This is a genomic window from Acidovorax sp. NPDC077693, assembly GCF_044542805.1.
Classification (GTDB): domain Bacteria; phylum Pseudomonadota; class Gammaproteobacteria; order Burkholderiales; family Burkholderiaceae_C; genus Acidovorax.
Genome location: NZ_JBITVD010000022.1, coordinates 55,505 through 112,397 on the forward strand (window position 1 = coordinate 55,505; position 56,893 = coordinate 112,397).

A 56,893-nucleotide genomic window follows, 5' to 3' on the forward strand; every position below is an offset into this window, starting at 1 on the left:
GACCAAGGAGTTCACCGTGCGTGCGGACGACGGCGGCCCGTCCAAGCGATTCGTGGCCGTGCAGGACGTGACGCTCGACATCCGCCCCGGCGAATTCCTGGTGCTGGTGGGCCCGAGCGGCTGCGGCAAGTCCACCCTGCTCGACCTGCTCGCGGGCCTCACGCCGCCCACCAGCGGCCAGGTGCTCATCGACGGCAAGGCCATCACCGGCCCCGCGCGGGACCGGGGCGTGGTGTTCCAACAGTACGCGCTGTTCCCGTGGCTCACCGCGCTCGACAACGTGGCCTTCGGCCTCGAAGTCGCGGGCCTGGGCAAGCGCGAGCGCCGCGAGAAGGCCGCGCACTACCTGCAGCTGGTGGGGCTGTCCGACTTCGCGCAGCGTTACCCGCACGAATTGTCGGGCGGCATGAAGCAGCGCGTGGCGATTGCCCGCAGCCTGGCTTACGAGCCCCAGGTGCTGCTGATGGACGAGCCCTTTGCCGCACTGGACGCCCAGACGCGCGAGACGCTGCAGGAAGAGCTGGTCGGCATCTGGCAGCGCACCGGCAAGACCATCGTGTTCATCACCCACGGCATCGACGAGGCCGTGGTACTGGGCCAGCGCGTGGCGGTGATGACCACCCGCCCCGGCCGCATCAAGGAAATCGTGGACATCCCCGAATCGCTGCGCGCAGAGACCGACGACATCCGCTCGCTGCCGCTCTTCGGCGAGCTGCGCCACCGCATCTGGGGCCTGCTGCACGACGAGGTCGCGTCCGCGCGCCACGAACGCCGCAGCCGCATCGCCGCCCAACCCGTGATCAAGGAGTCCCACCATGTCTGACATCGCCCTGCCCGCGCACGCTACGCAGCAACCCGCAACCGCCCTGCCCCATGCCGCACAGGCGCTGCCCACCCTGTGGTTGCGCCTGGCCCGCCGCGTGGCCAACGGCGCCTGGCGCTCCGGCCTGGTGCTGGCGCTGGCCGTGCTGTGGGAGCTGGCGCCCCGCCTGGGCCTGACCGACCCGACCTTCCTGCCGCCCCTGACCGAAGTGCTGGCTGCGGGCTGGGTGCTGGCGCAAAACGGCCAGCTGTGGGAGCACACCTCCATCAGCCTGGCGCGCTCGCTCGGCGGCCTGTCGATCGCCATCGTGGCCGCCATTCCGCTGGGCCTGGCCATCGGCTGGTACCAGCGGCTGGGCCAGGCGCTCAACCCGCTGATCGAGCTGCTGCGCAACACCGCGCCGCTGGCGCTGCTGCCGGTGTTCCTGCTGCTGCTGGGCATCGGCGAAGTGTCCAAGCTGTCCATCGTGGTCTATGCCTGCGCCTGGCCGCTGCTGCTCAACACCATCGCCGCCGTGCGGCAGGTAGACCCGCTGCTGGTCAAGTCCGCCCGCACCATGGGCGCCACGCCGCGCCAGCTGTTCGTCAAGGTCATCCTGCCCGCGTCGGTGCCCACGATCTTCGTCGGCATCCGCCTGGCTGCCGCATCGGCCATGCTAGTGCTGATCGCCGCGGAAATGGTGGGCGCGAAGGCCGGGCTGGGCTACCTCATCATCTATGCGCAGTACAGCTTCTTGATCGGCGACATGTACTTCGGCATCATCGCGATCACGGCCATCGGCGTGACGCTGAACTATGCGCTGCAGCGGCTGGAGCGGCACTTCACGGCGTGGCAGGGGGTGGCGCGTTGAGATCCCTTTGCCGTTCACGCTGAGCCTGTCTATGCGCCGCGCAAGGCTTCGACAAGCTCAGCCCGAACGGTGGGAATGGCTCGAACGCTGCCCGTACTGTCCATCACCCAACACCCAGGCCACTGCGCGCAAATGCAGTGGCCTTTTTTCTTCACCATCCACATGCCCCCACCCGTTCACGCTGAGCTTGTCGAAGCGCCACACGAGGCTTCGACACGCTCAGCCCAAACGGTTGGAATCTGGATCGAATGCGGCCTGCACCGGCCATCCTCAGAAACCCGTCAGCGCAACGCCGCACCCAGCAGGTGGTAACTCTGGTCCAGCCGTGCAGTGCTGCCATCCCGCACATCCCAGCCCACAGCGCGTCGGTAGCTGCCCCACAGCGGGGCCGCAGGCTGAGCGGGCCCGGCCTCGGTGAGCGCTGCCACCGGCACGGTCTGCGGCGCCACGTACAGGGCATCCACGGGGCAATACAGCTCGCACATGAAGCAGGTCTGGCAGTCGGACTGCCGGGCAATGACCGGCAGAAGGCCCGCAACGTCGGCGTTGACCTCGACACCCGCACCCGCAGCAGACGCCGCCGATGCAGGCGCCGCATCGAACACACGGGTCGGGCATACCGCCACGCAGATGTTGCAGCCCGTGCAGCGGGCCGCGTCGATCAACTCGATCATGCGGCCACCGCCTCGCGCTGCACGGCAGCGCCATCGCCCGCCGGGTGCCGCCCTGTCCATACCTGCTGCAGCCCGCCCACCACCACATGGTGCTGCTGCGCCGGGTCCATCTGCGCAAAGTCCGTGCGCCGGTGCATGCCCCGCGTCTCGGTGCGCGCCAACGCGCTGCGGTACATCCACCGGGCGTGGGCCAGCAGAGCCACGGCCTGGCGCGTGCGGCGCTGCGCCTCGGGCAAGGCCGGGGCACTGCGCTCGGCCTGCGCCCACAGGGCATCCAGGCGCTGCAGCGACGGCTCCAGCCCATCGCGGCTGCGAAACCAGTTGCGCTCCAGCGGGAAGACCTCGGCCTGCACCGCCGCCACCAGGGCCTGCGGATCGATGCGCTCAGTGGCCGTGGTACGGATGTGCGAACACGCCGCCAGCCCCACCTGCCCCGCCCGCCACACCGGCGCAGCGGCAGGCGTGCTGCGGTGCGCCAGCGCGTGGTCGGCCGCGCCCGCACCGGACCAGAACCCCGTAGACAGCGCCCAGGCTGCGTTGTGGCTGCCGCCGCCGGTAAAGCCGCCGCAGATCGGCTCGCGCGAGGCCACGTCGCCGGCGGCGTACAGCCCCGGCACGCGCGTGGCGCCATCGAGCCCCTGCAGCTGCAGGCCGCCGGTGCCGCGCACTGTGCCTTCGAGCCGCAGGGTGATGGGGAACGGCTGGGTGAACGGGTCCAGCCCCAGCCGGTCGAAGGGCAGGAAGAAGTTGGGCTGCGCCTGCCGCATCCAGGAGCGCACGGCGCCGTCGGCCTTGTCGAGCACGGCAAACACCGGCTCGCTGATCAGGCGCCGCGCGATGATGCTGCGGCCCTGCGACGAGCCCGCGCCGTCGATCACGGCGCCGCCCGGGTCGCGAAAACTCGCCCAGTTGTAGAACAGCGATTTCGTCACGCTCGAGAACGTGGGCCCCAGGCCATAGGCGCTTGAAAACTCCATGCCCGAGAACACCGCGCCCGCCTCGGCCGCCATCAGGTGGCCGTCGCCGGTGAGCACATCGGTGCCCAGCGCCTTGCTCAAAAAGGCGCAGCCACCGCTGGCCAGCACCACGGCGCCGGCGTGTAAGGCCCAGGGCACATCGCCAGGCTCTGCGACGCCCGTTGCCCCACGCACCTGGCCCCGGGCATCCACCAGCAGTTCGAGCGCGGGGTGGTGGTCCAGTATGCGCACGCCCGCCGCCTTCACCCGCTTGCGCATCAGGCGCATGTACTCGGGGCCCTGCAGCGAATTGCGTCGCTCGTTGCCCGCGTCGTCCACCGGAAAGGGATAGCCCCAGTCGGCCAGCTGCTGCAGGTTGTGCCAGGTCTGGTCCAGCACCTTGTCCATCCACGCGTGGCTGGCCAGGAAGCCGCCCACCGCCTCGCGCTGCGCCTTGGCGGCGGTGCGGGCCTGCAGGTCGGGCGGCACCCACCAGGTGCCGGTGCCCGACGGCGCGGTGGCACCCGAGGTGCCGCAAAAGCCCTTGTCCACCAGCACCACGCGCGCGCCGCGGGCTGCGGCGGCAATGGCAGCCCAGGTGCCGGCGGGGCCGCCGCCGATCACCAGCACGTCGGTGTCGTGGGTCGGTGCGGCCAGGCGCTCGGCGCGGCGGATGTCGGCGGACTCATACATTGCAGATCTCCTCGAAAGAAGGGGTGCTGGACCGGTGGGAACTCATACGGATTTGCGTTCCGTCATTCAACATTCGTTCGGGCTGAGCTCGTCGAAGCCCCGCGCGGCGCTTCGACAAGCTCAGCGTGAACGGCTTTGTATTTTTGAAAGCAATGGGTATCCGCAATCCATTCGCTGCGCGCCACCCACAACGCATGAAACGGGCGCGGCCCAGGCCAGTGCACCCGTGGAACTGGCTTTGCCAGGCCACCGGGTGCGTCCCCTTCCCGTAGCACGCAGTGCGTAGGGAGAGGGGCTGAGTGCCGCGGCTCCAAGCCTGCCTGCGCAGGCTTGGACGGCAACGAAGAGCGGTCGCCTCTGGCGAACGCACCGAGGCGCGAAGCGACTCAGGGGGGTTCATTTCAAAACGGCCGGCTGCCCGACAGGCTGATGCGCTTGAGCAGGCGCCGCTCGGCCGCATCGAAGGCGTTGCGCGCGTGCAGCGTGGCCTGGTTGTCCCAGTACACGATGTCGCCCACCTGCCAGCGGTGGGTGTACGCAAAGCGGGGCTGCAGCAGGTGTGCGCGCAGCCGGGCCACCAGCGCAGCGCCGTAGGCCGGGTCCACGCCCACCACCTCCACCTCGGTGGCCTCGCCCAGGTACAGGATCTTGCGGCCGGACTCGGGGTGGGTGCGCACCAGCGGGTGCACCTCGAAGGGTGTCACCGGCTCGATGTCGGGCGTGCGGTAGGTTGCATGGCCGCCCGCCAGCGGCTTCAGGCGGCGCAGGAAGGGGTTGTAGGTGATGAGTTGCAAGGCGTCGATCTCGGCGCGCGTGGCGGCGTCCAGCGTGTCGTAGGCGGCGGCCAGGTTGACCCAGGTGGTGTCGCCACCGGCGCGGGGTACTTCCAGCGCGTACAGCAGGGAGCCCGACGAGGGCACGGGCGTCCAGTGGTGGTCCGCATGGGCCGACAGCTCCTGGTGGCCGAGCACGCCATCATCGACGTTCGCCACCTTGACGATGTCGGGTGTGTCGCCTCCGTACGGGTCCGACGAGCCCAGCACCGGCACGTTGGTCGGCGCACGAAACACGCTGCCGAAGTAGCTGGTGAAGCGCTGGAACTGCAGGTCCTCCAGCTGCTGGCCGCGCAGCAGCAGGATGTGGTGCTGCTTGAGCGCCTGTTTGATCGCCCAGACCTGGCTGGCCGCAAGCGGCTGCGACGCGTCGATGCCGTGCACCTCGGCGCCCAGGGGCGCATCGAGCGGGCGGACCGACCAGTCTCCGCCAGGTGCTGCGCTGGCGAGTGTTACGGTGGCGGGCGTGGCGGCCAGGGAGAGATGGCGGGGCTTTTCGGCGAGGACGGTGCTCATGGGAACTCCTTTCGTAGAGAAAACGGGCATGTGCCGGGGTGGGTGGCTTGCTGCGGTAGCAGTGCGGCCTGCGGATCAGGCGGCCTTGCGGGCGGCCTGTGCATAGCGGCTGGGCGGGCGCTGCAGGCCCAGGTTCTCGCGCAGCGTGGTGCCTTCATATGCCGTGCGGAACAGGCCGCGGCGCTGCAGCTCGGGCACCACCAGGTCCACGAATTCGTCGAGCGACTGCGGCAGCACTGGTGGCATCACGTTGAAGCCGTCGGCCGCGCCGTTCTCGAACCACTCCTGCATGCGGTCGGCAATGGTTTGCGGCGTGCCCACCACCACCCAGTGGCCGCGCGCGCCGGCCAGATATTCGTAGAGCTGGCGCACGGTGAATTTCTCGCGCCGGGCCAGCTCCAGCACCACGTGGGCGCGGCTGTTGATGCCCTTGGGCGGGGTGGGAATGTAGGGTGGCGGGGCATCCAGGTCCCAGCGCGCCAGGTCTTCGGCCGGCCAGAAAGGTGCCAGCGTGGCCAGCCCCACGGCGGGGTGGATCAGCGCCTGCAGCTCGGCCCACTTCTCCTGCGCCTCCTCCTCGGTGCGGCCGATCACCGGCGAGATGCCGGGCAGCACCAGCAGCTCTTCAGGCCGGCGGCCGTACTTGGCCAGGCGCCCCTTCACGTCGCTGTAAAACGCCTGCGCCTCGGCCAGGCTGGTCCAGGCGGTGAAAATGGCCTCGGCCGTGGCGGCGGCCAGCTCCTTGCCGTCCTCGGACGAGCCGGCCTGCACGATGACCGGGTAGCCCTGCGGCGGGCGCTCCAGGTTCAGCGGGCCCTTCACGCGGAAGTGCTTGCCCACGTGGTTCAGGGTGTGCAGCTTGGCCGGGTCCAGGTACACGCCGCTGGCCTTGTCGCGGATGAGCGCATCGTCGTCGAAGCTGTCCCACAGGCCTTTGACCACATCCACGAACTCGGTGGCGCGCTCGTAGCGCACGGCGGGGTCGGGGTGGGCCTCCTGGCCAAAGTTGCCGAACACGTTGTCGGCACTGGTGGTCACCACGTTCCAGGCTGCGCGCCCGCCGCTGATGTGGTCGAGCGAGGCGAACTTGCGCGCCAGCAGGTACGGGTCCTCATACGTTGTGGATGCGGTGGCGACAAAGCCGATGTGCTTCGTCACCGCCGCCAGCGCCGACCACAGCGTGACCGGCTCGAAGTACGACAGGCGCCCCTGGCGGCTCAGCGATTCATCGTTGCCGTGGTTCTGCACGCCGGGGCTGTCGGCCACGAACACCTGGTCGAACAGCCCGCGCTCGGCCGTCTGGGCCAGCGCGATGTAGTGCTGCAGGTTCACCCCCGCATCGGCCTGCGCGCCGGGGTGGCGCCAGGCGGCGATGTGGTGGCCCGTGGCCATGATGAAGGCGCCCAGGCGCAGTTGTCGTTGGGTCATGTCATGCTCTTTGGTGGTGAGGATGGAGGCGCATCAGATGACGATGCGGCGGCCGTCGAAGCCGGTGAAGGCGAAGCCCTCGAACGGCTCGCGGAAGGTCTGCTTTTGCTCGCGCAGCAGGCTGATGACCAGCGCCTCGCCCTGCGCATAGGCCGCCGCAGCGTCGGAGCGCCAGTGGATGCCCGCGGCCGCGCGGCCCGAGCCGTAGTTGAGCGCGAACTTGTTGAGCTCGCCGCCCACGGTGAGCGGCGGCCCCTGGTACGGCACCAAGCGGGTCGGGTCGCTGGGGTCGGGCTGCACGGGGTTCAGGATGACCAGCGACTCGTCGTAGAAGGCCTTGAGCAGCGTGGCCGTCACCGCCGCGATGATGGCCGCCCCGCCGGGGTACGACGAATGGATGGGCGCGCCCTCCGGGTACACGTGCGGCAGCAGGTAGCTGCCGTTCCTGGCGCGGCTGCGCTCCAGCGCCTGCGAGCCCAGGAAGGACTCGTGGATGGGGTATTCGGTGACCCGGTTTGCCAAGCGGTGGTGCACCAGGCCGCCAAAAGCCTCGGGCCGCAGGATGCGCTGCTCGTACCACTTCTGGTAGTAGTTGACGCGGATGGCGAGCGAGCTGGCCAGCGACAGCAGCGACTGGAAATACGCCGGCCCGAAGGTGCCCGACGCACCGCCGCTGGTCTTGAGCTTGAGGTACGGGTTGCCGGGCGCCAGGCTCTTGTCGCCCGCGTAGATCCCGCCATAGCCCGGCTGCGCGGCCGACAGCGGGGTGCCCAGCAGCTGGTTGGCCGCAAAGCTGAAGGCCACCGCCGCATGCGCGTACGCGGCCAGGTCGCGCGTGGTGGCGATGTAGCGCAGCGTGGGGTCGAACGCGATGCGCCCGGCCGGCGCCTTGCCGTTTTGCACGTTCAGCCACTCGTCGTACTGCGTGAGGAACTCATTGGCCGGCGTGTAGGTGCGAATGCGGGCCGACAGCGACTGCGGGCCCAGCGGCACATCGCGGTACAGGAACTGCGAGATGTACGGCCCATCCGTCACACCCGGTGGCGTGGCCCACCGGCCGGTGCGGCCAGAGCGGTCGTTGCCATCCACGTACCAGGCCGCACCACGGAACAGCGTCTGCGGCGTCACGCGGCCATTGACCTTGGGGCCGTGGAAGTCCGGCGCGCGGCTCAGTTCGTCGGCTGCGGCGATCACGTCGGGGTGCCGGGTGCCGTCCTGGAATTCGCTGAAAGGCACGTCGCGCAGCAATGCCACCCAGTAGATCTCGGTGGCCTCGCCCGCGCGCTGCGTGCCGGCCAGCGTGGGCGCGGGCGGCAGCGCGAACTGCGCGGCATTGAGGCCATCGAGGCTGACCGCCAGCGTGCCGATGGGGTTGACCAGCTTGCGCGTGCCGCCGAGCACGATCTTCTCGAAGTCCGCCGGCTCGCGCGAGGCGAAGGCGGCGGTGGCCAGGTTCCAGGCGCCCAGGTCCACCTCGCCCCGTGCGTTGTGCGGCAGGCCGCGCGTGTCCGACCCGATCTTGTTTACGTACAGCGCATCGTCGCCATTGACGGGGTGCGGCGGGATCGGCACCGCAGCGCTGGCGCGCGCCAGGTCGATGCGCAGCTGCTCGGCGCGGCGCACAAACTGCGCGTCGTAGCCTGCAGCCGCCGAAGCACTGCCTGGCTGCGCCTGCGCCGTTGCGCTGGCGCCGAGCAGCGCCGGGGCCACCGCGGCGCCACCGGCCATGCCCGCCAGCCCGGCACCCGCCTGGCCCAGGAAGTGGCGGCGCGGCGTGCTGCGCGGGGCGCCCGGTGGCTGGGCGGTGTGGTGCGAATCCGATGTGCTCATTGGCAAACTCCCTGGTGTGTTGTGGTGTGTCGTTGTGGGGTGGGCTTCAGCGGGGCGGCTGCGCATGGCGCGGGCGCCCCGGTGGCAACGGGCTCATTGCGCGTAGCGCCAGGGGCTCTCCGCGTGCGGCGGCAGGCTGTGGGCGGGGTGGTGGGTCGGGTCGGCCAGCAGGCCGTGGCGCTTGAGCAGGGTGCGCAGCGTGTTGCGGGTCACCCCCAGCAGCCGCGCGGCCTGCACCTGGTTTTCGTGCGCCTGCGCGAAAGCGGCGCGCACCAGCGCTGCCTCGACCGTCTGATACAGCCCGGGAGCGCCCTGCGCCAGCAGGCCGTGCAGCACCGCTTGCAATGAGGAGCTTGCCGACGGTGGCTGCGGCGTGCCGGCCGCCACCGCGACTGTCGAAGCCACGGGCGGCTGCGGCAGCAGGGCCGGCACGAGCTTGAGGTCGCACGGCTCGATCACACCCAGCCGCGCCACGATGAGCGCGAAGTGCACCACGTTCTCCAGCTCGCGGATGTTGCCGGGCCAGGCGTACGACAGCAGGGCGTGCCGGGCCGCGGCGGACAAGCGCGCGGGCGGCTGGCCCAGGCGCTGGGCGTACAGGTCCATGAAATGCTCGGCCAGCGGCAGGATGTCGCCCGGGCGCTCGCGCAGCGGCGGCAGGTCCACGGCCGCCACGTTGAGCCGGTAGTAGAGGTCCGCGCGGAAGTGCTGCGCGCGCACGGCCCTCGCCAGGTCGATGTTGGTCGCGGCCACCAGCCGCACATCCAGCGCAATGGGTTTGCGCGAGCCCAGGCGCACCACCTGGCGCTCCTGCAGCACGCGCAGCAGCTTGACCTGCAGCGACTGCGGCAGGTCGCCGATCTCATCGAGGAACAGCGTGCCGCCCTGCGCCGCCTCGAACCACCCCGCGCGTGCCTGCGTGGCCCCGGTGAAGGCGCCTGCCTCGTGACCGAAGAGTTCGGCGTCGATCAGCGATTCGCTGAACGCACCGCAGTTGACCGCCACGAACGGCCCGCGCCGGCCGCTTTCGGCGTGGATGTGCCGCGCTATCAGCTCCTTGCCTGTGCCGGTCTCACCCACCACCAGCACCGACGCGTCGCTGCGCGCAATGCGGTCCACATGGTCCAGCAGCTGCGCGGACCGGGGGTCATGGAACAGCAACGCCTTCGCGCGAATGGTCGGCGCCCCGCCCGCTGGCGACTCGGGCAGGGTCAGTACGCGATGGGTGGACAGGAGGCCTGAAGAGGCGGGCAAACGACTGGACATGCCGCCAGACTAAGACGCGGCGCTCCGGCTGCGAACGCAGGATTTCGCATGTGAATATGCGGCAAACACTTTGTGCCCGGCTGTAGCTCGCGCGCTCGCACACCGGTTCAGTGATGCTTGGGGTGCTTGCTGCGCACTGGTCTGCACACACCTACGCTGCAGACGCAAAAAAGGCCCATGCAGATAAAGCCGCAGGGCCAAATCCGGCCCAAGGGCCGGGGGGAGGGAGACGAGCTACACAAAAACTCGGAAGCCCACGCCCCGCGACCAGCCCTGCTTGTGGGGCAGGTCGCGAGGGTGGGTCACGCGCTTAACAGCCGAAGGGGCGGTTGGGGCGCATGGGGATGACGCCGTTCACGCGCAGCGTGGCATTGGAGCCATCGGAGGCGGTCAGGACCTTGTTGCTGAAACGGACTTGGTTGCTGTCGCGCACCACAGCGGTGTCGGTAGGCTCGCCGCTGCCGTATTCCTTGCCGTCGAACGTGACGAAGACCTGGTGCAGGCCGGTGGCGTCCGGGCGATAGCGGATGTCGCCGAAGGCCAGTGCTGCCGAGCCCACCTTGCCAAGGCCATCGAACTTGAACGAGCACAGTTCTGGCACGGAGCCGACCGGATTGCGCTTGTCCACATCGGTCAGGTTGATCGTGCCGTTGCCGTAAACGCCGTTGAGCGCATCCACGCTCGCACCCGTCACGGTCAGCACACCGGGCTCATTGCTGGGCGTCGGATCGTCGTCGTTGCCGCCGCCGCAAGCGACCAGCAGTACAGAAGTGGCCGCGAGGGCAACACAGGTCTTGAGCAATGATTTCATGGTGATGGATGTCCGTAGGATTTGGTGGAAGTGCTGGGGGCCTTCGCGCACTGGCGGCAAGCCCTGCATCGCATCCTAAAAAATCGGTTCCCCACCCAACGTGCGCAATATTCTGCGCCGTGCGTAGGACACGGCCCGACAGTGGCGTACGCCACGTCGGGTTGTGCACGCAGAACATCCGCACAAACGCTTTACGGCTCTGCCTGGGGCGGCACCGTGAGCCGCCCCTGCCTACCGCGCCAGCACCGCAGCCAGAGCACGCCCGGTGTGCGTGCCCTGCTGCACCACCTGTTCCGGCGTGGCTGCCGCCACGATGCGGCCGCCCTCCTTGCCGCCTTCGGGGCCCAGGTCGATGATCCAGTCGGCTTCGGCGATGACGTCGAGGTCGTGCTCGATCACCACCACGCTGTGGCCGCCGTCCACCAGCCGGTGCAGCACGCGGATGAGCTTGTCCACGTCGGCCATGTGCAGGCCCACCGTGGGTTCGTCCAGCACGTACAGCGTGTGCGGCGCCTTCTGGCCGCGGCGGCCCACTTCGTCGCGCACCTTGGTGAGCTCGGTCACGAGCTTGATGCGCTGCGCCTCGCCGCCGGACAGCGTGGGCGACGGCTGGCCCAGCGTGAGGTAGCCCAGGCCCACATCCTTCAACAGCTGCAGCGGGTGCGCGATGCTGGGCATGCTGGCGAAGAAGTCCACCGCCTCGTCCACCTCCATCTGCAGCACGTCGCCGATGCTCTTGCCGCGCCAGGTGACGGCCAGCGTCTCGGGGCTGAAGCGCGCGCCGTGGCAGGTCTCGCAAGGCACCTTCACATCGGGCAGGAAACTCATCTCGATGGTGCGCACGCCCGCGCCTTCGCAGCTTGCGCAGCGGCCTTCGCCGGTGTTGAAGCTGAAGCGCCCGGCCGCATAGCCACGCGCCTTGGCCTCCAGGGTTTCGGCAAAGAGCTTGCGGATGGTGTCCCAGAAGCCGATGTAGGTGGCCGGGCAGCTGCGCGGCGTCTTGCCGATGGGCGTCTGGTCCACTTCGAGCACGCGGTCGATGCTCTCGAAGCCCGCCAGGCCCGTGCAGCCCACCAGGGGCGGCGCCTTGCCCGCGTCCATGGCGTCACGCCCGGCCTTGGTGGAGCGCTGCTGCACCCAGGCCTGCACGTTGGCCAGCAGCACGTCGCGCGCCAGTGTGGACTTGCCCGAGCCGCTCACGCCGGTGACGGCCACCAGGCGGTGCAGCGGCACGGTGGCGGTCACGTTCTGCAGGTTGTGCAGCTGCGCGCCCTGCACGGTGAGCCAGCGGATGGCGGCACGCGCCTTGGCATCGTCCAGCGCCTGCGCGGTGAGTGCGGCCGCCTGCGCGGCACGCTTCTTGACCGCCGCGCTCTGCCGCCCTTTGGGGGCGTCCACGGGATCGCCCAGCGCGGCGTCGGCCGCGCTCAGCGCGCTGGGCAGCATGCTGCGGCGCAGCTGCAGCGGGTGGCGCATGGCGTGCAGCAGGTAGCGGCCCGTCTGCGAGTCTTCGGCCCCGGTGATGTCGGCCACGCTGCCCTGCGCCACCAGGCGCCCGCCGCGTTTGCCCGCGCTCGGGCCGATGTCGATGATGTGGTCCGCGCGGCGGATGGTGTCCTCGTCGTGCTCCACCACCACCAGCGTGTTGCCCTTGTCGCCCAGCTTGTGCAGGGCGTTGAGCAGGATCTGGTTGTCGCGTGCATGCAGACCGATGGTGGGCTCGTCCAGCACATAGCACACACCCTGCAGGTTGCTGCCCAGCTGCGCCGCCAAGCGGATGCGCTGTGCCTCGCCACCGCTCAAGGTCGGCGCGCCCCGGTCGAGCGTGAGGTACGACAGGCCTACCTCTTCCAGGAACTCCAGCCGGCTCTGGATCTCGGGCACCAGGTCGCGTGCGATGTCGGCCTCGCGCACCGACATGCCGCCGTCGGCGCGCAGGCGCTCCACCCAGCGGCGCACGTCCGTCACGGACATCGCTGCGATGTCGGTGATGCCCACCCCCGCGAACTTCACGGCGCGGGCTGTCGCGTTCAGGCGGGTGCCGTGGCAGGTGGCGCAAGCGGTGTCCTGCAGGTCTTCCACCTCGGGCTCGGCAAAGGTCTGCTCGCGGCCCTTTTCCTTGTCGTCCTGCACCGAGTCATCGAACACCTTGCGCTGCTCTTTGGTGAGCTTGACGCCCGTGCCCACGCAGTCGGGGCACCAGCCGTGCTTGCTGTTGTAGCTGAACAGGCGCGGGTCCAGCTCGGCATAGCTGGTGGCGCACACCGGGCAGGCCCGCTTGGTCGAATACGCCTGCAGGTGGCCGATGCCTGCCGTGGGTTGCCCGCCTTCCATGGCTGCGGCCAGGTCCGCGATGCTGCTGAGCACGTGCACCACGCCCTTGCCGTGCGTGAGCGCCTGCGCCAGCGACTCGCGCAGCAGGGCTTCGTTGTCGGGAGAGACGTCGATGCTGGCCACCGGCAGCTCGATGGTGTGCTCCTTGAACCGGTCGATGCGCGGGAAGTTGGTGGTGGGCAAAAAGTTGCCGTCCACGCGCAGGTGCGTGAAGCCGCGGGGCCGCGCCCAGTCGGCCAGCTCGGTGTACACGCCCTTGCGGTTCATCACCAGCGGCGCGAGCAGCCCGATGTGCTGGCCGCGGAACTGCGTGAGCAGCTGGGCGGCGATGCTCTCGGGGGTTTGCGGCTGCACTGCGGCGCCGTCGTTCACGCAGTGCTGGGTGCCCAGCTTGACGTACAGCAGGCGCAGGAAGTGCCACACCTCGGTGGTCGTGCCCACGGTGGACTTGCGCCCGCCGCGCGACAGGCGCTGCTCGATGGCCACGGTGGGCGGTATGCCGTACACCGCATCCACCTCGGGCCGGCCAGCGGGCTGCACGATGGACCGTGCATAGGCGTTGAGCGATTCGAGGTAACGGCGCTGGCCCTCGTTGAACAGGATGTCGAACGCCAGCGTGGACTTGCCCGAGCCGCTCACGCCGGTGACCACATTGAACTTGCCGCGCGGAATGTCCACGCTCAGGTTCTTGAGGTTGTGCTCCTTGGCGTTGACGATTTGTATGGCATTTTTGGCCTCCACCGCTTTACCATCCAGCGCCACCAGCTCTCTTTTTCGTAGCGCTGCGGCTTTCTCGTGCACCGAGTGGCCGCCCACGCCCAACGTGAGTTCGTAGTCGCGCAGCGCCTGGCCGGTGTGCGACGTGGGGTGCTGGCGCACGTCTTCGGGCGTGCCCTCGGCCACGACCAGGCCACCGGCATAGCCGCCTTCGGGCCCCAGGTCGATGAGCCAGTCGCTCGCGCGGATCACGTCCAGGTTGTGCTCGATGACGATGAGCGAATGCCCCGCGTCGATGAGCTTGCGCAGCGCGCGCATGAGCTTGGCGATGTCGTCGAAATGCAGGCCCGTGGTGGGCTCGTCGAACAGGAACAGCGTGCCCTTGCGCGCCACGGCCTGTCGCGACTTGCTTTGCACCCGCGCCGCCTCGGCCAGGAAGCCCGCGAGCTTGAGGCGCTGCGCCTCGCCGCCGCTGAGCGTGGGCACGGGCTGGCCCAGTGCCACGTATTCCAGCCCAACGTCCACGATGGGCTGCAGCGCACGGATCACGTCGCGGTCGGCGGCGAACAGCGCGGCGGCTTCGGCCACGGTGAGGGCCAGCACGTCGGCCACATTCAGCGTCCTACCGCCCCGCTCGATGGTGATCTCCAGGATCTCGGGGCGGTAGCGCTTGCCGTCGCAGTCCGGGCAGCGCAGGTACACGTCCGACAAGAACTGCATCTCCACATGCTCGAAGCCCGAGCCGCCGCAGGTCGGGCAGCGCCCGTCGCCGCTGTTGAAGCTGAACTTGGCGGCGGTGTAGCTGCGCTGCTTGGACAGCGGCGCCACGGCGAACAGCTCGCGGATGCTGTCCCATGCGCCCACATAGCTCACCGGGTTGGAGCGCGCGGTCTTGCCGATGGGGGACTGGTCCACGAACACCACGTCCGACAGGTGGTCGGCGCCCAGCATGCGGTCGTGCGCGCCCGGCGAGTCGGTGGCCTTGCCGAAGTGGCGCAGCAGCGCGGGCGCCAGCACGTCCTGGATCAGGCTCGACTTGCCCGAGCCGCTCACGCCCGTCACGGTGACCAGGCGCTGCAGCGGGAACTCGACGGACACGTTCTGCAGGTTGTGCTCGCGCGCACCTTCCAGGATGAGGCGCGGGGTGGATTCGGTCACCATGCGCTTGAAGCCGAAGCCCACATGCTTGCGGCCGCCCAGGTAGGCGCCGGTGAGCGTGTCGGCATGGCGCAGGTCGGCGGTGGTGCCGTCGAACACGATCTGCCCGCCCAGCCGGCCCGGGCCGGGGCCCATGTCGATCATGCGGTCGGCCGCGAGCATCACCGCCGGGTCGTGCTCCACCACCACCAGGGTGTTGCCCGCGTCGCGCAGGCGCAGCATGGCCTCGGTGATGCGGTGCATGTCGCGCGGGTGCAGGCCGATGCTGGGCTCGTCCAGCACGAACAGCGTGTTGACCAGGCTGGTGCCCAGCGCAGTGGTGAGGTTGATGCGCTGCACCTCGCCGCCGCTGAGCGTGCGGCTTTGGCGGTCGAGCGTGAGGTAGCCGATGCCCACGTCGCACAGGTAGCGAAGGCGCGTGGTGATCTCTTCGTGCAGCAGCTTCAGCGCCAGCGCATCGCCACCGGCCGCGGCGTCGCCCACGGGCAGCTCCATGCGGTCGAAGAAGCGGCGCAGCCGGTCGATGGGCAGCAGCATCAGGTCGTGCAGGCACAGTCCGGGCAGTGCTTCGAGCTGCGCGCGCGACCACTGCACGCCCTCGGGCATGAAGCGGCGGGCCGGGTCGACCGCGGCGTCCGCGTCGTCCTTGCTGCCCACGCGCCACAGCAGGCTTTCGGTCTTGAGGCGCGCACCCGCGCAGGTGGGGCACGGCGTGTAGCTGCGGTACTTGGACAGCAGCACGCGGATGTGCATCTTGTAGGCCTTGCTCTCCAGGTACTCGAAGAAGCGTTTGATGCCGTACCACTGCTTGCTCCACTGCCCGTCCTTGTAGCCGGGCGCGCCGCCGATGACCCATTTCTTCTGGTCGTCGGTGAGCTTGTTCCAGGGCGTGTCGCGCGGGATGCCGGCGGTTTCGGCATGGCGCATGAGGTCGTCCTGCGCCTCTTTCCAGGCTGGGGTCTGGATGGTCTTGATGGCGCCGGCGCGCAGCGTGAGCTTGTCGTTGGGGATGACGAGGCCGTAGTCCACGCCGATCACGCGGCCGAAGCCCCGGCAGCTCTCGCACGCGCCCACGGCGGAGTTGAACGAGAACATCGAGGGGATCGGGTCGCTGTAGCGCAGGTCGCTGTCGGGGCAGTGCAGGCCGGTGGAGAAGCGCCAGAGCTCGGGTGCGGGTTCCACGGCTTCCGTTCGCGCCCCGCTTGTCGACACGCTGTCCCGGCCTTCGACAGGCTCAGGCTGAACGGCCTGGGCGGGGGGGAGCACATAGACGTTCAGCCGACCCGTGCCACGCTTGAGTGCGACCTCGATGGCCTCGACCACGCGCGCCTTCTCGGCATTGCCCAGGCGAAAGCGGTCCGCCACCACATCGAGCACCTTGCGCGGGCCGGTGGGCGTGGCCACTTCGCGCTCGGCCTGTACCTTGGTGAAGCCGCTGGCCGACAGCCACTGCTCCACCTGCTCGGGCGACGTGCCGCCCGGCAGCTCGACCGGGAAGGTCAGCACGATGCGCGGGTCGCCCGCCTCGGCGCTGCGGCGCTGCAGCTCGGCGTAGATGGTTTCGGGCGAGTCGTGGCGCACGGGCTGCGCGGTCTCCTTGTCGAACAGCTGGCCGGCGCGCGCGAACAAGAGCTTCAGGTGGTCGTTGAGCTCCGTCATCGTGCCCACGGTGGAGCGGCTGGAGCGCACGGGGTTGGTCTGGTCGATGGCGATGGCGGGCGGCACGCCCTCGACCTTGTCCACCGCCGGCTTGTCCATGCGGTCGAGGAACTGGCGCGCGTAGGCGCTGAAGGTCTCCACGTAGCGGCGCTGGCCCTCGGCGTACAGGGTGTCGAACACCAGGCTGGATTTGCCCGAGCCGCTCGGGCCGGTGACCACCGTGAGCTCGCCGGTGCGGATGTCCAGATCCAGGTTCTTGAGGTTGTGCTGGCGTGCGCCGCGGATACGGATCAGTCCCTGGGTCATGGAAGCGTCTTTCTGGGGTAAGGCGGAACATTCTAGGGACGCCGGGCCGGGTCTGCCGGGCCGCGCGCATTACCCCCGCACCGCGGTGCACGCGGGTTTGACAAGGCGCAAAAGCCCTTGGCGAAGGGGTGTTTTTCTCGGACAAACCCTTTAAAAGCTTCAAATACATGCGCTTAGACTGAACTCTTACGCAAAGACACAAAGAGGAGACAACCATGAACCGATGGCAGATACGGTGGGGCGGGGCCGCCGCCCTGGCGCTGGGCCTGGCCACGGCCGGCCATGCGCAGATCCTGATCGGGCAGACGGCGGGCTTTTCAGGCCAGGTGGCCGCGGGCGTGAAGGAGACCACCGACGGCGCCAAGCTCTATATCGACATGGTCAACGCCAAGGGCGGCGTCAACGGCCAGAAGATCGAGCTGACCTCGCTGGACGACAAGTTCGACCCCAAGATCGCGGCCGAGAACGCCCGCAAGCTGATCGAGGACAACAACGTGCTGGCGCTGTTCCTTACGCGGGGCACGCCGCACACCGAGGCCATGATCCCGCTGCTGGAAAAGCACGGCGTGGCCCTGGTGGCGCCCTCCACCGGCGCCATGGTGCTGCACCAGCCGGTGCGCAAGTACATCTTCAACGTGCGTGCCACCTACCAGCGCGAGGCAGAAAAGGCCATGACCCACCTGGCCTCCATGGGCATCTCGCGCATTGGCGTGGTGTATGCGGACGACAGCTTCGGCGCCGACGGCGTGGCGGGGGCCCAGAAAGGCCTGGCGGGCGCCAAGCTCACGCCCGTGGTGCTGGAGAAGTTCGACCGCGCCAAGCCGGACTTCACGGCCATCGCCGCCAAGGTGGCCAAGGCCGATACCCAGGCGGTGCTGATCATCGCCTCGGGCTCGACCGTGGTGGAGGCGAACACCGCCTTTCGCACCGCGGGCTCGGCCGCGCAGATCGTGACGCTGTCCAACAATGCCTCGGGCGGCTTCATCAAGAGCCTGGGCGCCAACGCGCGCGGCGTGATCGTGACGCAGGTCTACCCCAACGAGCGGGCCGTGACCTACCCCATGGTCAAGGAGGCGCAGGAGCTGGCCAAGGCCAAGGGCGCGGGCGACATCACCCCGGCCATGCTGGAAGGCTATGCGGCCGCCAAGGTGCTGGTGGAAGGCATCAGGCGCGCCGGCCCCAAGCCCACGCGCGAGAAGCTCCATGCGGGCCTGGAGAGCATCAAGAAGCTGGACCTGGGCGGGCTGGAGGTGAGCTACAGCCCCGAGGACCACACGGGCCTGGACTTTGCCGATTTGTCCATCATCGGCACGGACGGCAAGTTCCGGCGGTGACGGCTGGCAGAGCTGCAGCGGCAGTGGGCGCGGGCGGGCGCGCAGCATGGAATGCCGCCACTACGCGTTTCTACAGATGCCTTGTCATGGTCCGTCCCTAAACTCCCCACCCTTACAAGAAAGAGAGACACCATGACCGTTCCCGGCCCCCTGGCGAAACGCGCGGCCCTGCTGCTGGCCCTGGCACTGGGCATCGCCCACGCCGCCCACGCCCAGATCCTCATCGGCCAGACCGTGGGCGTGACCGGCTCGGCCGCCGCCACCGTGGCCGAGTCCACGCAAGGGGCCGCCCTGTACATCGACCACGTGAACGCGCGCGGCGGCGTGGGCGGGCAGAAGGTGGAGGTGGTGCTGCTCGACGACAAGTTCGACCCCAAGCTCACGCTGGAGAACACCAAGACGCTGATCGAGCAGAAGAACGTGGTCGGCCTGTTCATGACCCGCGGCACGCCGCACACGCAGGGCATCATCCCGCTGCTGGAGCAGCACGGCGTGCCCCTCGTCGGCCCGTCCACCGGCGCCATCGCGCTGCACCAGCCGGTCAGCAAGTACATCTTCAACGTGCGCGCGCCCTACCAGCGCGAGGTCGAAAAAGCCATCACGCACCTGAACACGCTGGGCATCAAGCGCATCGGCGTGGTGCATGTGGACGACACCTTCGGCGCCGACGGCCTGGCCGGGGCGCAGATCGGCTTCAAGGCCAACAACCTCGAAGCCGCGTTCGTCGAGAAGTTCGACCGCGCCAAGCCCGACTACAGCGCCATCGCACCGCGCGTGGCGGGCAAGCAGCCGCAGGCCGTCATTTTCATCGGCACCGGCGCTGCGGTGGTCGACGGCATCAAGGCGCTGCGCGGCGCGGGCGTCACGGGCCAGATCGTCACGCTGTCCAACAACGCCTCGGGCGGCTTCGTGAAGGCGCTGGGCGAACAGGCGCGCGGCGTGGTCGTCACGCAGGTGTTCCCGTCCGAACGGTCGCTGAACTACGCGGTCATCAAGGAGGCCATGGACCTCGCCCGCGCCAAGAACATCGCCGACCTCACGCCCGCCATGGTGGAGGGCTTCGTGACCGCCAAGGTGCTGGTCGAAGGCCTCAAGCGCGCCGGGCCCAAGCCCGACCGCGCCAAGCTGCAGGCGGGCCTGGAGAGCATCAAGAAGTGGGACCTGGGCGGCCTGGAGCTGAGCTACAGCCCCACGGACCACAGCGGGCTGGATTTTTCGGACCTGTCCATCATCGGCAGCGACGGGCGGTTCAAGCGCTGAGCTGGCCTCGCCCGGCCACAAGAAAAAAGCCCGGTGCCTGCATGGCACCGGGCTTTGCTTTCTGGATAGAAATCATGGGGATCTAGCGCGCCGCGCTGTCAGCCAAGCCCCATCCCACGATGCGCAGCATCAACGCATCGACGCTCACTGCGCGCTGGCGGCCGACGCAGGCGCTGACGCAGCCGATGCGGCAGCCGGCGTACTGGCCACGGGTTCGGGCGCGTGCACGGCGTCGGCGCCGTGCTTTTCACCGCCCATGTCGGCCTTGTCGCCCGCCTTGATGATCACGTACATCGACAGGGCAGCGAACAAAACGAAGCCAACAGCAATCTTCCACATAAATATCTCCTTGGTTCCCGCGAGGCGGGTTGGGGTTTGAGTTTGGGTTTGTTCAATCAAGGAGCCTGGGCGCTGCGTTGTAGGTTGTGCTGTGTGGCACAAGCCCCTTGATGGAACACAGGGCCCGTCCCTTGCGGGGCGGGCCCTGTGCACTCGTCAATGGCCGGTCAATGGCCGTTGTGGGCCATCAATCGTTGGCGTAGATGTCCACGTCCTTGGTTTCCTTGATGAACAGGCCGCCGATCACCACCGTTGCGCCGGCGATGATGATGGGGTACCACAGGCCGTTGTACATGTTGCCGGTCTGGGCCACGATGGCGAACGCCGTGGTGGGCAGCAGGCCGCCGAACCAGCCGTTACCGATGTGGTACGGCAGGGACATGGACGTGTAGCGGATGCGGGTCGGGAACATTTCCACCAGCATGGCGGCAATGGGGCCGTACACCATGGTCACCAGCAGCACCAGGTAGGTCAGGATCACGACGACCATGACCTTGTCGATGCGGGCAGGGTCTGCCTTGGTGGGGTAGCCGGCAGCCTTCAGGGCGTCGGCCACGGCCTTCTTGAACTCGCCGTCCTTCTTCTTGGCTTCGTCAGCGGGCAGGCCCTTGCTGGTGTACGACGTGATGACCGTCTCGCCGATCTTGATCGTGGCGGGCGTGCCGGCAGCGGCCGGGGCGTTCTCGTAGCTCACCGAAGCACCAGCCAGCACCTGCTTGGCGATGTCGCACGAGCTGGTGAACTTGGTGGTGCCGGTGGGGTTGAACTGGAACGAGCACTCGTCAGGGTTAGCCGTCACGACCACCTGGTTCTTGGCCTGGGCTTCGGCCAGGGCGGGGTTGGCCGCCTTGGTCAGCGCGCCGAACACGGGGAAGTAGGTCAACGCGGCCAGCAGGCAGCCTGCCAGGATGATGGGCTTGCGGCCGATCTTGTCGGACAGCGCACCGAACACGATGAAGAACGGCGTGCCGATGAGCAGCGAGATCGCGACGAAGATGTTGGCGGTGGCGCCATCGACCTTGAGCGCCTGCGTCAGGAAGAACAGCGCGTAGAACTGGCCCGAGTACCAGACCACGGCCTGGCCGGCAGTCAGGCCCACCAGGGCCAGGATCACGATCTTGAGGTTCTTCCACTCGCCGAAGGATTCCTTGAGCGGCGCCTTGGAGGTCTTGCCCTCGGCCTTCATCTTCTGGAAGGCGGGCGACTCGTTCATCGACAGGCGGATCCAGACCGAGATGGCCAGCAGCAGGATCGACACGATGAACGGAATGCGCCAGCCCCAGTCGGCAAAGGCTTCTTCGCCCATCACGGTGCGGGTGCCCAGGATCACCATCAGCGACAGGAACAGGCCCAGCGTGGCGGTGGTCTGGATCCAGGCGGTGTAGGCGCCGCGCTTGCCGTGCGGGGCGTGCTCGGCCACATAGGTGGCGGCACCGCCGTACTCACCGCCCAGGGCCAGGCCCTGCAGCAGGCGCAGCACGATCAGGATGACCGGAGCGGCCACGCCGATGGAGGCGTACGTGGGCAGGATGCCGACGATGAAGGTCGACAGGCCCATGATCAGGATGGTGACCAGGAAGGTGTACTTGCGCCCGATCATGTCGCCCAGGCGGCCGAAGAAGATGGCACCGAAGGGACGGACGATGAAGCCCGCGGCAAACGCCAGCAGCGCGAAGATGAACGCCGAGCCGGCATCCAGGCCGCTGAAGAACTGCTTGGCGATGATGGCCGCGAGCGAGCCGTACAGATAAAAGTCGTACCACTCGAAAACAGTGCCGAGCGACGACGCGAAGATGACCTTCCTCTCTTCGGGCGACATCGGCCGCGGTGCGGGATGAACGGTTGCCATGTGTGTGTCTCCTGTTGGTTTTGCAGACCGCGCTTCCGCGGCTGCGCCCATTGTTCGAGATGGCACTGACCACGCTCTGACGCCAAACCAACAAGAGCTTTCACCAAACTGACCGCTCTCTGACAACTTAAGGTGAAACCCGCAGGGCCCCTTTCAGCATCCGGAAATCGCTCACGCCTTGCCGGGTAAACCCGATGGGAGCTGGCTGACAGCCTCCCAGCCCGGGCCGTCGAACCACGCGTCGCCATCGAGGTAGGCACGCAGCATCGGCAGGCCGTCGAGACCCCAGAAAAGCTTGCCGTCCACCTCGAACGCCGGCACGCCGAAAACGCCCGCCGCCTGCGCGGCTTCGGTGTTGGCGCGCAGCAGGGCCTTGGGGCCGTCGCTGGCCGCATCCTCGCCGGGACGCAGCTGGTCCGCGAGCTGCGCGGCCAGGTCGGCCAGGCGCGCGGCATCGAGCGCGTCGTGCCCGCCCTGCCACACATGGCGCAGCACCGTGCCCGCCACGAAGCGGTTGATGTGCCCGTCGTCGCTGCACGCCAGCGCCGTGCGCAGCAGGGGCAGCGGGTTGAACGGGTGCCGCGCGGGCATCTGCAGCAGCGTGCCCTGCGCATGGCCCAGCCAGGTCACGTGGCGGTAGGTCCAGTCGCGCTTGGGGGCGATGCCTGCGGGGCCAGGGTTGGCATGCTGCTGCAGCAATGCACCCAGCAGCACGGGCTTGTAGGCCACGCTATAGCCCAGGCCCTCCAGCACCTCGGGCAGGCGCTCGAACGCGAGCCAGGCATAGGGGGAGACGAAGTCGAGGTAGAACGTGATGCGCTTCATGGCGGGGTCTCCGGGAACGCGTTGTGCGTTCTTATGTGCTTGTCGCGTTCAGATCGATGCCGGCGCGGCCGAGCAGCTTGGCCCAGATGCTGCGCCGCAGGCTGGAGTCCGCGCCCGACCATAGCCGTATCTCATCCAGCGTGCGAAAGCAGCCTTCGCAATGGCTGCGGTCGGGTGACATGCGGCACACCGAGATGCACGGTGATGCCACCGGCTCGGCATTGTCAGCATCAAAATGACCGCTACCGCTCAACTGGCGAGCGCGAGCAGCTAGCAAATCAATAGCATTCATGCCGCGGGCTGCGTGCCGGCCTCCACGGGCGCCAGCACCACGTCCACCACGGGTGCGCCCGTCAGGCGCTGCAGGTCGCTCGGGTGCAGCGGGAACACGCTGTGCGGATGCCCGGCCGCCGCCCACACCACGTCGAAGCGCAGCAGGTCCTGGTCGATCAGCGTGACGGGCGGCGTGGCGTGCGCCACGGGCGAGACGCCGCCGATGGAAAAGCCGGTGCGCGACTTCACGAAGTCGGCATCGGCCCGGCCGATCTTGCCGCCCACGTGGGCCTCGACCTTTTTCTCGTCCACGCGCCGGTCGCCCGAGGTGACCACCAGCACGGCCACGTCGTCGCTCTTGCGCCGAAAGATGATGCTCTTGGCCACCTGCCCCACCAGGATGCCCAGCGCGTCGGCCGCCTGCTGCGCGGTGCGCGCGGCGTCGTCCAGCATCTGCGGCATGTGGGGGTGGTTCAGCGTTTGCAGCGCCGCAGCCACACGCTGCACGCCCTCGGGAAGGTTCTTCAGTTCAGCTCCACACACGGTCGTCATCTCCTGCGCCGATGGCGCTATCCCGCGCGTTTGGTGAGCAATGCATTCGCTGCGCGGGAATGGGGTTTACGGTTCAGGAACCCACTGATGTAGGCCCCGGCATCGATGAGCTTATCAAGATCGATGCCCGTCTCGATACCCATGCCGTGCAGCATGTAGACCACGTCCTCCGTCGCCACATTGCCGGTGGCGCCCTTGGCATACGGGCAGCCGCCCAGGCCCGCCACGGACGACTGGTAGTTCCACACCCCCAGCTCCAGCGCGGCCAGCGTGTTGGACAGCGCCTGGCCGTAGGTATCGTGGAAGTGGCCCGATACATCGTCGATGCCGAAATGCTTCAGAGTCGCTTCCAGCGCACGCTGCACCTTGCGCGGCGTGCCCACGCCGATGGTGTCGGCCACGTCCACGCGCTGCACGCCGATGCCCTGGAGCAGGCCGGCGAGGTACTCCACCCGCTCGGGCGCGATCTCGCCCTCGTACGGGCAGCCCACGGTGCAGCTCATCGCGCCGCGCACGCCGATGCCGGCCGCCAGCGCCGCCTCGACCACGGGCGCGAAGCGCTCGATGCTCTCGGCGATGGAGCAGTTGATGTTCTTCTGGCTGAACGCCTCGCTGGCCGAGCCGAAGACCACGATCTCGTCGGGCCGGTCCGCCACCGCGGCTTCATAGCCCTTGAGGTTGGGGGTGAGCACCGAGTAGCGCACGCCGGCCACACGGTTCACGCCCTGCATCACCTCGTGGTTGTCGGCCATCTGCGGCACCCACTTGGGGCTCACGTAGCTCGTCACCTCGATCTCTTTCAGGCCCGCGTCCTGCAGGCGGTGCACCAGCGCGATCTTGACCTCGGCGGGCACGGGCGATTTCTCGTTCTGCAGCCCGTCGCGCGGGCCGACATCGATGAGTTTGACGCGGGAAGGAATGCTCATGGTGGGGCTACCTGAAAAAAAGGACGTGGAGCGTTGCGGGCCTGGGCCGGCCACCCGCAGCGCGCTGTGCGCGAGGCCCGACAGCAGGGTCGGGGTGGGGGCCGGGCGGACGCCTTCCATTGTCCGGGCTTCGGCGGCGCGGCACCACCTCATATCCTGCCAGACCACTCTCCGCTCGTGCCATTGCGGCACCCCGGCGCTGCCACTACGCACCAGCCCCCTCGTCCATCTCCTGGCGCAGCAGCGCCACCATCTGCACCGCCGCCAGCGACAGGCGCCGCCCCCGCAGCGTGACCAGGCCGATGGGCCGGCGCAGCGACGGCTGCTTGAGCGGCCGGGCCACCACCTCGGGCCGGCGCACCACCTGCGCGGCCAGCTCGGGCAGCGCGCTCACGCCCAGCTGCGCGGCCACCATGGCCGCGATGGTGGCCAGATGCTCCACCTCGTAGCGCGGCGCAAAGCGGATGCGGTGCGTGAGCAGCGCCTCGTCGGCGTACTGGCGCACGCTGGTGCCGGCGGGCATGGAGATGTGCGGCAGGTCGACCACATCGGCCCAGGCCAGCGCACCGCGGCCGCGCGCCAGCGGGTGGGCGCGGGCCAGCAGCAGCACGAAGCGGTCGGACGACAGCGGGGTGTAGTCGAGGTCGGCATACGCGGGGTTGGCGGCGGTGAGCGCGAAGTCCACGCGCCCTGCGCGCACCATGTCGAACGCCGGGCCCGCCAGGCTGTCGAACAGCTCCAGGTGCACGCCCGGGTGCCCCGCCGCAAACCGCGCGAACGCGCGGGGCACCACCCCCGCCGCCAGCGACGGCAGCGCCGCCAGCGCGAGCCGCCCCACCTGCACCTGCGCCACGGCCTGCACGCGGCGCACCGTCTCATCCATCTGGTGGCGCAGAAAGCGGGCCTGCTCGGCAAACACCTCGCCCGCCTGCGTGAGCTGCACCGTGCGCGTGGTGCGATCGAACAGGCGCGCGCCCAGCATCTCTTCGAGCCGCGCGAGCGTGCCCGACACCGCCGACTGCGACAGGTGCATCTGCAGCGCGGTGCGCCGAAAGCTCAGCGTGTCGGCCAGCGCCAGGAACACATCGACCTCGCGGGCCGTCCAATTGATCTTCATGGCCGATCAGTCTATCGAAAAATACGTCTGGACCGCGCAATGCGGCCTGCCTAGACTGCACCGCAAGACAACACAAGGAGACAACAGCATGGACATCTGTTCGCCGCGCAATGCACGCACGGTGGTCGTGGGCGGGGGCACCATGGGTGCGGACGTGGCCGTGGTCCTGGCCCGTGGCGGCGCCCGGGTCACGGTGGTGGACCCGCACACCGCGCGGCGCGACCTGCTCTTGCCGCACATTGCCGCCGAGCTCGACGCCGCCGGCCTGGCCGCGGGCGCAGGCCCTGTGGAGGTGTGCGCCAGCCTTCAGGACGTGGCCTGGGACGGCGTGGTGCTGGTGGTCGAATGCATCACCGAGCAACTGGCCGCCAAGCAGCATCTGTTTGGCGAGCTGGTGGCCCTGGCGCCGGCCAGCGCGGTGCTGGCCAGCAACAGCTCGGGCTTTCCGATCAGCGCCATTTCGCACGGCCTGCCCACCGCGCAGCGCATGCTGGGCCTGCACTTCTTCATGCCCGCGCACCTGGTGCCGCTGGTGGAAGTGGTGCTGGGCGAGCGCAGCGACCCCACGCTGGGCCAGTGGCTGCACGGCTTCATGCGGCGCTGCGGCAGCGTGCCGGTGCTGGTGAAGAAGGACAAGCCGGGCTTTCTGGCCAACCGCATGCAGCATGCGCTGTCGCGCGAGGCTTTTGCACTCATCGACGAAGGCATCGCATCGCCCGAAGACGTGGACGCCGCCGTGCGCTTTGGCTTCGGCTTTCGCTTTCTGGCCGCAGGCCCGGTGCTGCAGCGCGACCACGCGGGCATCGAGGTGCACTGCGCGGCCGCGGCCACCATGTACCCCACGCTCTCCAACACCGACGTGCCCGCCCAGGCGCTGCGCGACCGCGTGGCCCACGGCGATCTGGGCATGAAGACCGGCAAAGGCTTCTTCGACTGGCCCGAGGACCGCAAACGCGCCGAGCGCACCCGCTACGACACGCTGCTGCGCCAGGGCCTGGCCCTGCTGGCCAGCGAGCTGCCTGCCATCGAGCCCGCCAGCACACCCACCACGCAGGGAGCCACGCCATGAGCGCCACCAGCCAATGGACCGACCCGCTGATCGTCACCGTGGCGCCCAACGGTGCCTACAAGCTGCCCAGCGACCACCCCGCCGTGCCGACCACGCCGGCCACGCTGGCCGCCACCGCCAAGGCCTGCCTGGAGGCGGGCGCGGCCATGATCCACATGCACATCCGCGACGCCCAGGGCCGCCACAGCCTGGACGTGGAGGGCTACCGCGAAGCCCGGCGCGTGGTGCAGCACGCCGTGGGCGATGCGATGGTGGTGCAGATCACCAGCGAAGCCGCGGGCGTCTACCGCGCCCCGGCGCAGATCGCGATGGTCGAGGCGCTGCAGCCCGAGGCCGTGTCCATCGGCCTGCGCGAGATCGACCAGCCCGAGATCGGCGAGGCCGGCCTGCAGCGCTTCTTCACGGGCCTGGTGCAGCGCGGCTGCATGGTGCAGGTGATCCTCTACGACGTGGCCGACCTGCGCCGCTGGCAGGCGCTGCGCGCCCGCGGCGTGGTGCCCGATGCGCCGTGGTTCCTGCTGTTCGTGCTGGGCCGCTACAGCGCGGGCCAGACCTCGAGCCCGCGCGACCTGATGCCCTTCCTGGCCGCACACGAAGGACCGGAGCCCTGGGCCGTGTGCGCGTTCGGCGCGGCCGAGAACACCTGCATCACCGCCGCCGCGGTCTTCGGCGGGCATGCCCGCGTGGGGTTCGAGAACAACCTGCTGCGCAAGGACGGCAGCACTGCACCCGACAACGCGGCGCTGGTGCGTCAGGCGGTCGAGGCCGCTGCCGCGCTGGGGCGGCCTCTGGCCACGGCGCAGGACATCCGCCAGCGCTTCGGCGCGGGCTGAGCCTCGGCCCGGCTCTGCCCATTTTCATCACGCCATCAAACCCATCAGCCCGCGCGAGACGGGCCTTCATCCATCCGCAGGAGACACCATGCAACAACACCCCACCGCCCACGCCCAAGCCCCCGTACCGCAGGCCCGCCGGGCCACGCGACGCACGGCCATCCGCCTGGCGCTTGCGATGCCCGCCGCCTGGGCCCTGGCCCTGGGCACGGCAGGCCACGCCGTGGCCCAGACGGCCCCGGCCGCCTACCCCACCAAGACCATCCGCTTCGTGGTGCCCTACCCGCCCGGCGGCCCCACCGACCTGATGGCGCGCATGCTGCAGCCCGAGCTGCAAAGCCGGCTGGGCGTGACCGTGGTGGTGGACAACAAGGGCGGCGCGGGCGGCAACTCCGGCAGCGCCGAGGTGGCCAAGCAGGCGCCCGCCGACGGCCACACCCTGCTGCTGGCCGCCAGCGGCCCAATGGCGGTGAACCCGTCGCTGTACGCCAGCATGCCCTTCAACCCGCTGACCGACCTGGTGCCCGTTGTGCAGCTGTCGGCCTTTCCGCTGGTGCTGGAAGTGCACCCCTCGCTGGGCGTGAAGACGCTGGCGGAGCTGATCGCTCTGGCCAAGGCGGGCAAGCCGGTGCTGAGCTTTGCATCGGCCGGCAACGGCACGCCGCAGCACCTGGCGGGCGAGCTGTTCAACACCACCGCCCACGTGAAGATGGGTCACATCCCGTACCGCGGCGCGGGCCCCGCGCTCAACGACCTGCTGGGCGGGCAGGTGAACGTGATGTTCGACATCGTGGGCAGCTCGCTGCCGCACCTGCAGTCGGGCAAGCTCATCCCGCTGGCGGTCACGTCGGCCGAGCGCGCCAAGGTGCTGCCCAACGTGCCCACCATGGCCGAAGCGGGCCTGCCCGGCTACCAGATCACCGGCTGGCACGGCATCGCCGTGCGCGCGGGCACGCCGCAGGCCACCGTGGACAAACTCAACGCCACGGTGAATGCGATCTTCAAGGAGCCCGCGTTCCGCGCCAAGTGGGAGGCCATCGGCACGCCGGTGGTGGCGGGCACAGCGGCAGACTTCGGTGCGCTGATCAAGTCCGACGCGCTGCGCCTGGGCAAGCTGGTGCGCGATGCGGGTGTGACGATGGATTGACTGAATGACTGGCTGACTGGCTGACGCCGGGCGATCCCTCAGCGGCAGCGCGCGGCCGCAGGCGCAGCAGCAGCCAGCCCGCCGACAAGACCGAAAAAGCGGCGAAAGGATGTGGAGCTCATGCCCGCGATGGCAGAGGTTGGTGCCGCCAGCGGCGCGCCGGGTCAGTACCCCCGCCCGGGGTCCACGGTGCCTGCCACCGCCTCGCCGCGCTCCATGGCAGCCATCTTGCGCGTGATTTGCGCAATGCTCTCTTCCCGCAGGGTGCGGGCCGAGGTGTGGGGTGTGGCGGTGATCTTCGGGTGCAGCCAGAACGGGTGGCCCACCGGCAAAGGCTCGGTACGGAACACGTCCAGCGTGGCGCCTGCGATGTGCCCGCTGTCGATCAGTGCCAGCAGGTCTTCTTCGACCAGGTGCGCGCCCCGCGCCACGTTGACCACATAGCCGCCGGGCTGCAGGCGTGACAGCGTGTCGCGGTTGATGATGTCCTGCGTGTCGGGCGTGAGCGGCAGCAGGTTGACCAGCACGCGGCTGGCGGCCAGAAAGTCGTGAAAGCCCTCTGCGCCGCTGAAGCCGCGCACGCCGTCCACCACCTTGGGAGACCGGCTCCAGCCGTTCACCGGAAAGTCGAAATGCGCCAGCGCCCGCGCCACCCGCTCGCCGAGCACACCGAGGCCCATCACGCCCACCGAAAACTCCGATCGCACCCGCGGCCGGCGAAAGCCCCAGCGGCCGGCGCGCATGTCGCCCTCGTACGCGTCCAGCTCGCGAAAATGGCGCACTACGGCGTGGCACACGTATTCGGCCATCTGCACGGCCATGCCCCCGTCGTCAATGCGCACGATCTGGCAGCCCGGCGGCATGCGCAGCTTGAGCAGCGCGTCCACCCCTGCGCCGATGTTGAACAGCGCCCGCAAGGCAGGCTGCTCATCCAGGAACTGCTGGGGCGGCGCCCAGACCACGGCGTAGTCGGCCTGCGGTGCCCCCGGCTGCCACACGCTGATGTGGGCATGGGGCAAGGCAGCGGCAAGCCCCTGCAGCCAGGGCTCGATCTTGGTGTCGGTACAGCAAAGGGTGATGTTCATGCGGTCAAGGGTAACTGCATTGGCGCCACTCGGATGTCGCGCACGGGTTGCGGTGGAGCCGTGTGGTACCCCGCACCTCTCATGGACTCCATCCTTCTATACCGTTCGGGCTGAGCTTGTCGAAGCCTTGCGCGGCGCATCGACAAGCTCAGCGTGAACGGGTTTTCAGGATGAACGGGTTTTTATCGGGGGAAGACCCAGAGGTGACGCGCCAGCGGCTTACGCCGCCACCGCCAGCTTGAGCAGCTCCGCGCCTTCCGTCACCTGGTCGCCAGGCGCGTACAGCAGCTCCTGCACCACGCCATCGGCCGGCGCGGCAATGGTGTGCTCCATCTTCATGGCTTCCATCACGGCCAGCGGCTGGCCCTTGGTGACGGCATCGCCCGCCTTCACGGCAAACGACACCACCTTGCCGGGCATGGGGGCCGTGAGCCGCCCGCCCTCGGCCGCCGACTCGCCCGCATGCGCGAGCAGGTCGATGGCGGTGATCTGCGTGGCGCCGCGGGGCGTGAACACATGGTCCACCTCGCCCTGGGCGTACACCGCAGCGCGGGTGCGCTGGCCGGCGAACTGCAGTTCGATGCCGCCGGATTGTTCCGCAAACACCAGCGGCCCGGCCACGGCCGCGTCGCCCTCGCCTACCACCAGGTGCAGCGTGCCGTCACGCTCGTAGGTGAGCCAGGCCTTGGCGTGCTCGCCGCCGAACTCGAACTCGAAGCGGCGGCGCGTGAGCGCGTGCGAATGGAATCCGTCGCGGCGGCTGAAGGGGTCTGCGCCTTCGCTGGCGCGCTCGTTCAGCAGCGTCTGCGCCACGGCGGCGGCAGCAGCCAGCGGAAGGCCCACCGGCTCCTGGTGGAACAGCACCGCTTGCTCGCGCGGGATCAGCGCGGTGTCGAGCTGCGCACCGGCAAAGGCACCGGTGCGCGCCACGCGGCGCAAGAACTGCACGTTGGTTGCCAGGCCCACGATGTGCGTCTGCGCCAGGGCCTGGTCCAGCCGCGCCAGGGCCTGCTCGCGCGTGTCGCCGTGCACGATGAGCTTGGCCACCATGGAGTCGTAGAACGGGCTGATCGCATCGCCCTGGCGCACGCCGGAGTCCACGCGCACCGCGCCCCTCTCGAACGTCACGCAGTCGGGCAACGCATACACGTTGAGCGCGCCGGTGGCGGGCAGGAAGTTGTTGTCGGGGTTCTCGGCGCAGATGCGGGCTTCGATGGCATGGCCGGTGATGCGCAGGTCTTGCTGCTTCACCGGCAGCGGCTCGCCCGAAGCCACGCGCAGTTGCCACTCCACCAGGTCCAGGCCGGTGATGGCCTCGGTCACCGGGTGTTCCACCTGCAGGCGGGTGTTCATTTCCATGAAGTAGAACTTCATCTGGTCGGGCCGCTCGTAGCCACCCGGCTGCTCCACGATGAACTCCACCGTGCCCGCGCCCACGTAGTTCACGGCCTTGGCGGCGGCCACCGCGGCTTCGCCCATCTGCTGGCGCAGCGCGGGCGTCATGCCGGGGGCGGGGGCTTCTTCCAGCACCTTCTGGTGGCGGCGCTGCACGGAGCAGTCGCGCTCGAACAGATACACCACGTCGCCGTGCGTGTCGCCGAACACCTGGATCTCGATGTGGCGCGGGCGCTGCACGTACTTTTCGACCAGCACCGCGTCGTCGCCAAAGCTGTTGATCGCCTCGCGCTGGCAGGATGCGAGCGCGGCGGCGAAGTCCTCGCTCTTGTCCACCGCGCGCATGCCCTTGCCGCCACCGCCGGCGCTGGCCTTGATGAGCACGGGGTAGCCGATGCGGTCGGCCTCGCGCTGCAGCAGCGCCGGGTCCTGGTCGCTGCCGTGGTAGCCGGGCACCAGCGGCACGCCGGCCTTTTCCATGAGCTGCTTGGATTCGGCCTTGAGCCCCATGTCCTTGATGGCCGAGGGTGGCGGGCCGATGAAGACCAGGCCTGCTGCCGCGCAGGCGTGGGCGAAGTCTTCGTTCTCGGACAGGAAGCCGTAGCCGGGGTGGATGGCCTGTGCACCCGTGGCCTGGGCGGCTTCGATGATGCGCTCCCAGCGCAGGTAGCTGTCCTTGGGCGCGCTGCCGCCGATGTGCACGGCCTCGTCGCACACGGCCACGTGCTTGGCGTTGGCGTCGGCATCGGAGTACACGGCGACGGTCTTCACGCCCAGACGTTTAGCGGTCGCCGCTACACGGCAGGCGATCTCTCCGCGATTGGCGATCAAGATTTTTTTGAACATTTAGGCCACCTTGGCAGAACCAGAAAAGAAAGAAGACAAGCGCCGCACCACGGCGCGCAGAAACTTGAACAGCACCACCAGCAGCAGCACCGACACGGCCACCATCACCACCAGTGCGATGCCGAAGGCCACCGGGTGCTGCGTGGCCAGCCACACCACGGCCACCACCAGGCCGTCTTCGAAGAAGGACAGCAGCCAGTTGGAGAACGGCTCGGGCGAGGTGTTGGCCGCCGCACGCGTGGTCATCTTGGTGGCCATCGACGTGGCGGCCAGCGACCCGCCCAGCAAGCCCGCCACCACGCCCATGGTGGCGTTATCGGCACCGAACACGCCCGCGGCCAGCAGGGCCCCGCCGGGCACGCGGATGACGGTGTGCACGGCGTCCCAGGCGCTGTCGATCCACGGGACCTTGTCCGCAAAGAACTCGACCAGCATCAGGCCGCCCGCCACCAGCAGCACCAGCGGGTTCTGCAGCACGTGCAGACCGGGGGGCAAGGGCATCCAGCCCAGGGCCCCCATCCCGCCGACGATGAAGACCACCGCGTACAGACGGAATCCGCTGGCCCAGCCCAGCGCGGCGGCCAGCGCCAGCAGGCTGGGCATGTCGAGCCGCGCGGTGGCTGTGGCCGCCGCATCGCCCACCGCGCGCGCCGTGCCGCCATCCACGTGGAGCCCCAGCGTGTGGAGCCACTGCACGATGTTGAGCCAGAGCTGGTCCATGGTCGTGTGTCCTCAGACGTCAGGCCAGAAACCATGCCGGTTTGCGTTTGTTCAGGAACGACTGCACGCCTTCCTTGCCTTCGTCGCTGGCGCGGATGTCGGCAATGCCCTGCACGGTGGCGGCGATCAGCCCCGCATTGATCTCGCGCTCGGCCACGTCCAGCACCAGCTTCTTGCAGGCGCGCACGGCGTGGGGGCTGGCGCTGGTCAGGGCCTTGAGCAATTCGTCGACCTTGGCGTCGAGCTGGTCTGCAGACACCACCTCGTGCACGAAGCCGGTGCGCAACGCCTCGGCCGCGCCGAAGCGCTCGGCCGTGAGGAAGTAGCGGTGCGCTGCGCGGGGCCCCATGGCGCGGATCACGTAGGGGCTGATGGTGGCGGGGATGAGCCCCAGCTTCACCTCGCTCAGGCAAAAGCCCGCCGTGTCCACCGCCACCGCCATGTCGCACGCGGCCACCAGGCCCATGCCACCGGCGTACACATCGCCCTGCACACGCGCGATGGTGGGTTTGGGACATTCGTAGATCACGCGCAGCATCTCGGCCAGCTTGCCCGCGTCGGCCACGTTCTCGTCGCGGGTGTAGTCGGCCATGCGGCGCATCCAATTGAGGTTGGCGCCCGCGCAGAACGCGGGGCCCTCTGCGGCCAGCACCACGGCGCGCACGTCGGCGCGCGCGCCCACTTCGGTGAAGGCCGCCGTCAGCTCGGCGATGACCTCGTCGCTGAAGGCGTTGCGGATCTCGGGCTGCGTGAGCGTGATGCGCGCCACGGCGCCGATGTAGGTGATGGACAGGTTCTGGCTCATGGCGTGGGCGGGTTTTGCAGGAAGTAGACAAGGTCCAGCTCGGGGCTGGGCTGGCCCAGGGCGGTCAATGCGGCGGTGATCTGGCCCCGGTGGTGCGAGCCGTGATTGAACACATGCGCCAGCGTGGCGGCAAACGGCAACGATGCCTGCGTGCCGCGCATGGTGGTGTAGTCGAGCGTGCCGTTCCACCGGTCTGCCGGCAACGAGGCGATCAACGGTGCCCAGCGGGCAGCGCCCGCGCGCAAGCGAGCATCGAGCCGCGCGCGGTCGCTCTCCAGCTCGGCGTCCAGCGCCACCTTGGGCGATGTGCCTTCGGCAAACCGCACGAACCACAGATGGTGCTCGCCCACCAGCAGGTGGTTGAGCGTGCCGTGGATGCTTTTAAAGAACAGGCCCGCATCGTGCCGGTAGGCCTCTTCAGGCAGTGCCTGCACGGCGTCGAGCAGGCGCGCCGTGGCCCACACGTTGTAGCGTGCAAGCTGTGTGAAGTGGGCGACGGCGTCCATGGCGGCTCCCGGCACGGTCACATGCGGAACAGGCCGAACCTGGTGTCTTCAATGGGCGCATTGCGCGTGGCGGCCAGGCCCAGCGCCAGCACGCGGCGGGTATCGGCCGGGTCGATCACGCCGTCGTCCCACAGGCGCGCGGTGGCGTAGTAGGGGTGGCCCTGGTCTTCGTACTGGCGGCGGATGGGGGCCTTGAAGGCTTCTTCTTCCTCGGCGCTCCACTGGCCGCCCTTGCCCTCGATGCCGTCGCGCTTGACGGTGGCCAGCACGCCTGCGGCCTGCTCGCCGCCCATGACGCTGATGCGCGCGTTGGGCCACATCCACAAAAAGCGGGGGCTGTACGCGCGGCCGCACATGCCGTAGTTGCCTGCGCCAAAACTGCCGCCGATGATGATGGTGAACTTGGGAACGCTCGCCGTGGCCACGGCCGTGACCATCTTGGCGCCGTTGCGCGCGATGCCCTCGTTCTCGTACTTGCGGCCGACCATGAAGCCGGTGATGTTCTGCAGGAACACGAGCGGGATCTTGCGCTGGCAGCACAGCTCGATGAAGTGCGCGCCCTTGAGGGCCGACTCGGAAAACAGGATGCCGTTGTTGGCGATGATGCCCACGGCCATGCCTTCGATGCGCGCAAAGCCCGTGACCAGCGTGGTGCCGTAGCGGGCCTTGAACTCGTCGAACTCGCTGCCATCGACGATGCGGGCAATGATCTCGCGCACGTCGAAGGGCTTGCGCGTGTCCACCGGGATCACGCCGTACAACTCTTCTGCTACAAATTTAGGAGCTATTGGCGCTTGATCAGCCGGCGCCGGAGCCTTGTTTTTATTCAAATTGCGCACCGCATTGCGTGCCAGTTGCAGCGCATGCAGGTCGTTTTGCGCCAGGTGGTCGGCCACGCCCGACAGGCGCGTGTGCACGTCGCCACCGCCCAGGTCCTCGGCGGTGACGACCTCGCCCGTGGCGGCTTTGACCAGCGGCGGGCCGCCCAGAAAGATGGTGCCCTGGTTTTTGACGATGATGGACTCGTCGCTCATCGCCGGCACGTAGGCGCCGCCCGCCGTGCAGCTGCCCATGACCACGGCGATCTGCGAGATGCCCATGGCGCTCATGTTGGCCTGGTTGAAGAAGATGCGGCCGAAGTGGTCGCGGTCCGGGAAGACCTCGTCCTGGTTGGGCAGGTTGGCACCGCCCGAGTCCACCAGGTAGATGCAGGTGAGGTGGTTCTGCTGCGCCACTTCCTGCGCGCGCAGGTGCTTCTTGACGGTGAGCGGGTAGTAGGTGCCGCCCTTCACCGTGGCGTCGTTGCACACGATCATGCAGTCCACACCGCTCACGCGGCCGATGCCGGCAATCAGCCCCGAGCTGGGCGCATCGTTGTTGTACATGTTGAGCGCGGCCAGCGGCGCCAACTCCAGGAACGGTGTGCCCGGGTCGAGCAGCATCTGCACGCGTTCGCGCGGCAGCAGCTTGCCGCGCGCGGTGTGCTTGGCGCGGGCCGCTTCGCCGCCGCCCTGGGCGACCTTGTCGAGCTGGGCGCGCAGGTCGTCGACCAGCGTGCGCATGGCCGCGGCGTTGGCCAGGAAGTCCGCCGAGCGGGCGTTGAGTTGGGTGTCGAGAATCATGCAGGCTCCGTCGAATGTCGTATGGGTGGTGTGGTGCCACCGGCTGGCCGGTGGCACTGAAGGCCGCGGAGCAGGCCATGCGCGTGCCGCCGTGGAACCGGCTTTGCCGGGCCAGGGGCGGCGTCCCCCTCGGGGGAAGGCGCGAAGCGGCTCAGGGGGGTCATAGGTTCACGCGGTCTTGGCTTCGACCAGACCGAGCTGATCCTTCATCTCATCGCGGATCTTGAACTTCTGGATCTTGCCCGTCACCGTCATCGGGAAGCTGGTGACGAAGCGGATGTAGCGCGGCACCTTGTAGTGCGCGATCTGGCCTTTGCAGAAGGCACGAATGTCGTCTTCGGTCGGCTTGGTGCCCGGCTTGGCGATGATCCAGGCGCACAGCTCCTCGCCGTACTTGGCATCGGGCACGCCCACCACCTGCACGTCCTGCACCTGCGGGTGGCGGTACAGGAACTCCTCGATCTCGCGCGGGTAGATGTTTTCGCCGCCGCGGATCACCATGTCCTTGATGCGGCCGACGATGTTCACGTAGCCTTCGTCGTCCATGGTGGCCAGGTCGCCGGTGTGCATCCAGCCTTCGGCGTCGATGGCCTCGCGTGTCTTGGCGTCGTCGCCCCAGTAGCCGTGCATCACCGAGTAGCCCCGGGTGCAGAACTCGCCGCGCTGGCCGATGGGCACCACGGCGCCGCTGTCGGGGTCCACGATCTTGACTTCCAGGTGCGGCTGCACCTGGCCCACGGTGGAAACGCGCTTGGGCAAAGGCGTGTCGGTGCTGCTCTGGCAGCTCACCGGGCTGGTCTCGGTCATGCCGTAGGCGATGGTGATCTCCGACAGGTGCATCTGCTCCACCACGCGCTTCATGACCTCGGTCGGGCATGGCGATCCGGCCATGATGCCGGTGCGCAGGGTGGACAGGTCGAACTCGGCAAAGCGCGGGTGGTCCAGCTCGGCGATGAACATGGTGGGCACGCCGTGCAGGCCGGTGCAGCGCTCATCCTGCACCGTCTGCAGCACGGTGAGCGGGTCGAACCCGTCGCTCGGGTAGACGATGGTGGAGCCGTGCGTGAAGCAGGCCAGGTTGCCCAGCACCATGCCGAAGCAGTGGTACAGCGGCACGGGGATGCACAGGCGGTCTTCGGGCGTGAGCTTCATGCATTCGCCGATGAAGAAGCCGTTGTTCAGGATGTTGCGGTGCGTGAGCGTGGCACCCTTCGGGAAGCCCGTGGTGCCGCTGGTGAACTGGATGTTGATAGGGTCTGTGGCCTTGAGCGTGGCCGCGATCTGCGCCAGGCGCGAATCCTGCGCATCGCCGCGCGCCAGCAGGTCGGAAAACCGCAGCAGCCCGGGCTCGTCGGCGCCCTGCCCCGCCCCGTCGTCAATCCACACCACGGTGTTCAGGTGCGGCAGCTTCACGGCGCCCAGCTGGCCGGGCTGCTGGTGCTGCCACTCGGGCGCCAGCTCGCGCAGCATGCCCAGGTAGTCGCTGGTCTTGAAGCGCGCCATGCTCACCAGCAGCCGGCAGCCCACCTTGTTGAGCGCGTATTCGACCTCGGACGTGCGGTAAGCCGGGTTGATGTTGACCAGCACCAGGCCCACCTGCGCGGTGGCCAGCTGCATCAGCACCCATTCGGCGTTGTTGTGCGACCAGATGCCCACGCGGTCGCCGGACACCAGGCCCTGGCCCAGCAGCGCGCTGGCCAGGCGCTGGGCCTCGGCCTGCAGCTGGGCATAGGTGTACCGGCGGCCCTGGTGCACGCTGACCAGCGCCTCGCGGCCGGGCTGGCGGGCCGCCATGTCGGCAAAGAAGCCGCCGATGGTCTGCTCGATCAGCGGGACGCTGGTGGCGCCACGGGCGTGGCTGCCGGTGAGGGGTGCTGGCGCTGCAGCGGTGGCGGGGCTCGTCATCCTTGTGTCTCCTTGCGGGGCCTGCGCGGTCCATGTGGCGACAAGCGGCGGCAGGCGGTGGCGCCCGTGGACCGGGCTGCGATCCGTAAGCATAGAAGCGCCAACCCGCCCCCGGTTGCCACAATGGTTGCAAATCGTGCCACGCCTGGGGCACACTGGCCCGCGTGAAATCCCTTGCACCGACCCCTGAGCCCGCCTGGCAGGCCTTGCCCCCCACCGCCGCCCCAGCCGTCACGCCGATCGCGTTCGTGCGGGCCATCGTACTGGCGTACGAGCAGCGCGGCCTGCGCCCCGACCAGGCCCTGGCGCAGGCACAGATTGCGCCGCAGCTGCTGCACGACGACCAGGCGCGCATCACGGCCTGGCAGATGGAGCGCATCTCGGACGCCGCCATGCAGGAGCTGGACGACGAGGCCCTGGGCTGGTTCAGCCGCCGCCTGCCCTGGGGCAGCTACGGCATGCTGGCACGCGCATCGATCAGCTCGCCGCACCTGGGCGTGGCGTTGGCGCGCTGGTGCCGACACCACGGCCTGCTGGCGGACGACATCGCGCTGCACCTGACCACCGAGGGCGACACCGCCACGCTGCGCATCACCGAGGCGCGCGACCTGGGGGCGCTGCGCGAGTTCTGCCTGGTGTCGGTGCTGCGCAATGCGCACGGACTGGCCTGCTGGCTGGTGGACTCGCGCATACCGCTGACCGCGGCGGAATTTGCCTTTGCCGCGCCGCCGCATGCCGATGCCTATGCGGTGCTGTTCCGCGGCCCGGTGGCCTTTGGCGCGGCGCAGACGGCGATCCACTTCGATGCGCGCTACTTGAGCCTGCCGCTGCGGCGCGACGAGGCCGCGTTGCGGCAGATGCTGCAGCACGCGCTGCCGCTCACGGTGCTGCAGTACCGGCGCGACCGCCTGCTGGTGCAGCGCGTGCGGCAACTGCTGGGCGCCACGGTGGCTGGGCACGCCGCGCCCGCGCTGGCACAGCACAGTGCCGAGTCGCTGGCCGCGCTGCTGCACGTGTCGCCGCGCACCCTGCACCGCCAGCTCAAGGAAGAAGGCGCCACGCTGCAGGGCCTGAAGGACGAGGTGCGCCAAAGCCGCGCGGTGGACCTGCTGCACCGCACCGACCGCCCCATCAAGCAGGTGGCCGAGGCGGCGGGCTTCGTCAACGAAAAGAGCTTCATCCGCGCGTTCCGCAGCTGGACGGGGCACTCGCCCGCGGAGTTTCGCCGCCAGTCCCGCGATGCCTGACAGCCGTTGGGCGCATGCGGCGGTCGGCACGATCTGCACCCTGCATGGCACCTGTCCGACAGCCCCGCCCGCGGTGCGCCACTACACTGCATTCCACTTGTTTGCCTGACCACTGCCTGCCGCCCTGGCGGGCCCGCTCTGCCCATGATCCATCTCTACCACTGCGTCAGCGCCCGGTCTTTCCGCCCCTTGTGGATGCTCGAAGAGTTGCGCCTGCCGTACACGCTGCACATGATGCCGTTCCCGCCGCGCGCCAAGGCGCGCTGGTTTCTGGAAGAGAACCCACTGGGCACCGTGCCACTGCTGGTGCAGGGCGAGGGCACGCGCCAGGTGCGCATGACCGAGTCCGCCGCCATCTGCCAGTACCTGGCCGCCGCGCACCCCGATGCAGGGCTGGAGGTGCGCCCGCCCGACCCGGCCTTCGGCGCCTACCTGAACTGGCTGCACCTGGGCGAGGCCACGCTCACCTTTCCGCAGACGCTGGTGCTGCGCTATGGACGCTTCGAGCCTGCCGAGCGCAAGCAGCCGCAGGTGGTGGAGGACTACAGCCGCTGGTTCCTGGCGCGCCTGCGCGCGGTGGAGTCCGCGGTCGCCCGCCAGGACTACTTGTGCGCGGGCCGCTTCACCGCGGCCGATGTGTCGGTGGGCTATGCACTGCTGCTGGCCGACCATCTGGGTCTGGAGCCGCAGTTCGGCGAGGCCACCCAGGCCTATTGGCAGCGGCTGCAGGAACGCCCGGGCTACCAGCGGGCCCACGCCGCGCAGATCGAGGCGGCCGAGGACCAGGACGTGCCCACCACCCCGGCGCCCGACACGCGGCCTTGATGCGCCGCTGATACGACGACCCGCCCGCACTGTGACGCGGGCGGCGCCGCGTCCACGGATACGGGCCAGCGCACGTTACTGCGGCGACGGGGGCGGCGGGGACGATGGCGGCGGTGCGCTGCGCAGCAGTGACTGCACCAGCGCGCGGAACTCCGGCGAGTGCCGCAGCACGCTGCCGCCCGCCTCGATCAGGTCCGTGACTTCTTCGTGCGCGATGGAGAACGCCGTGGGCACCTGCAGCAGGCGGCGGCGCGCCACGTCGTCCGGCGCGTCGCGCAGGTTCACCGGGATGACGTGGATCTCCGCATCGGGCGCGAACGCATCGCTCTCGCCCTTGGAGCCTTCGGCCAGCGACTGGCGCCACTGGCGGGTGATGTCGCGCAAGAACTCCTGCGTCTCGCGCGTGGCGCGGGCGCCGGTGCCAAAGAGCAGCGAGTCCACCACCTGCGCCATGTTGGGCACCTGGTCACTCATGTCGATGTTGACCGACGGATCGCGCTCGGCGTTCACGGTGATGAGCACCAGCTTGCGGATGGTGCCAGGCGGTATGCCCACCTCGCTGAAGGTCTGCCGCAGGCCGCCGCCGGCCAGGGCGCGGTCCAGCAGGCGCTGCACGCCCAGGTTGTCGGCCAGGCCGCCATCGACCAGATGGATGTACGGCTTGCGCTGCGCGTCGGTATAGCTCAGCTCGTGCGCGCGGTACAGCCGGGCCCGGTAGTCGCCGGCTGCAGCCCGCGCGCCCACGGTGGACGCCGCGCGGTGGGCCGGGCACTGGTCGGCGTAGTTCTTGAGCGTCATGGGGCTGAGCAGCAATGGCACGGCCGACGAGGACGCCACCGCGAACGACAGCGGCACCTTGCGCAGGTCCGAGCAGATCAGCGAGAACTGCTCCCAGGTGAACTCGAAGCCCGTGCCCAGCGACATGTCGGTGGCGGTGATGAACAACTGCGGGTGGCGCGGGCGCCGCTCCACGTCGCCGAAGGTCAGCCCGCCATACAGATCGTCGAGCCGCCGCGCCAGCAGGTGCGTGCGGCCCAGCCAGGGCGAGGTCAGGTCCACCAGGTTGCCGGGGCGCAGGGCCTGGGTGATGAGGCTGTTCTGAAAGTTCTGCCGCAGGAAGTCGTGCTCGAAGCGCGGCAGGCCGTCGATGCCATGCGCCGCGAAGTACGCCGCCACGATGCTGCCGCCCGAGACGCCGCTCACCACGTCGGTGGCATCGAGCAGGGTGGTGTCGCGGCCGTTCCACTGGAAGCGGGTCTGCTGCATCTCCGTCAGCACACCAAAGCCGAAGGCTGCTGCACGCGCACCGCCACCCGAGAGCGTGACGGCCACGAGGATGGTCGGGTCGCGCTCGGACTTGCGCACCGGGATGTTCTGGTCTTCGAGCGGCAGCGGCTCGTTGATCCAGGGGCGCACCGACGAGCAGCCCATGAGAATGCCGACGGCGGCGAGGGCGGCGCAGTGCCGCAGCCACCGCGGCAAGCGGCGGCGCTTCGGGGAGATGGGCATCGTCATGGGCACGCGCTTCCTGCAGCGAAAACGTCAGCAGCCCAGCAGCGCCGGCAACTCGGCCATGCTGCCAAACACCCGCGTCGCGCCCGCGGCGAGCAGGGCCTCGCCATCGCCCAGCGGGGCATACGCGAACACCGTGGCACCCGCGGCCACGCCGGCCGTGACGCCGGTCACCGTGTCCTCCACCACCGCGCAGCGCAACGGCTGCGCCTGCAGGGCGGCTGCGGCGGCCAGGTACACGTCCGGCGCAGGCTTGGTGCGCGGCATCTCGTGGCCGCTGAAGATGCGGCCTTCGAAGTACGGCGTGAGCCCCACCTTGGCCAGCTGCATCTCCACCTTGTGCCGGTCCGCCCCCGAGGCGCAGGCAATGCGCCCGCCATGGTGCGCATGCACCCGTTCGATGGTGCCGTGGATGTGCTCGATGGCGGTGAGGCGCAGGTCCAGCTCGGTGTTGCGCCGGGCATAGAAGTCGGCCATCCACGCATCGGTGAGCGGCCGCCCGGTGTGCGCCTCGATGCGCGCGGCTTCGCTGCGCACCGTCTTGCCGATGAAGATGCGCATGCATTCCTCGGGTGTCAGCGCCCACCCGGCCTCGGCCAGCATGTCGCGCAGCACGCCGTTGGTGATGGGCTCGCTGTCAACCAGCACGCCGTCGCAGTCGAACAGGATGGCTTCGAATCGGTTCATTGAATGGTCACTCACTTTTCGTTCAGATGTTCGTTGGGCGTGGTTGCGTGGGCTGGGTCATCGATTCTCTACCGTGCTCTTGACCGCAGCGGAGCTGGCGCTAGCGCACAGCCCGGTGGCCTGCGCGGCATCACGGCGGGCTCGCTCACGCACATCCTGCGCAGCCTCAGCGGTACCTGTACCGAGGGGACCACACCAGCGTTCCACCCAGTACCCGCCGCGCTCGGCGTCCCGCAGGACGTGTGCGCGGGCCTCGTCGGCCTGTCCGCCCAGCCCCAGGCGGTGGGTGACCACCCACCTGTCCAGCTGCGCCACCAGATCACGCCGCGGCTGTACGGTATTGCGCGCGGACGATTGCCATGCCTTCCAGCTTTCAAGAAGCTCGCCGGTACTCTGCCCTGACAGATCGGCCCACACCCTGGTTTCGAGGGCTCGGTCCTGCACATGCACCCAACTGATGGTGACGCGTGCAGGAATCATCGTCAGGACCTGCTGTGCGATTTGCCGCGACGTCTCGGCCTGCCCATGCTCCAGCGCGAACCAAGCCAGGTCCAGCATCGCTGAAGTCCGGCGGATGCGGTTGCGCAAGGCGTCCGGGCTGCGGTCGGAGGGCGCAGGCCATTCCCAAGCGTCCACATTGCGTTGCAGCAGCAGGCGCGCCTCGTCCACGTCTGCGGGTTGTCCACGCTGATCGTGCCAGCGCGACAGGCTGGACCGTGCATACGACGCCTGCTGGGCGGCCCCTTCAGGGTCCGCAGCGTGATCCGAAGCCCCCTGCGCCAGCGCTTCCCAGTGCATCAGCGCACGCTGCATGTGCTCGATTTGCGCCGTCACCGTGGGCGCGTTGTACGCCAGGTCCCGCTCGGCTTCTGCCCGCAGGGCGTCGAGCACAGGGCCCGCACCGGCGGGCACATCCGCCAGCAGACGCAGGCCCCAGGCCCTCGCGGCTTCCGGACCGCTGGTAGCGCGCAGCAGGCCCAGTTGCGCGCGGGCCCGGTCCGGTTCGGTGGCGGGCGGCAGGTCCTCCGCCAGCGCCCAGGCCTGCTGATACCGCTCCAGAGCTGTCTGCGTGTCTTCCATATCGAGCGCGTCGCCCGCGGCACCCAGGTAGGTTTGCAGGCGTTGATTCGCGGGTTGCTCCGACGCACGGGCGAGCCTGCGGGCCCACTCTTCGGACGTTATCGATAGAGCTTTGTCCGGCGCTGGATGGGATGCCGAAGGTTTCAGTACGTCGTCGGGCGGATACTTCGGTGCAGACCTCACTGGCCACCATCCGCTCGCAGCACCCGATGCCACCAAGGCCACCACGGGAAGCGCCAGACAAGCGGCATAAATGACCAGCCCTGCCAACGTGCCCCCCACACCCAGGCGCGCGCCCTGAAACTCTGGCAGCAGGGCCCGGACGGCGGCCAGGCGCTGCGTGAACGACCAGCGAGAAAACCGGGGATGCTGCGTGGCCTTGAAGATGCGGGCGGCAGCGTCGCGCTCCGACAGCGCCTGCCCGTCGGCGGGTCGGGCCACCAACTGATCCACCCGCATCAGGCGCCAGTGGTGTGCCAACCCCAGCGCCAGCAGGCCTGCCAGCGCCAACGTCACCGCATCGCCCAAGAACCAAGCCAACGCCGCCAACGCAAATACCCCGATCAGCACGAACGCAAAGCGCAGCACCGGCCAGCGCACGAAGAGCAGGGATTCGACCACCCTGCCTCCATCCAGAGGGTGCACGGGCAGCAGGTTGAGGTAGTTGATCGCGAGGCACATGATCGCGAAGTCGGATACCCATCCGGAACCGGGGAGCCAGCCCCGGGCGACCGCCAGCAACAGCGCCACCCCCAGGAACAGCCCGGGCATCGGGCCTGCCAGGTACACGCCCAGCTTGTTCCAGGTCGAGGCCTCGGGCTTGTGCCCCATGGCGACGCCGCCAAGACCGGGGATGAAGAGCACCGAGAGATTGCGATAGCCGAAACGCCGCATGGCCCACCAGTGGCCGCCTTCATGCAGGGCAATGGCCACCAGCACCAGCAGTGCGCTGCGCCAGCTCATCAGGAGTCCCCCCACCACCATGAACAAGGCAGCCGTGACACCCAACGCCAGCCATTTTCGCCGCGGGCGGGCTGCGACCTCGGCCATGTGCGACTGGTGCTGCTCAAAGGCTTGCAGGTCGTTCTGCAACGCCACTTCCGCGTTCGGCGGCGTGGAGGCGGCAGCCGCCGGATGGCCCGAAAGCACCCGGCCGGACCGGCGCACACCGCGCAGCAACGCCGGTGCGAGCCGCAGCGCCGCCGGCCAGCGGATACGCCACAGCGGCACGCCAACGGATCCGGGCTCGGCGGCGAGCGCCCCTGGCAGGGGTGTGAGGTAGCCCTGGGCTACGCCATGCGGCAGCATCTCTTGCGACCAGGCGATCGCCGCGTCGCGAACCTTACCGATATCCGTCACGGACTGCCGGCCAGCGGCACATCCCGCGTCCACGCGGCGCTGGTGACCTTGCCAGGCTTCGCGCACGGAGGCAACGTAGTCGTCGTGGACCTGCCACGTAGGCGGCCACCAGAGCAAGAAATGCCGGTAGCAGTGCAGCGTCACGTCATGGGGGCGGCCGTCCTCCCACACCGTGACCCACTGGAAGACGCAGGGCCGGGCTGCATCGGGCAAGTTGGAGGGAGACACCTGCAACTGCGAGCGCCCATCGGCAGACACATACACATCGCTGTAGATCCACGGCATTTCAGAAATGTGCGCGATCGGGGAGGATTTCAGGCTGTAAACGTAGGCAAAGCCCAGTGCTGCAGCTTCCGCTTCAGCGCCGTCCAGAATGGCGCGGTAGGGGGCGGGAACCTCCGCGCGCTCCACAGTCGTCGACTGTGTCTGCTGCATCCGCAGGGCGGCCAAGCCGCGCGCCACAGCCACCCACATCCAGAGCGGCACCGCTGCCAGCAGCAGTGCGGCGGCGGTCGCCAATGTTGTCCATCGCTCCATGAATCACCCTCTCCTTGATGTCGACCGCGCCCGTGTCCCCGGGCTGCGCCATGTTGCTCAGTGCCAGTGCGTCTGCTTGTGCATGCAGGGCATTCCGTCGGCGCTTGCTGCGTGTCAGGACAAATCCCCATCCACATAGAACCACCGCCCCTGCTCCCGCACGAAGCGGCTGGTCTCGTGCAGGCGCACCGCGCGGCCGCCCACGCGGTAGCGGGCGACGAATTCCACGACGGCGCGGTCGTCGCTGGTCGCACGGTGGCCGCGCACCTCCAGGCCCAGCCACTTGGTGCCGGGCTCGAAGTCCAGCGCGGCCGGGCGGGTGCTGGCATGCCATGTGGCCTGCAGATAGTCGCCACGTTCCAGGACAAAAGCGGTGTAGCGCGACCGCATGAGGCTCTCGGCGTCGGGCGCGGGAGCGTCGTCCCAGTGGTCGAGGTAGCGTCCGCAGCAGTGGGCATACGCCAAGGCTGCCGCCCTGGCGCCCTTGCCGGGTGGGGCCTGGGTGCGTCCGCAGGGGCAGGGGTCGGTGTTCTTCAACTGCATGGGATGGCCGCGGGGCGGTGGCTGCGCGTCACCGCAAGGCTCCGAAGACTTTCTTGGCGATCGCGCTGCCGGCGCTCGCCGGGTCCTGGCGGATGCGGCGCTCTTCCTCGCCGATCATGAAGTACAGGCCGTCGAGCGTCTTGCCGGTCACGTACTGCGCGAGGTTGGACTCCTCGGGCTTGAGCAGGCCGAAGCCTGCGGCCTTGCCGGCGAACGCGTTGTACTTCTGCGTGAGGCCGACCTTTTCGGTGGCCTGGTTCACCACGGGCAAGAAGCGCTCGCCCAGCGGGGCGCGCGTCTTGTCGGCGAAGAACATCGTGACCGAGGTGCTGCCGCCGGTGAGGATGTTCTTGGCGTCGGTCACCGTCATGCTTTGCACCGCACCGACCAGCAGGTCCTTGCCCATGGGCACGGCGGCCTCGGCGGCGCGGTTGATGGAGGTGACGAGCTCGTCGATGCGTTTGCCCTGGCCCAGGGACTTCATGACCTTGGCGGCATCGGCCAGGTAGCCCGGCAGGCCGATGCGCACCTGCGGGTTGCCCAGAAAGCCGTCGGGCCGTCCTAGCAGTGCCACGGCAGCCTGGGCGCCCTGCCCGAGCGCAGCCTTGAGGCCGCTGGACGCATCGGCATTCGTCAGGTCGCCCAGCGACAGCGCCAGCGCGCGCTGGTGGGCGGCCAGCAGCAGGAGCCCGCCCAGGGTGGCCGCGGTGGCATGGTGAAACTGGCGACGCAGCATGTGAAGCTTCTTTCAGGATGGAATGGGTGGCGGTGCGCCGGGCGGCGGCCCCCACGGTGGCGTGGCGCGCTCGCCCTGGCGGACACGTGTCGCCAAAGCCGATTTTCACCTACGCGCGCTGGGGCGAACCTGTTTACGATCTGGCGGCAACTGCAATAAGGAGTGGGGCCATGTGGACAACAAGCGTGCCTTGGTGGGAGTTCGTGCTGCGCGGGGTGGTGGTATATGTGTTTTTGCTGATCTTCCTGCGGCTGACCGGCAAGCGGCAGACGGGACAGTTCGCGCCGTTCGACCTGGTGCTGCTGCTCATCCTGTCGAACGCGGTGCAGAACTCGATGAACGCGGGCGACAACTCGCTGGTGGGCGGGCTGGTGTCCGCCACCACGCTCATTGCCTGCCATGTGGTGCTGGCGCACATGACTTTTCGCGTGCGGTGGCTGGAGCGCCTGATCGACGGCACGCCCCAGGTGCTGGTGCGCAACGGCCAGGTGAACGAGACGCTGATGCACAAGGAGCTGCTCTCGGCCGAGGACCTGGAGGCGGCCCTGCGCGCCGGTGGCTGCCTGCACGTCCACGAGGTGGAGCGCGCCACCATCGAGACCAACGGGCAGATCACGGTGGTGCTGCGGCGGCGGGACAGTGCGCAGTGAATGTGCAGAAGGCCGTGGCGTGGCGCGGCAGGTCGCCGTGGGCTGCGGCCACGGCGCGGTATACCCCGAAGCGCGCTACGCCAGCGCGCGCTGGATGATGATCTTCTGCACGTCGCTCGTGCCTTCGTAGATCTGGCACACGCGCACGTCGCGGTAGATGCGTTCGACCGGGAAGTCGTTGACCACGCCGTAGCCGCCCAGCGTCTGGATGGCGGCGCTGCACACGCGCTCGGCCATCTCGCTGGCGAAGAGCTTGGCCATGGCGGCCTCCTTCAGGCAGGGCTTGCCGGCATCCCGCAGCGCTGCGGCGTGCCAGATGAGCTGGCGGGCGGCCTCGATCTGGGTGGCGCAGTCGGCCAGCCTGAAACCCACGGCCTGGTGGTTGAAGATGGCGGTGCCGAAGCTCTCGCGCTCCTTCGAATACGCCAGCGCCACATCGAACGCGCTGCGCGCCATGCCCACGCTTTGGGCGGCGATGCCGATGCGGCCGCCTTCGAGCGCGCCCAGGGCGATCTTGTAGCCCTCGCCTTCGGCGCCGATGAGGTTCTCGGCCGGGATGCGGCAGTTGTCGAAGTTGATCTGCGCGGTGTCGCTGGAATGCTGTCCCAGCTTGTCTTCGAGCCGTGCGATGACATAGCCGGGGCTGCTGGTGGGCACGAGGAAGGCGCTCATGCCCTTCTTGCCCGCGCCCTTGTCGGTGACGGCGATGACGATGGCCACCTGGCCGTTCTTGCCGCTGGTGATGAATTGCTTGACGCCGTTGATGACGTATTCATCGCCCTGCTTCACCGCCGTGGTGCGCAGTGCCGATGCGTCGGAGCCCACATGCGGCTCGGTCAGGCAGAAGGCGCCCAGCATCTCGCCGCGGGCCAGCGGCGTGAGCCAGTCGCGCTTTTGCTGGGCGTTGCCGTAGCGCATGAGGATGGCGTTGACGGGGCAGTTGGTCACGCTGATGGCGGTGCTGGTGCCGCCGTCGCCGGCCGCGATCTCTTCCAGCACCAGGGCGAGCGTGAGGTAGTCGAGGTTGGCGCCGCCGAACTCTTCGGGCACGCAGATGCCGTAGGCGCCCAGGGCGGCCAGGCCCTGGTGCACGTCGTGGGGGAAGTGGTGCTCCTTGTCCCAGCGGGCGGCGTGGGGCCAGATCTGTTCCTGGGCAAAGTCGCGCACCGCGTCGCGGATCATTTCCTGGTCTTGGGTCAGCAGCATCGGGGGTTGTCTCCGGAGGTCGTTGTGTTCGGTCGAAAGAATTACCAGTGGGCGGCGCGTCGGCCGTCGTGGTGCAGCAGGCGGCCCTTGTCGGCGGCGGTGACGCCCGCCACGGTGGCGCGCAGGCCGCGCACGCTGTCCTGCACCGTGAGCGCAGCGCCTTCGCCGCCCATGTCGGTCTGCACCCAGCCGGGGTCGATGGTGATGAGGGTGGCGCCGGGGTAGTCGTGCTGCGCCGAGGCCACGGCCATGTTCAGCGCCGCCTTGCTGGTGCGGTACAGCCACGATCCGCTGTCGGGCACGCTGCCGATCTGCGACATGGAAGAGGACAGGAACGCGAACACGCCCTGTGCGTCGGCCACCAGGGGCGCGACCTGCGGCAGGGTCTGCATGGCGCCCAGCACGTTGGTGTGCATGACGGCGTCGAAGTCTTGCTGCGTGGGCGGCGTGAGCGCGTTGGGCCGGCGGATGACGCCGGCCACGTACCAGGCGGTCTCGATCTTTTCGCCGTCGAGCTGCCAGGCCAGGCCGCTCACGCTGGCGGGGTGGGCGACGTCGATGGTCAGCACCTCGGCGCCCAGGGCCTGCACCCGCTCGCGCCCCGCGTCGTCGCGCACGGTGGCGATCACGCGGCGGCCCGCGTCGGTGTACTGGCGCACCAGCTCCAGCCCGATGCCGCGCGATGCGCCGATGATGAGGATGGACTTCATTTTCAAGACCTTTCAGGGCTCTACCGCTTGATGGACAAGCGCAAGCAGCTATTGAATTGATAGCAATACAGATGGCGCGTTGTACAAAGCCACTTTTTACAGGTGCACGGCGAATTCGAAGTAGCCCGACCACGTGGGGTCGAAGCGTGTGGTCAGCTCGAGCGAGGCGGCTTCGTCGCGCAGCAGCAGCGGCGCCAGCGCCTGGCGTGCCATCTGGGTGTCGCCCACGTAGTACACGGCCTTGCGGCGGCCGGCGCGGGTCATGGTGTAGGCCAGGATGCCCAGCTGCGGCAGTTCGAGCAAGGTGGCGGCCTGGTCCTGCAAGGCCTGCACGGCGGCCAGCTCTTCGCGGTTTTCGACGGCCAGGTCCAGCTCGAGCGCGTAGGCGAGGTCGGCCCGCATCGCGACGGGCTGCGCGCTGCGGTTGACCATGACGATGGCGGTGTCGTCGGAGTCGCCGTCGCTTTCACTCTCGCTTTCGCCGTCGATCTCTTCATCCTCGTCGCCGCTGCCGTCGGCGCCTGGGCCGAAGGCGAGCGTCATCCCTGCCCAGTCGTGCTCGCCCTGGGGAAACTCTCCCGTGCGGCCCAGAAAATTGATCCAATGGCGGTCGAACACCGGAGGCAGTTGGCTGAGCGGGGTCCACTGCGCGTCGGAGTCCTGCGGCATCTCGACGAAGTCCACCGCGCCCACCTTCACCGCAAAGTCGTACTCGCCCAGCACATGGTCGAGCATGATGAACGCCATGTTGCGCGCGTGGTCCTGGTAGTCGCTCGGGATCTCGCGGCCGAATCGGATCTCCAGCGCGGCCTGGCCGTCATCGCGGCTGCAGGCCACCAGCACGTCGGAGGTCTCGAGTTCGAAGCCGTCCATGCCGATGGGGAAGTCGGGCTGGGTGGTGCGTTCACGGAACGCGCGCAGGCGGTAGTGCGCGAGCGCGGGCGCAGCGGCCACCAGTTGCATGAGCAGCGGAAAGTTGGCGACGCTGCCATGCGCAGTGGCGATGAGGTCCACCACGGCGTCATCGTCGCCGCCGGACATCTCGAGCGCCAGGCCTTCCAGGTGGCGCTCGAGAATGGTGTTGGCCGCTTCCACGCGGTCGCGCAGGGGCAGCGCCTGCAGCGTGGGCTGCGCGGCGCTGAACTCTGCCCAGAACGCGGTGATCTCGGGCGATGCGGACTCCCCCATCACACCAGCTCCAGCGCCACGGCGGTGGCCTCGCCGCCGCCGATGCACAGCGTGGCCAGGCCCTTGGTCAGACCACGGGCCTTCAGCGCATACATCAGCGTGACCATGATGCGGGCGCCGCTCGCGCCGATGGGGTGGCCCAGGGCGCAGGCGCCGCCGTTGACGTTGACCTTGTCGTGCGGCAGGTCCAGCTCCTTCATCAGCGCCATGGGCACCACGGCGAAAGCTTCGTTGATCTCCCACAGCTGCACGTCGCCGATCTGCCAGCCGGCCTTGGCCAGCGCCTTCTGCGTGGCGCCCAGCGGTGCGGTGGCAAACCATTCGGGCTCTTGCGCGTGGGTGGCGTGGCTCACGATGCGGGCCAGGGGCGTGGCGCCGAGTTTTTGGGCCGTGGACTCGCGCATCATCACCAGGGCGGCCGCGCCGTCGTTGATGCTGGAGCTGGACGCGGCGGTGATGGTGCCGTCCTTCTTGAAGGCGGGCTTGAGGGTGGCGATCTTCTCGAGCTTGACCTTGCCCGGGCCTTCGTCGGTCGACACCACGGTCTCGCCCGCCCGGGTCTTGACGGTCACCGGCACGATCTCGGCCGCGAATGCGCCGGACTCTGTGGCCGCCTTGGCGCGCTGCACGCTGGCGGTGGCGAAGGCGTCCTGCTGCTCGCGGGTGAACTGGTACTTGGCGGCGCAGTCTTCGCCAAACGTGCCCATGGAGCGGCCGGCCTCGTACGCGTCTTCCAGGCCGTCGAGCATCATGTGGTCGAAGATGCGGTCATGGCCCAGGCGGTAGCCGCCACGGCCCTTTTGCAGCAGGTAGGGCGCGTTGGTCATGCTCTCCATGCCGCCGGCCACCATGACGTCGTGCGTGCCGGCCAGCAGCATGTCGTGCGCCATCATCGCGGCCTTCATGCCGGAGCCGCACATCTTGGACAGCGTGACCGCGCCCGCGCCCTTGGGCAGGCCGCCCTTGAAGGCCGCCTGCCGCGCGGGCGCCTGGCCCTGCCCTGCCATCAGGCAGTTGCCGAACAGCACTTCACCCACGGCGTCGGGCGATACGCCTGCGCGCTCCATGGCCGCCTTGATCGCGGCACCGCCCAGGTCATGGGCAGACAGGCTGGCAAAGTCGCCCTGCAGCGACCCCATGGGGGTGCGCGCTGCGCCGACGATGACGATGGGGTCTTGGGTGGCTGTGGTCATGGTGTGGATCTCCTGGGTTGCTGTCGGTGTTGTGTGAACGAAAGATGCGGGAGCGTGGAGGCAGCGTGCGCAGCAGCGCCGCGCGCTAGGGAGCTGCGCCGTGCGCAAAGCGCCGGTCGCTGTCGTACGGAAAGACGTCGAGCATGTGGCCGGCCTGGATGCGCTCCTTGTGCGACTGCCAGAACGCGGCATCGAGCAGGTCCGCGTGGTGCTTCATGAAGACCTCGCGCACGGCGTCGTTGCCCAGCAGGAATGGGCCGAAGGTTTCGGGGAACACGTCGCGCGGGCCGACGCTGTACCAGACCTCGCCGCTCATCTCTTCTTCCTCGTTGCGCGGCGCGGGCACGCGGCGGAAGTGGCAGTCGGTGAGGTATTCGATCTCGTCGTAGTCGTAGAACACGACCTTGCCGTTGCGGGTGACGCCGAAGTTCTTCCAGAGCATGTCGCCCGGGAAGATGTTGGCGGCGACCAGGTCCTTGATGGCGTTGCCGTATTCGATCACGCTGCGCTCCATCCGCTGGTGGGCGCGCGGGTCGGACAGGCCGGCGTCGAAGGCTTCCTGCAGGTAGATGTTGAGCGGCACCATGCGGCGCTCGATGTACAGGTGCTTGATGATGACCTCGGTCTGGCCGTCACCGTCGCGGTCGCTGATCTCGAGCTGGCTGGGGGCGAACTTTTCGATCTCGGCGATGAGCGCATCGTCGAAGCGGTCGCGCGGGAAGGCGACCTCGCTGTATTCGAGCGTGTCGGCCATGCGGCCCACGCGGTCGTGCTGCTTGACGAGCAGGTACTTGCCCTTGATCTGCTCGCGCGTGGTTTCCTTCTGGTGCGGGAAGAAGTCCTTGATGAGCTTGAACACGAACGGAAAGCTCGGCAGGTCGAACACCAGCATCACCATGCCCTTGATGCCCGGTGCGATGCGGAACTTGTCGCTGGAGTGCTTGAGGTGCGAGAGGAAGTCGCGGTAGAACAGCGTCTTGCCCTGCTTGGCCAGGCCCAGGGCGTTGTAGATTTCGGCGCGGGGCTTGCGCGGCATGAGGCTGCGCAGGAACTGCACGTAGGCGCTGGGGATCTCCATGTCGACCATGAAGTACGCCCGCGCAAAGCTGAAGAGCGCGAGCAGGTCGTCCTCGCCGAACAGGGCGGCATCGATGGCGAGCTTGCCCGCGTCGGTGTGCAGGATGGGCAGCGCGAACGGCACTTCGCTGAAGCCGTTGATGATCTTTCCCACCACGTACGCGCCCTTGTTGCGGTAGAACAGGCTGGCCAGCACCTGGATCTGGAAGTTGGCGCGCAGCGTCATGTGCGCGATGCGCGGCTCGATGGCGGCCAGCACATGGGCGGTGTCGCGCGCGAGGTCTTCGAACTCGCGCTGCAGCCGGAAGTTGTCGATGACGGCCTGCAGCGTGCTGTGCAGGTTGCTGCGCGAGGGGTAGTACGCGCGGTAGGTGGGCAGCGCCGCGGGCTCGTCGTTCTCGATGTACTCGGTGCTGACGGCCGGTCGCACGAAGATGAAGTCGTTGTGGAAGTGCGTGCGGTGCAGGATCTTGGTGGTGACCGAGTTGAAGAAGGTCTCGGCCAGCTCGGGCTGGTGGTGGTTGACCAGCAGCCCGATGTAGTGGAGCTTGATCTGGTGCCACACGTCCATGGGCTGCGAGCCGGCGCCGAACTCTTTTTCGAGCCTGCGCACGCACTCCTTGACCCGCAGGTCGTAGAACTCGATGCGCTCGCGCTGGGCCCGCTGCTGGCCCGGCCAGTCGGCCGTCTCGAAGCGGTGCTTGGCGCGCGCGGACTCGGTGCGAAACAGCCGGTAGTGGCGGTTGAAGCCGTCCATCATCGCCTTGGCGATGCCGTAGGCCTCGGGGGCATCGAGCCGCTGGGGGAACATGGCGCGCCGGGGCTGGCTGGGGGCCTGGTGCGGGGCCGGGCTATTCGCGGTGCTTGGAAGCGACACCGGCGATGGCGGCCTTGTAGATCGCATCCAGGCCTTCGGTGCTGTCGACCGTCATGTGCAGGTTGTTGATGAGGCCGTCCTTGAGGCCGTAGCACCAGCCGTGCAGCGTGACCTTCTGGCCGCTGCCCCAGGCGTCGAGCATGACGGTGGTCTGCGCGATGTTGACCACCTGTTCGATGGCGTTGAGCTCACAGAGCACGTCGTGACGCCACTGGGGGGCGGTAGCGGCGATGAGGTCGCGGTGCCGGTCGCGCACGTCCTGCACGTGGCGGATCCAGTTGTCGGCCAGGCCCACGCGGATGCCTTCGAGCGCGGCCAGCACGCCGCCGCAGCCGTAGTGGCCCACGACCATCAGGTGTTCGATGCGCAGCTGGTCGACTGCGTACTGGATGGTGGACAGGCAGTTGAGGTCGGTCGGCACCACCACGTTGGCCACGTTGCGGTGAACGAACACCTCGCCGGGCTCCAGGCCGGTGATCTGGTTGGCCGGCACGCGGCTGTCCGAGCAGCCCACCCACATGTACTTGGGCTTTTGCTGGGCCAGCAGGCCGGTGAAGAAGCCGGGGCGCTCGCGCTCCATCTGGGCGGCCCAGGCGCGGTTGTGTACGAAGAGGTCGTCGATGGAGGTCGTCATGGGGTCCTTGAAGTCAACGTGCCGCCAGGGGTTGGCTGGGGCGGCGGGCTCAGCAGGTCTCGGCGAACAGTTCGCGGCCGATCAGCATGCGGCGGATCTCGCTGGTGCCGGCGCCGATCTCGTAGAGTTTCGCATCCCGCCACAGGCGGCCCAGGGGGTACTCGTTGATATATCCGTTGCCGCCGTAGATCTGCACGCCTTCGCCGGCCATCCAGGTGGCTTTTTCGGCGCACCACAGGATGACGCTGGCGCAGTCCTTGCGCACCTGGCGCACGTGCTCGGTGCCCAGCATGTCGAGGTTCTTGGCCACGGTGTAGGCGAACGAGCGGCCGGCCTGCAGCACGGTGTACATGTCGGCCACCTTGCCCTGGATGAGCTGGAACTCGCCGATGCTCTGGCCGAACTGCTTGCGGTCGTGGATGTACGGGATCACGTTGTCCATGACGGACTGCATGATGCCCAGCGGGCCGCCGGTGAGCACCGCGCGTTCATAGTCCAGGCCGCTCATCAGGACTTTGGCGCCCTGGTTGAGGCCGCCGAGCACGTTGGCCGCTGGCACTTCGACGTTGTTGAACACGAGCTCGCCCGTGTGGCTGCCGCGCATGCCCAGCTTGTCGAGCTTTTGCGCAATGCTGAAGCCCGGCATGCCTTTTTCGATCAGGAAGGCCGTGACGCCGCGTGCGCCCAGCTCGGGCTCGGTCTTGGCGTAGACCACCAGCGTGTCGGCGTCGGGGCCGTTGGTGATCCACATCTTGTTGCCGTTGAGCAGGTAGTAGCCGCCCTTATCCTCGGCCTTGAGCTTCATGCTGATCACGTCGGAGCCCGCGCCCGGCTCGCTCATGGCCAGGGCGCCCACGTGTTCGCCGCTGATGAGCTTGGGCAGGTATTGGGCCTTTTGCGCTTCGTTGCCGTTGCGGTTGATCTGGTTCACGCACAGGTTGCTGTGCGCACCGTAGGACAGCCCGACCGAGGCGCTGGCGCGGGAGATTTCCTCCATCGCCACCATGTGCGCGAGGTACCCCATGGACGCACCGCCGTACTGCTCGGACACGGTGATGCCCAGCACGCCCAGGTCACCCATCTTGCGCCACAGGTCCATGGGGAACTGGTCGCTGCGGTCGATCTCTGCGGCGCGCGGGGCGATCTCGGCCTGGGCGAAGTCGCGCACGGCGTCGCGCAGTGCGTCAATGTCTTCGCCCAGCTGGAAATTCAGGCCGGGAAGGTTGGCGGGAATGCTCATGGATGTCTCCTCGAAGGTGAAGGGGAAAAGGCTTGTGTTCAGCCCTGGATGTGGTCGCGGCCCGTGACGGCCATGAGCGTGCAGCCCATGGTGGCGATGAGTTTTTCCTGCCCGCCCTCGATGGCGAAGGCCCTGCCCTCGCACACCGTGATGGTGCGGCCGGGCTTGAGCACGCGGCCTTCCATGCGAAAGCGCTCGCCCTGGGCGGGCGCGAGCAGGTTGATCTTGAATTCGATGGTGAGCACGGCCGCATCGGCCGCCATCAAGGTGAAGCCGGCATAGCCGCAGGCGGAATCCAGCGCCGTGGCGACCATGCCGGCATGCAGGAATCCGTGCTGCTGGGTGAGCGCCGCGGCCCAGCCGAGCTCGATGTCGACCGCCCCAGGGCCCACCAGCGCCAGACGCGCGCCGAGGGTCTGCATCGCGCCTTGGCGCGCAAAGCTGTCGGTCACACGGGCTGCGTACTCTGCGCAGCGGGGCTCGAAGGGGCTCGTTGGCACGACGGTCTCCAGATTTACGTTTACGTAAACGTCAATTATGGCTCATTTTTGTTTTTCGAGCTGCAGCAGAAGGGCACGGGCGTCGCTCTCGTGCTCTTGCACCTCTTCGAGGTTGGCCTTCAGATCCGCCATCTGCTCTTCCAGCTGCTTGCGGTGCACCACCAGCACGTCCAGGAATTTGCGCAGCTGTACGCCGGTATCGCGGGGGCTGTCGTAGAGGTCGATGATTTCCTTGGCCTCGGTGAGCGACAGGCCCAGGCGCTTGGCGCGCAAGGTCAGCCGCAGCCGGGTGCGGTCCCGCGCGCTGTACACCCGGTTGCGGCCTGCGGCGCCAGTGCGCTCGGGCTGCAGCAGGCCCATGTCTTCATAGAACCGGATGGCCCGCGTGGTGAGGTCGAACTCTTTGGCGAGGTCGCTGATGCTGTAGGTGTTGGCCATGGTGCTTGTGGGGTGCAGCGCAGGTGGTTTCGCCCAGGAGACAGCCCTGGGGCCGCCAATCCCTACAATGCCTGGATGCATGACGTTTACGTTAACGTCAATGCTAACCCATCCGGTACCCGCCATGAATCCCCTTGAACACCAAATCCACTACCCTTTGGGCGACGCCCTCCCTGGCGAGGGCTCCGTGATGGAAGTCGCGCCGGGCATTCGCTGGATACGGATGGGACTGCCGTTCGCCCTGGACCACATCAACCTGTGGCTTCTGCGGGACCGCCAACCCGACATCCACGGAAACTGGGTCGACGGCTGGACGGTGGTGGATTGCTGCATCGACAGCGCCACGACGCGCGCGCAGTGGGAGCAGGTCTTTGCGAACTGCCTGGAAGGGCTTCCCGTTTTGCGTGTGATCGTGACGCACATGCACCCCGACCACATCGGCCTGGCGCACTGGATCTGCGACCGCTGGCAGGTGCGCCTGTGGATCAGCGCGACAGACTACAACACCGCCAGGATCGCGGTGTACGACCGGGACGGCTTCGGGGGTGAAGCCAATGCGGATTTCTATGCACTGCACGGCATGCGGGACGAGGAATTCTTGCAGCACGTTCGTGCCCGCGTGTCTTATTTCCCGACCCTGGTCCCGGCGCTTCCGTCGACGTTTCGCAGGTTGCTGGACGGTGGAACGGTGGACATCGGCGGGAGGGTCTGGCGATGCATCAGTGGCTATGGCCACGCGCCCGAACACATGGCTCTGTACTGCGAGGAGTTGGGTGTTCTCTTGAGTGGCGACATGGTTTTGCCACGCATTTCAACGAACGTGAGCGTGCATGCCACGGAGCCAGAGGCGGACTCCCTGCGCTTGTTTTTGACGTCGCTGCGCAGGTATGTGGACCTGCCCGCGGATACCCTGGTGCTGCCGTCACACGGCAAGCCTTTTACCGGGCTGCACCAACGCATCCAGCAACTGGAAGACCATCATCGGGATCGTCTCCAGGACATCATGGATGCCGGCGGAGGAGCCGGCTTGTCGGCCGCCGATGCCCTTCCGATCCTGTTCAAGCGTTCGCTGGACGCCCACCAGATGACCTTTGCCATGGGCGAGGCGTTGGCGCATTTGCACTGTCTGTGGTTTGGCGGGCAGATGGAGCGTCTGCTGGACTCGGACGGCGTGCACCGCTTCAGGATGCGGTCCGTCGGTTGAATCGGCTGTGTATTGACCGGCCTAGCGATTGATCAGAGGACGATGTGGACTTAGTGCTTGGGTTGCTCCGGGCTTGCGGTGGCGCGGAAGCCATCGACCTTGCTGACCTGATCGTCAGGAGGAGCTCGGCGGGTCGTTCGTCGATCCACCTATTCACCTCTTCACTTATCGACTGATATCGCTTTCCG

At 68.4% G+C, this 56,893-nt stretch carries 47 protein-coding genes (1 of these 47 only partly in view); 11 read left to right on the forward strand and 36 right to left on the reverse strand.

Annotated features, from left to right (window positions below):
* Positions 1-823: the 3' portion of an ABC transporter ATP-binding protein gene (locus tag ACIGHN_RS24905; protein ID WP_396506788.1), read on the forward strand. It extends 77 nt beyond the left edge of the window; 823 of the gene's 900 nt are visible here — the last part of the coding sequence; its start codon lies beyond the left edge, outside the window; the stop codon is at positions 821-823.
* Entirely contained in the window at positions 816-1,673 is an 858-nt protein-coding gene (locus ACIGHN_RS24910; protein ID WP_396506789.1) for an ABC transporter permease, read from the forward strand. Before ACIGHN_RS24905 ends, ACIGHN_RS24910 begins: the two co-directional genes overlap by 8 nt.
* Positions 1,674-1,954: 281 nt before the next feature.
* On the opposite strand, the gene ACIGHN_RS24915 is transcribed toward ACIGHN_RS24910, so the two are convergent.
* The 8 genes from ACIGHN_RS24915 to uvrA form a co-directional block, all read right to left on the reverse strand.
* Positions 1,955-2,347, reverse strand: a complete 393-nt coding sequence (locus tag ACIGHN_RS24915) for a 4Fe-4S binding protein (protein ID WP_396506790.1) — start codon at positions 2,345-2,347, stop codon at positions 1,955-1,957.
* A complete protein-coding gene (locus ACIGHN_RS24920) occupies positions 2,344-3,996 on the reverse strand; it encodes an FAD-dependent oxidoreductase (protein ID WP_396506791.1) in 1,653 nt (550 codons plus the stop codon). The genes ACIGHN_RS24915 and ACIGHN_RS24920 overlap by 4 nt, the downstream gene beginning before the upstream one ends.
* Before the next feature lie 401 nt (positions 3,997-4,397).
* Positions 4,398-5,345, reverse strand: a complete 948-nt coding sequence (locus ACIGHN_RS24925) for a TauD/TfdA dioxygenase family protein (RefSeq protein WP_396506792.1) — start codon at positions 5,343-5,345, stop codon at positions 4,398-4,400.
* A gap of 75 nt (positions 5,346-5,420) precedes the next feature.
* On the reverse strand, positions 5,421-6,773 hold the full coding sequence (locus ACIGHN_RS24930; RefSeq protein WP_396506793.1) for an LLM class flavin-dependent oxidoreductase: 1,353 nt from the start codon (positions 6,771-6,773) through the stop codon (positions 5,421-5,423).
* 33 nt (positions 6,774-6,806) lie between these two features.
* Entirely contained in the window at positions 6,807-8,603 is a 1,797-nt protein-coding gene (locus tag ACIGHN_RS24935; RefSeq protein ID WP_396506794.1) for a twin-arginine translocation pathway signal protein, read from the reverse strand.
* A 93-nt stretch (positions 8,604-8,696) separates the two neighbouring features.
* The gene (locus ACIGHN_RS24940) at positions 8,697-9,869 is read right to left on the reverse strand and encodes a sigma-54 interaction domain-containing protein (protein WP_396506796.1); all 1,173 of its coding nucleotides are present in this window, start codon (positions 9,867-9,869) and stop codon (positions 8,697-8,699) included.
* Positions 9,870-10,179: 310 nt separating this feature from the next.
* Positions 10,180-10,680, reverse strand: a complete 501-nt coding sequence (locus ACIGHN_RS24945) for a hypothetical protein (RefSeq protein ID WP_056163001.1) — start codon at positions 10,678-10,680, stop codon at positions 10,180-10,182.
* Between the two features lie 231 nt (positions 10,681-10,911).
* A complete protein-coding gene (uvrA, locus tag ACIGHN_RS24950; RefSeq protein WP_396506797.1) occupies positions 10,912-16,854 on the reverse strand; it encodes an excinuclease ABC subunit UvrA in 5,943 nt (1,980 codons plus the stop codon).
* Between the two features lie 215 nt (positions 16,855-17,069).
* Here uvrA and ACIGHN_RS24955 point away from each other — a divergent pair, with 215 nt between their 5' ends.
* Together ACIGHN_RS24955 and ACIGHN_RS24960 are read left to right on the forward strand one after the other, a co-directional pair.
* On the forward strand, positions 17,070-18,188 hold the full coding sequence (locus ACIGHN_RS24955; RefSeq protein ID WP_396506798.1) for an ABC transporter substrate-binding protein: 1,119 nt from the start codon (positions 17,070-17,072) through the stop codon (positions 18,186-18,188).
* Positions 18,189-18,320: 132 nt separating this feature from the next.
* Entirely contained in the window at positions 18,321-19,448 is a 1,128-nt protein-coding gene (locus ACIGHN_RS24960) for an ABC transporter substrate-binding protein (protein WP_396506799.1), read from the forward strand.
* Between the two features lie 144 nt (positions 19,449-19,592).
* Here the strand turns inward: ACIGHN_RS24960 and ACIGHN_RS24965 are convergent, their stop codons facing one another.
* The 7 genes from ACIGHN_RS24965 to ACIGHN_RS24995 all read right to left on the reverse strand — a co-directional run bounded on the left by ACIGHN_RS24965 (position 19,593) and on the right by ACIGHN_RS24995 (position 25,329).
* Positions 19,593-19,787 carry a hypothetical protein gene (locus ACIGHN_RS24965; protein ID WP_056414360.1) on the reverse strand — a complete coding sequence of 65 codons (195 nt, stop codon included), beginning with the start codon at positions 19,785-19,787 and terminating at the stop codon, positions 19,593-19,595.
* Between the two features lie 187 nt (positions 19,788-19,974).
* Entirely contained in the window at positions 19,975-21,636 is a 1,662-nt protein-coding gene (locus ACIGHN_RS24970) for an MFS transporter (protein ID WP_396506801.1), read from the reverse strand.
* Between the two features lie 171 nt (positions 21,637-21,807).
* Positions 21,808-22,461, reverse strand: coding sequence for a 2-hydroxychromene-2-carboxylate isomerase (locus ACIGHN_RS24975; RefSeq protein WP_396506802.1), 654 nt, complete (start codon positions 22,459-22,461; stop codon positions 21,808-21,810).
* A gap of 31 nt (positions 22,462-22,492) precedes the next feature.
* A complete protein-coding gene (locus tag ACIGHN_RS24980) occupies positions 22,493-22,753 on the reverse strand; it encodes a DUF1289 domain-containing protein (RefSeq protein ID WP_396506803.1) in 261 nt (86 codons plus the stop codon).
* Entirely contained in the window at positions 22,750-23,277 is a 528-nt protein-coding gene (locus ACIGHN_RS24985) for a YbaK/EbsC family protein (RefSeq protein WP_056414459.1), read from the reverse strand. The genes ACIGHN_RS24980 and ACIGHN_RS24985 overlap by 4 nt, the downstream gene beginning before the upstream one ends.
* 26 nt (positions 23,278-23,303) lie before the next feature.
* Entirely contained in the window at positions 23,304-24,212 is a 909-nt protein-coding gene (locus ACIGHN_RS24990) for a hydroxymethylglutaryl-CoA lyase (RefSeq protein WP_056414368.1), read from the reverse strand.
* 205 nt (positions 24,213-24,417) lie between these two features.
* On the reverse strand, positions 24,418-25,329 hold the full coding sequence (locus ACIGHN_RS24995) for a LysR family transcriptional regulator (RefSeq protein WP_396506805.1): 912 nt from the start codon (positions 25,327-25,329) through the stop codon (positions 24,418-24,420).
* A gap of 88 nt (positions 25,330-25,417) precedes the next feature.
* Between ACIGHN_RS24995 and ACIGHN_RS25000 the strand changes: the two genes are divergently transcribed.
* The 3 genes from ACIGHN_RS25000 to ACIGHN_RS25010 all read left to right on the forward strand — a co-directional run bounded on the left by ACIGHN_RS25000 (position 25,418) and on the right by ACIGHN_RS25010 (position 28,378).
* Entirely contained in the window at positions 25,418-26,398 is a 981-nt protein-coding gene (locus ACIGHN_RS25000) for a 3-hydroxyacyl-CoA dehydrogenase family protein (RefSeq protein ID WP_396506807.1), read from the forward strand.
* Entirely contained in the window at positions 26,395-27,231 is an 837-nt protein-coding gene (locus ACIGHN_RS25005) for a 3-keto-5-aminohexanoate cleavage protein (RefSeq protein WP_396506808.1), read from the forward strand. The genes ACIGHN_RS25000 and ACIGHN_RS25005 overlap by 4 nt, the downstream gene beginning before the upstream one ends.
* 88 nt (positions 27,232-27,319) lie before the next feature.
* Entirely contained in the window at positions 27,320-28,378 is a 1,059-nt protein-coding gene (locus ACIGHN_RS25010; protein WP_396506810.1) for a Bug family tripartite tricarboxylate transporter substrate binding protein, read from the forward strand.
* A gap of 164 nt (positions 28,379-28,542) precedes the next feature.
* Here the strand turns inward: ACIGHN_RS25010 and ACIGHN_RS25015 are convergent, their stop codons facing one another.
* The 7 genes from ACIGHN_RS25015 to ACIGHN_RS25045 form a co-directional block, all read right to left on the reverse strand.
* Positions 28,543-29,463, reverse strand: coding sequence for a 2-hydroxyacid dehydrogenase (locus ACIGHN_RS25015; RefSeq protein WP_396506811.1), 921 nt, complete (start codon positions 29,461-29,463; stop codon positions 28,543-28,545).
* A 219-nt stretch (positions 29,464-29,682) separates the two neighbouring features.
* Positions 29,683-31,704 (reverse strand): acetyl-CoA carboxylase biotin carboxylase subunit, encoded by a 2,022-nt coding sequence (locus ACIGHN_RS25020; RefSeq protein WP_396506812.1) that lies wholly within the window; start codon positions 31,702-31,704, stop codon positions 29,683-29,685.
* The gene (locus ACIGHN_RS25025; protein ID WP_396506814.1) at positions 31,705-32,424 is read right to left on the reverse strand and encodes a DUF4126 domain-containing protein; all 720 of its coding nucleotides are present in this window, start codon (positions 32,422-32,424) and stop codon (positions 31,705-31,707) included.
* Positions 32,425-32,443: 19 nt separating this feature from the next.
* The gene (locus tag ACIGHN_RS25030; RefSeq protein ID WP_396506815.1) at positions 32,444-33,229 is read right to left on the reverse strand and encodes an enoyl-CoA hydratase/isomerase family protein; all 786 of its coding nucleotides are present in this window, start codon (positions 33,227-33,229) and stop codon (positions 32,444-32,446) included.
* The gene (locus tag ACIGHN_RS25035) at positions 33,226-33,735 is read right to left on the reverse strand and encodes a DinB family protein (RefSeq protein ID WP_396506817.1); all 510 of its coding nucleotides are present in this window, start codon (positions 33,733-33,735) and stop codon (positions 33,226-33,228) included. The genes ACIGHN_RS25030 and ACIGHN_RS25035 overlap by 4 nt, the downstream gene beginning before the upstream one ends.
* Before the next feature lie 17 nt (positions 33,736-33,752).
* Positions 33,753-35,357: a carboxyl transferase domain-containing protein gene (locus ACIGHN_RS25040; protein ID WP_396506818.1), complete on the reverse strand. Its 1,605-nt coding sequence runs from the start codon at positions 35,355-35,357 to the stop codon at positions 33,753-33,755.
* A 168-nt stretch (positions 35,358-35,525) separates the two neighbouring features.
* Entirely contained in the window at positions 35,526-37,262 is a 1,737-nt protein-coding gene (locus tag ACIGHN_RS25045; RefSeq protein ID WP_396506820.1) for an AMP-binding protein, read from the reverse strand.
* A gap of 164 nt (positions 37,263-37,426) precedes the next feature.
* On the opposite strand from ACIGHN_RS25045, the gene ACIGHN_RS25050 reads away from it, so the two are divergent.
* Together ACIGHN_RS25050 and ACIGHN_RS25055 are read left to right on the forward strand one after the other, a co-directional pair.
* Complete coding sequence (locus ACIGHN_RS25050) at positions 37,427-38,509, forward strand: AraC family transcriptional regulator (protein WP_396506821.1); 1,083 nt, start codon at positions 37,427-37,429, stop codon at positions 38,507-38,509.
* A gap of 144 nt (positions 38,510-38,653) precedes the next feature.
* The gene (locus tag ACIGHN_RS25055) at positions 38,654-39,334 is read left to right on the forward strand and encodes a glutathione S-transferase family protein (protein ID WP_056414402.1); all 681 of its coding nucleotides are present in this window, start codon (positions 38,654-38,656) and stop codon (positions 39,332-39,334) included.
* 75 nt (positions 39,335-39,409) lie between these two features.
* Here the strand turns inward: ACIGHN_RS25055 and ACIGHN_RS25060 are convergent, their stop codons facing one another.
* The 5 genes from ACIGHN_RS25060 to ACIGHN_RS25080 all read right to left on the reverse strand — a co-directional run bounded on the left by ACIGHN_RS25060 (position 39,410) and on the right by ACIGHN_RS25080 (position 45,788).
* On the reverse strand, positions 39,410-40,849 hold the full coding sequence (locus ACIGHN_RS25060) for a patatin-like phospholipase family protein (RefSeq protein WP_396506823.1): 1,440 nt from the start codon (positions 40,847-40,849) through the stop codon (positions 39,410-39,412).
* A 27-nt stretch (positions 40,850-40,876) separates the two neighbouring features.
* Positions 40,877-41,533 carry an HAD family hydrolase gene (locus ACIGHN_RS25065; RefSeq protein ID WP_396506825.1) on the reverse strand — a complete coding sequence of 219 codons (657 nt, stop codon included), beginning with the start codon at positions 41,531-41,533 and terminating at the stop codon, positions 40,877-40,879.
* Positions 41,534-41,590: 57 nt separating this feature from the next.
* Positions 41,591-44,509, reverse strand: a complete 2,919-nt coding sequence (locus ACIGHN_RS25070) for a site-2 protease family protein (protein WP_396506827.1) — start codon at positions 44,507-44,509, stop codon at positions 41,591-41,593.
* Positions 44,510-44,623: 114 nt separating this feature from the next.
* Positions 44,624-45,052 carry a YchJ family protein gene (locus tag ACIGHN_RS25075; protein WP_396506829.1) on the reverse strand — a complete coding sequence of 143 codons (429 nt, stop codon included), beginning with the start codon at positions 45,050-45,052 and terminating at the stop codon, positions 44,624-44,626.
* Between the two features lie 28 nt (positions 45,053-45,080).
* Entirely contained in the window at positions 45,081-45,788 is a 708-nt protein-coding gene (locus ACIGHN_RS25080; protein WP_056414411.1) for a DUF4197 domain-containing protein, read from the reverse strand.
* A 170-nt stretch (positions 45,789-45,958) separates the two neighbouring features.
* Between ACIGHN_RS25080 and ACIGHN_RS25085 the strand changes: the two genes are divergently transcribed.
* The gene (locus tag ACIGHN_RS25085) at positions 45,959-46,438 is read left to right on the forward strand and encodes a DUF421 domain-containing protein (RefSeq protein WP_056414414.1); all 480 of its coding nucleotides are present in this window, start codon (positions 45,959-45,961) and stop codon (positions 46,436-46,438) included.
* 75 nt (positions 46,439-46,513) lie between these two features.
* Here ACIGHN_RS25085 and ACIGHN_RS25090 read toward each other — a convergent pair whose 3' ends face one another.
* From ACIGHN_RS25090 to ACIGHN_RS25130, 9 genes are all read right to left on the reverse strand, one after another.
* Entirely contained in the window at positions 46,514-47,644 is a 1,131-nt protein-coding gene (locus ACIGHN_RS25090; RefSeq protein WP_396506830.1) for an acyl-CoA dehydrogenase family protein, read from the reverse strand.
* A 41-nt stretch (positions 47,645-47,685) separates the two neighbouring features.
* Positions 47,686-48,354: an SDR family oxidoreductase gene (locus tag ACIGHN_RS25095; RefSeq protein ID WP_056414420.1), complete on the reverse strand. Its 669-nt coding sequence runs from the start codon at positions 48,352-48,354 to the stop codon at positions 47,686-47,688.
* Between the two features lie 96 nt (positions 48,355-48,450).
* Positions 48,451-49,542 (reverse strand): DUF695 domain-containing protein, encoded by a 1,092-nt coding sequence (locus ACIGHN_RS25100; protein WP_396506832.1) that lies wholly within the window; start codon positions 49,540-49,542, stop codon positions 48,451-48,453.
* Complete coding sequence (locus tag ACIGHN_RS25105) at positions 49,542-50,735, reverse strand: acetyl-CoA C-acyltransferase (protein ID WP_396506834.1); 1,194 nt, start codon at positions 50,733-50,735, stop codon at positions 49,542-49,544. The genes ACIGHN_RS25100 and ACIGHN_RS25105 overlap by 1 nt, the downstream gene beginning before the upstream one ends.
* An 85-nt stretch (positions 50,736-50,820) precedes the next feature.
* A complete protein-coding gene (gene aceK, locus ACIGHN_RS25110) occupies positions 50,821-52,623 on the reverse strand; it encodes a bifunctional isocitrate dehydrogenase kinase/phosphatase (protein WP_056414427.1) in 1,803 nt (600 codons plus the stop codon).
* Positions 52,624-52,663: 40 nt separating this feature from the next.
* Positions 52,664-53,323, reverse strand: a complete 660-nt coding sequence (can, locus tag ACIGHN_RS25115) for a carbonate dehydratase (protein ID WP_396506835.1) — start codon at positions 53,321-53,323, stop codon at positions 52,664-52,666.
* 49 nt (positions 53,324-53,372) lie between these two features.
* A complete protein-coding gene (locus ACIGHN_RS25120) occupies positions 53,373-54,563 on the reverse strand; it encodes an isovaleryl-CoA dehydrogenase (protein WP_396506837.1) in 1,191 nt (396 codons plus the stop codon).
* A 38-nt stretch (positions 54,564-54,601) separates the two neighbouring features.
* Positions 54,602-54,985: a PaaI family thioesterase gene (locus ACIGHN_RS25125; protein ID WP_396506845.1), complete on the reverse strand. Its 384-nt coding sequence runs from the start codon at positions 54,983-54,985 to the stop codon at positions 54,602-54,604.
* 120 nt (positions 54,986-55,105) lie between these two features.
* Entirely contained in the window at positions 55,106-55,501 is a 396-nt protein-coding gene (locus tag ACIGHN_RS25130) for a MerR family DNA-binding transcriptional regulator (RefSeq protein ID WP_056414436.1), read from the reverse strand.
* A gap of 124 nt (positions 55,502-55,625) precedes the next feature.
* Between ACIGHN_RS25130 and ACIGHN_RS25135 the strand changes: the two genes are divergently transcribed.
* The gene (locus ACIGHN_RS25135; protein ID WP_396506839.1) at positions 55,626-56,705 is read left to right on the forward strand and encodes an MBL fold metallo-hydrolase; all 1,080 of its coding nucleotides are present in this window, start codon (positions 55,626-55,628) and stop codon (positions 56,703-56,705) included.
* Positions 56,706-56,893 lie beyond the last annotated feature (188 nt).

Excerpts from the sequence above, each read along its gene's own strand:
- ACIGHN_RS24910 (WP_396506789.1), top strand. The coding sequence starts at position 816 with ATGTCTGACATCGCCCTGCCCGCGCACGCTACGCAGCAACCCGCAACC.
- ACIGHN_RS24915 (WP_396506790.1), bottom strand. The coding sequence starts at position 2,347 with ATGATCGAGTTGATCGACGCGGCCCGCTGCACGGGCTGCAACATCTGC.
- ACIGHN_RS24920 (WP_396506791.1), bottom strand. The coding sequence starts at position 3,996 with ATGTATGAGTCCGCCGACATCCGCCGCGCCGAGCGCCTGGCCGCACCG.
- ACIGHN_RS24925 (WP_396506792.1), bottom strand. The coding sequence starts at position 5,345 with ATGAGCACCGTCCTCGCCGAAAAGCCCCGCCATCTCTCCCTGGCCGCC.
- ACIGHN_RS24930 (WP_396506793.1), bottom strand. The coding sequence starts at position 6,773 with ATGACCCAACGACAACTGCGCCTGGGCGCCTTCATCATGGCCACGGGC.
- ACIGHN_RS24935 (WP_396506794.1), bottom strand. The coding sequence starts at position 8,603 with ATGAGCACATCGGATTCGCACCACACCGCCCAGCCACCGGGCGCCCCG.
- ACIGHN_RS24940 (WP_396506796.1), bottom strand. The coding sequence starts at position 9,869 with ATGTCCAGTCGTTTGCCCGCCTCTTCAGGCCTCCTGTCCACCCATCGC.
- ACIGHN_RS24945 (WP_056163001.1), bottom strand. The coding sequence starts at position 10,680 with ATGAAATCATTGCTCAAGACCTGTGTTGCCCTCGCGGCCACTTCTGTA.
- uvrA (WP_396506797.1), bottom strand. The coding sequence starts at position 16,854 with ATGACCCAGGGACTGATCCGTATCCGCGGCGCACGCCAGCACAACCTC.
- ACIGHN_RS24955 (WP_396506798.1), top strand. The coding sequence starts at position 17,070 with ATGAACCGATGGCAGATACGGTGGGGCGGGGCCGCCGCCCTGGCGCTG.
- ACIGHN_RS24960 (WP_396506799.1), top strand. The coding sequence starts at position 18,321 with ATGACCGTTCCCGGCCCCCTGGCGAAACGCGCGGCCCTGCTGCTGGCC.
- ACIGHN_RS24965 (WP_056414360.1), bottom strand. The coding sequence starts at position 19,787 with ATGTGGAAGATTGCTGTTGGCTTCGTTTTGTTCGCTGCCCTGTCGATG.
- ACIGHN_RS24970 (WP_396506801.1), bottom strand. The coding sequence starts at position 21,636 with ATGGCAACCGTTCATCCCGCACCGCGGCCGATGTCGCCCGAAGAGAGG.
- ACIGHN_RS24975 (WP_396506802.1), bottom strand. The coding sequence starts at position 22,461 with ATGAAGCGCATCACGTTCTACCTCGACTTCGTCTCCCCCTATGCCTGG.
- ACIGHN_RS24980 (WP_396506803.1), bottom strand. The coding sequence starts at position 22,753 with ATGAATGCTATTGATTTGCTAGCTGCTCGCGCTCGCCAGTTGAGCGGT.
- ACIGHN_RS24990 (WP_056414368.1), bottom strand. The coding sequence starts at position 24,212 with ATGAGCATTCCTTCCCGCGTCAAACTCATCGATGTCGGCCCGCGCGAC.
- ACIGHN_RS24995 (WP_396506805.1), bottom strand. The coding sequence starts at position 25,329 with ATGAAGATCAATTGGACGGCCCGCGAGGTCGATGTGTTCCTGGCGCTG.
- ACIGHN_RS25000 (WP_396506807.1), top strand. The coding sequence starts at position 25,418 with ATGGACATCTGTTCGCCGCGCAATGCACGCACGGTGGTCGTGGGCGGG.
- ACIGHN_RS25005 (WP_396506808.1), top strand. The coding sequence starts at position 26,395 with ATGAGCGCCACCAGCCAATGGACCGACCCGCTGATCGTCACCGTGGCG.
- ACIGHN_RS25010 (WP_396506810.1), top strand. The coding sequence starts at position 27,320 with ATGCAACAACACCCCACCGCCCACGCCCAAGCCCCCGTACCGCAGGCC.
- ACIGHN_RS25015 (WP_396506811.1), bottom strand. The coding sequence starts at position 29,463 with ATGAACATCACCCTTTGCTGTACCGACACCAAGATCGAGCCCTGGCTG.
- ACIGHN_RS25020 (WP_396506812.1), bottom strand. The coding sequence starts at position 31,704 with ATGTTCAAAAAAATCTTGATCGCCAATCGCGGAGAGATCGCCTGCCGT.
- ACIGHN_RS25025 (WP_396506814.1), bottom strand. The coding sequence starts at position 32,424 with ATGGACCAGCTCTGGCTCAACATCGTGCAGTGGCTCCACACGCTGGGG.
- ACIGHN_RS25030 (WP_396506815.1), bottom strand. The coding sequence starts at position 33,229 with ATGAGCCAGAACCTGTCCATCACCTACATCGGCGCCGTGGCGCGCATC.
- ACIGHN_RS25035 (WP_396506817.1), bottom strand. The coding sequence starts at position 33,735 with ATGGACGCCGTCGCCCACTTCACACAGCTTGCACGCTACAACGTGTGG.
- ACIGHN_RS25040 (WP_396506818.1), bottom strand. The coding sequence starts at position 35,357 with ATGATTCTCGACACCCAACTCAACGCCCGCTCGGCGGACTTCCTGGCC.
- ACIGHN_RS25045 (WP_396506820.1), bottom strand. The coding sequence starts at position 37,262 with ATGACGAGCCCCGCCACCGCTGCAGCGCCAGCACCCCTCACCGGCAGC.
- ACIGHN_RS25055 (WP_056414402.1), top strand. The coding sequence starts at position 38,654 with ATGATCCATCTCTACCACTGCGTCAGCGCCCGGTCTTTCCGCCCCTTG.
- ACIGHN_RS25060 (WP_396506823.1), bottom strand. The coding sequence starts at position 40,849 with ATGACGATGCCCATCTCCCCGAAGCGCCGCCGCTTGCCGCGGTGGCTG.
- ACIGHN_RS25065 (WP_396506825.1), bottom strand. The coding sequence starts at position 41,533 with ATGAACCGATTCGAAGCCATCCTGTTCGACTGCGACGGCGTGCTGGTT.
- ACIGHN_RS25070 (WP_396506827.1), bottom strand. The coding sequence starts at position 44,509 with ATGGAGCGATGGACAACATTGGCGACCGCCGCCGCACTGCTGCTGGCA.
- ACIGHN_RS25075 (WP_396506829.1), bottom strand. The coding sequence starts at position 45,052 with ATGCAGTTGAAGAACACCGACCCCTGCCCCTGCGGACGCACCCAGGCC.
- ACIGHN_RS25080 (WP_056414411.1), bottom strand. The coding sequence starts at position 45,788 with ATGCTGCGTCGCCAGTTTCACCATGCCACCGCGGCCACCCTGGGCGGG.
- ACIGHN_RS25085 (WP_056414414.1), top strand. The coding sequence starts at position 45,959 with ATGTGGACAACAAGCGTGCCTTGGTGGGAGTTCGTGCTGCGCGGGGTG.
- ACIGHN_RS25090 (WP_396506830.1), bottom strand. The coding sequence starts at position 47,644 with ATGCTGCTGACCCAAGACCAGGAAATGATCCGCGACGCGGTGCGCGAC.
- ACIGHN_RS25095 (WP_056414420.1), bottom strand. The coding sequence starts at position 48,354 with ATGAAGTCCATCCTCATCATCGGCGCATCGCGCGGCATCGGGCTGGAG.
- ACIGHN_RS25100 (WP_396506832.1), bottom strand. The coding sequence starts at position 49,542 with ATGGGGGAGTCCGCATCGCCCGAGATCACCGCGTTCTGGGCAGAGTTC.
- ACIGHN_RS25105 (WP_396506834.1), bottom strand. The coding sequence starts at position 50,735 with ATGACCACAGCCACCCAAGACCCCATCGTCATCGTCGGCGCAGCGCGC.
- aceK (WP_056414427.1), bottom strand. The coding sequence starts at position 52,623 with ATGTTCCCCCAGCGGCTCGATGCCCCCGAGGCCTACGGCATCGCCAAG.
- can (WP_396506835.1), bottom strand. The coding sequence starts at position 53,323 with ATGACGACCTCCATCGACGACCTCTTCGTACACAACCGCGCCTGGGCC.
- ACIGHN_RS25120 (WP_396506837.1), bottom strand. The coding sequence starts at position 54,563 with ATGAGCATTCCCGCCAACCTTCCCGGCCTGAATTTCCAGCTGGGCGAA.
- ACIGHN_RS25125 (WP_396506845.1), bottom strand. The coding sequence starts at position 54,985 with ATGCAGACCCTCGGCGCGCGTCTGGCGCTGGTGGGCCCTGGGGCGGTC.
- ACIGHN_RS25130 (WP_056414436.1), bottom strand. The coding sequence starts at position 55,501 with ATGGCCAACACCTACAGCATCAGCGACCTCGCCAAAGAGTTCGACCTC.
- ACIGHN_RS25135 (WP_396506839.1), top strand. The coding sequence starts at position 55,626 with ATGAATCCCCTTGAACACCAAATCCACTACCCTTTGGGCGACGCCCTC.